Genomic DNA, 57,671 nt, shown 5'->3' on the forward strand with positions numbered 1-57,671 from the left:
CCGCTTCCGGTCTGGGAACTGACAGGCACCCCCCCCCTCCCTCGACATACCCATTGCTGTGAGCCCAAGAGGGAAAGGGACGGGCCCCGGCCCTCTCCCCCCCCCCCCCCCCCGGCCCTCGTCGCTATTACTGAACCGCCGTGCGCTTACGCGGACTTGCGGCTGTCACGCGGGTGCACCGCGATGTTCATCGCGCCGGACCTGAGGACCGCCAGGCGCTCCTCAAGGACCTCCTCGAGTTCTTCTCGAGTGCGGCGCTCCATGAGCATGTCCCAGTGCGTGCGCGCGGGCTTGCCCTTCTTCTCCTCCGGTCCGTCGCCGTCCACGAGAAGTGCCTGGGCCCCGCAGACCTTGCACTCCCACTCCGGCGGGATCTCCGCCTCGACCGAGAACGGCATCTCAAATCGATGTCCGTTCTGGCATGCGTACTCCACGGCCTGGCGCGGGGCCAGGTCGATGCCGCGGTCGGTCTCGTAGCTGGTCACCACGAGGCGCGTGCCGCGAAGAGCTCGCTCACTCATGAATCGTGCCTCCCGGGCTTGTCGCCCACAGGACAGGTGTCGCTGTCGTCGTCATCCGGACAACGTCCGGTCGGCGGTAAAGATTCCCGTACCGGGTCATGCGTCGCCGTCGTATGCCGCCCCTTGTTGTACCCACCGACGCCCGGTTTGTCACATCTGACAACAGATGTCACCCAGCGTTGCTGAAAACTCAGCACGCAGTAACGGTCCGCCTGGCAGGCCAAAGGCGTACACTACCGGCCTTCGCGCCTCGTTGCTAAATCAGGCCCGGAATCGGCAGGTCCGCGCCCTGCGCGGCAGGCGGTCACACCCATGTACCCCGGTCCTTGAGGACGTCACGCAGCGTCTGTGTGTCGTCCGTCATGATGCCGTCGACCCCCAGGTCGAGCAGCGCGTGCATACGGGCCGCGTCGTTGACCGTCCACACGTGCACCTGGAGCCCGCGCGCGTGGGCGGCGCGCACGAAGCGGTGGTCGACCACCCGGACGCCCGACTGCGTCTCGGGCACCTGCGCGCACACCGCCGACACCCGTGGGAGCGCCGGGACCCCCAGGGAGCGCAAGCGCAGCGCCAGGACGCCGCGCGTGCCGTACGACGTCGCCAGGCGCGGGCCCGCGAGCCGCTGGGCCCGCGCCACCCGCGCCTCGGAGAACGAGCCGACGCAGACCCGGCCCCACGCCGAGGCCCGCTCGACCAGGTCGAGCAGCGGCACGAGCGCGGGCTCGGCCTTCACGTCCACGTTCCAGCGCGCCTCGGGAAACGCCTCCAGAAGGTCCTCGAAGAGCGGCACCGGCTCACGTCCCGCCACGCGCGCGTGGCGCACCTCGCGCCACGGCAGCCGCGCGATCACGCCGGTGCCGTCCGTGACCCGGTCGAGCGTGGCGTCGTGGAACGCCACGAGCCGGCCGTCCGCCGTGGCGTGCACATCGGTCTCCAGGTAGCGGTAGCCCTGGTCGACGGCGCGCCGGAACGCCACGGCGGTGTTCTCCAGGCCCTCGGCCGCGCCCCCTCGGTGGGCGAAGGCGAGCGGCCCCGGATGGTCGAGGTACGGATGGCGTACGCGCGTGGTCACCGAGGCAGTATCGCCTCCTCCATCGGCGCGCCGACGGCCACCACGCCCCTGGGGGGCGACGCGGGGAGGCTGAAGAGACGCAGGAAGAACTGGGCGAGCGGTCCGATCGTCACGGCGTACACGACGGTGCCCACGCCGAGGGTGCCGCCGAGCGCGAAGCCCGTCACGACCACCGCCACCTCCACCAGCGTGCGCATCAGCCGGATCGAGCGGCCGGTGCGCTCGTGCAGACCCGTCATCAGGCCGTCCCGGGGGCCCGCTCCGAACTTCGCAGCGATGTAGAGGCCGGTCGCCACGCCGTTGAGGACGATGCCCGCCGCCGTCAGCGGGATCTGGACACCAAGGCCGTGCGCGTCCGGGATGAGCGCGAGCGCGCCGTCCATCGCCAGGCCCACCACGAAGACGTTCGACACCGTGCCGAGGCCCGGCCGCTGCCGCAGCGGGATCCACAGCAGCAGTACCGCGGCACCCACGAAGATCGTCACGGCGCCGATGGACAGGCCGGTCCGCTCGGCCAGGCCCTGGTGCAGCACGTTCCACGGCTCCAGGCCGAGGCCCGCGCGCACGAGCAGCGCCGAACTCGCGCCGTACAGGACCAGGCCCGCGTACAGCTGCACGAGGCGCCGGGAGAGGTGGCCGCCGCCCGGCAGCCTGGGCACGGACCGGCCCCGGCGCGCGGGCGCCGGGGCGGACGGATCTGGATGCTGCCTGGACAAGAGGTACCCCCGTGGTGGTAGTGGCCTGACTCATGACACTCTGTGGCTTGGCGCAAGGCGCCAACCATGGCCAATTCGATGAAGGTGGACTGGGATCATGGCTCAGTGGACATCGGCGGTGGGCTCGACCCAGCTCGCCCGGCTGCTCACCTCCCAGCAGGCGCGTCCGGCGGGGGCGGGCACGCGCCGCCCGCCCGCCTACCGCGCCCTCGCCGACGGCATCAGGCTCCTCGTCCTAGAGGGACGCATCCCCGTGGCCGCCCGCCTGCCCGCCGAGCGGGAACTCGCCGTCGCGCTCTCCGTGAGCCGCACCACGGTCGCCGCAGCCTACGAGGCGCTGCGCACCGAGGGGTTCCTGGAGTCCCGCAGGGGAGCCGGCAGCTGGACCGCCGTCCCGGCCGGGAACCCGCTCCCCGCGCGCGGGCTCGAACCCCTGCCGCCCGAAGCCGTCGGCTCGATGATCGACCTGGGCTGCGCCGCCCTGCCCGCCCCGGAACCCTGGCTCACCCGCGCCGTGCAGGGCGCCCTGGAGGAGCTGCCTCCGTACGCCCACACCCACGGCGACTACCCGGCGGGCCTGCCTGCCCTGCGCGCCATGCTGGCCGAGCGCTACACCGCGCGCGGGATCCCGACCATGCCGGAACAGATCATGGTCACCACCGGCGCCATGGGCGCCATCGACGCGATCTGTCACCTCTTCGCGGGCCGCGGCGAGCGCATCGCCGTCGAGTCGCCCTCGTACGCCAACATCCTCCAGCTGATGCGCGAGGCGGGCGCCCGCCTCGTGCCCGTCGCGATGGCCGAGGGGCTGCGCGGCTGGGACCTGGACCGCTGGCGGCAGGTGCTGCGCGACGCCGCGCCGCGCCTCGCGTACGTCGTCGCGGACTTCCACAACCCCACCGGCGCCCTCGCCGACGAGGACCAGCGCCGCAAGCTCGTGGACGCGGCACGCTCGGCGGGCACCGTCCTCGTCGTCGACGAGACCATGAGCGAACTCGCCCTGGACGACGTCGAGATGCCCCGCCCCGTCTGCGGCTTCGACCCCGCGGGCGCCACCGTCATCACCGTCGGCTCCGCCAGCAAGGCCTTCTGGGCGGGCATGCGCATCGGCTGGGTGCGGGCCGCGCCCGACGTGATCCGCAGCCTGGTGGCGGCGCGCGCGTACGCCGACCTGGGCACGCCCGTCCTGGAGCAGCTGGCCGTCAACTGGCTCCTGAGCACCGGCGGCTGGCGCGAGGCCGTGGACGTGCGCAGGGCCCAGGCCCGCGACAACCGCGACGCTCTGGTCGCCGCGGTGCGCCGGGAGCTGCCCGACTGGGAGTTCGAGGTGCCGCACGGCGGCCTGACCCTGTGGGTGCGTACCGGCGGCCTGTCCGGCTCGCGCCTCGCCGAGGTCGGCGAGCGCGTCGGCGTCCGCGTGCCGTCCGGGCCCCGCTTCGGCGTGGACGGCGCCTTCGAGGGCTATGTACGGCTGCCGTTCACCGTCGGGGGAGCGGTCGCGGACGAGGCGGCGGTACGGCTCGCGGCGGCGGCCCGCCTGGTGGAGAAGGGGGCGGGCGGGGGGATGCAGGCGCCGCAGTCGTTCGTGGCGTGAGGGCCCCGCGCCTCATCCCTCCGCGGCGGCGGGCGCTGCCGTGAGGGCCGCGTCCGCGGGGGTCGAACGTCCCGGAAGCAGTTCGAGGACCGCCCGCCGGTGCGCGTCGCTCGTCGCGTCGTCGTACGGGTCCGGGGTGGCGGGGACCTGGAGGCGGTGCACCGGACCCGTGCCGAGCCGGGCGTAGCCGCGGCCCGCCGGGACGTCGGCCGTGGGGGTCGTGTGCGGCGCCGCTCCGAGGAACCGCTCCAGCTGGTCGGGGGTGGCGGGGCCGAGCACCACGCGCGCGCGGGTGTGCTGCCGCACCGCGTCGCTGAGGGTGTCCACGCTGTCGAGCTGGTCGGCGACGACGACGGTGACGCCCGCCGCCCGGCCGTGCCGCAGGGGCACCTGGAGCAGGGCCTGGGGGTCCCGGTGCCCGTCGGCCTCGGCCAGGTGGCCGAGCGTGCTCGGGCGGTCGAGGAGGATCCACAGCGGGCGCCTGGTGTCCTCGGGCGGCGGCTGGCCCGCCTGCCGGGCGCGGTTGGCGGCGATGAGCCGCCGCTCCGTCTCGTGCGCCGCCCACTCCAGGCTCGCGAGGGCTCCGGCGAGGCCGCACTCGACGGCCAGGACGCCCTCGCGCCCGGTGAGGCACGCGTAGTCGCCGGTGCCGCTGCCCTCGACGATGACGACGTCGCCGTGCCGGAGGGCCTGGAGGGCGATCGAGCGGAGCAGCGTGGTGGTGCCGCTGCCCGGCTGGCCGACGGCGAGCAGGTGCGGCTCGGTCGAGCGGGGCCCGGTGCGCCACACGACGGGCGGCACGTCGCGCCGCGCGTCGCCGTCGGCCACGGGCAGCGTGCGCTGGACCGAGGTCGGGTCGGTGAAGCCGAGGACGGTCTCGCCGGGAGCGGTGACGAACCGCTGGGCGGCGATGTCGGTGGGCAGCGGCGGGAGCACGTCCACGGTGAGGGCGTTGCCCTCCTCGTCCCACTCGAAGTGGTACTCGCGCCCGCGGCCCGACTTGGCGTGCAGCAACTGCTCGATCCGCGCGCGGGACTCGGTCTCGCCGTCGGTGAAGTACGCGGGATAGCGCACCACGAGGTGGGACACGCGGCCCGTGTCGTCGAACTCGTACGCGGGGAAGGCCTTCTCCCACTCGCCGCCGTGCGTGAACAGCGGGCTGGGGTCCTCCGGGACGGAGAAGTACGGCACCAGCGCCTCGTAGAGGGACTGCAGGCGCTGTGCCTGCGCCTCGTCCGGGCCTGCGGGCGCGGGGACGGTGCGCTCGCGGCCCTTCCAGGCGGCCGCCGCCATCAGGCAGATGACGGCGAGCAGCGGTCCGTAGGGGATGAGGGCCACCACGAGGATCACCGAGGCGACGAGGAACAGCAGCGGCCCCCGCCGGTCCTTGGGGGTCGCGGACCACTTGCGCCGCCCGGCTCCGGCGAGGCGGCGCAGCCCTCGGGTGATGGTGATCAGCGGGTGCAGGACGTCGGTGGCGCTGTCGGCGGCCGACCGGGCCAGCTCGCGGCTGCGCGCGATGTGCTCCCGGCCCCGGGCGATCTGGGCGGTGCCGGTGCTCAGGATGCGGGGGAGAGGGCGCCGGGCCACGTCGGTCTCCTCGAGGTGGTGGTGAGGGGCTCAGCCGTCAGAACTTGATCCCGCCGAGCAGGCTCGCGAGGCTCGCGCTGCCCGCCTTGATGCTCGGCGCGATGGCGGTGCCCGCGAGGAAGAAGCCGAACAGGGCGCAGACCAGGGCGTGGGAGGCCTTGAGTCCGTCCTTGCGGAAGAACAGGAAGACGATGATGCCGAGCAGCACGACTCCGGAGATGGACAGGACCATGAGAGTTCTCCTGATTGCGGGGGGACAGTCACCATCAGTACTTCCAGGCTCACAGCATGTATCCATACGAGAACGGGTGCAAATGGGGGAAATTCTGGATATTTCCCCTGAACGGCGGCGGGTCGCCGGGCCGTACGGGGTGAGGGGCGGGCGGTCGGCCGCGCCCGCGGTGATCTTTGCCGCGGACGCGGTCGGTCATGTGCCGTGACGGGCAGTACCCTGTCGATTCACTCGTACGGCTGCACGGCTGCGCAGCCGGGAACCATCCGGGCCCCAGCACGCGCTGGGGCCCGGCCCACGCGCATCACGAAAGGCGGGCACCACCATGGGTGAAGCCCTCGACCCCGAGGTCGTGGAGCTGGCGGGCAAGATCTTCGATCTGGCGCGCGCCGGCGACACCGACGCCCTCGCCGCGTACGTCGACGCGGGCGTCCCGGTGAACCTGACCAACGACAGCGGCGACTCGCTCCTCATGCTCGCCGCGTATCACGGCCACGCGTCGGCGGTACGCACCCTCGTCGAGCGTGGCGCGGACGTCGACCGTGCCAACGACCGGGGGCAGACGCCGCTCGCGGGCGCCGTCTTCAAGGGTGCGGACGACGTCGTCAGGGCGCTGGTCGACGGAGGCGCCGATCCGGCGGCGGGCACCCCGTCGGCGATTGACACCGCACGGATGTTCGACAAGGTCGAGCTGCTCACGCTGTTCGGGGCCGCCTGACCGGGGTAGCCGACCTGGTGCGCGGGGGGCGCCGGAAATGTGGTCGCGGCGGGTGGAACCGCTGGGTCATCATGACGACGTGATTCACGGACATGACGTCGGGGCAGATGTTGCCGCAGCGCGTGGCCCGTGATCGGCCCGAACCCGGACCTGGGGTCCGGTATCCCCCCGGGCCACCGACGAAAGGCAGAGGAAAATGGTCTTCGACAAGCAAGAGACGGCGGGCGGCCCGACGTGTTGGCGCACGGCCAGGTAATGCGGATTCCCGGTTGCGTCGACGCTTGATGTGAGGCTGTTTCCCATGTTCGAACCGGTCATAGCGCCCAGCGGTACGCTGCTCGGCCTGTTGCAGAGGGGCCGCGGCGACGGCACCCTGCACGCGCTCACCGCACCACGGGCCGAGGCGCTCGCCGCCCTCGACCACTGTGTGCTCAACGACCCCCGGCACGACTGGCAGGTGGAGAACCGCTCCCTGTACTACGCCCGCCTGTATCTGGACCTGAACGGCGAGCTCGACGCGGTCGAGCGCCACCTCTTCGACCCCGAGGACGCCCTGGTCACGGACGACTCGCGCACCGGCCTCGCGCTCTCGGTGCTCGGTCACCTGGCCTCCTACGACCGCCTGGACGCCCTGCGCATGCTGCGCCGGTACGCGGAGTACGGCAGCAACTGGGCCTGGGCCCTGGACGAGCTGGCCCTGCGCGACGACGACGCGGCCCTGCGCGCCCTCGCCGGGCCCGTGCTCGCCCGCTTCCCCGCCGACCCCGAGGGCGAGGCCGCCCTCACCGTCGCCGTCCGCGACGCCTTCGAACCGCGGCCGTGGCGGCTGTGGGCCGAGGATCCGCGCCCGGAGATCGGCGCCCGGGTGCGCGCCGCCCAGGAGCGCGGCTCCTTCGACCGCTGGCAGCGCCAGCTGGAACCCTCGGGGCCGCGCCCCGGCTGGAGCGTCCGGGCCGTGCTCGACTGGGCCCAGGAAGGGCTCGATCGCGGCGCGGCGCTGCACGTGCCCGCGGCCCGCTGCCTGGGCGCCGTCGCCGGGCCCGAGGACCGGGCCGAGATCATCGCCGCGGCGCGGCACGGCGCGGACGGGGCGCGCGGCACCGCCCTGCGCTATCTCGCCGACGCGCACGACCCCGACGTACTCGACCTCATCGAGGAGGCGGTGCGGAGCGCGTCGTCCGTCGTCGTGGACATCGCCGCCGAGACCTTCGAGCGGATGCGCTCCGTGGCCGCCGTGCAGCGGGCCCGGCAGTGGGCCGGGCGCCCCGACGCGCTCGGCGCCGCCGCAGGGCGCGTGCTCGCCTGCCGGGGCGGCGCGGAGGACAGCCAGCTGGTGCTCGGCGCGCTGCGCGAGGCCGTGCGCGGCCAGGGCCCGGACGCGCCGACGCTGTGGCCGCTCGTCGACGGCGCGGGACGCCTCGGCATCGGCTGCGCGGCGCCCGTCCTGCGCCACGTCTACCGCGAGACCGCCTCCTCCCATCTCCGTGGCCGCGCCGCCCGCGCGCTCGCCGCCACGGACCCCTCCTTCGCCGCGGGCTTCGCCGTCGAGTGCCTCTGGGACTGCGAGGAGTCCACCCGCGAGGTCGCGGCCCGGCACGCGGAGACCGGCGACGCGCGCGTCGCCGCCCAGCTCAGGAGGCTCGCCACCGACCCCGCCGAGGAGGACGAGGTCCAGTCCGCGGTGCGCAACCGCATCGGGCCGGACGCGCCCGCCGTGTGAGAGTCCTGCGCGCGGCGACGGGCCCGGTGCCGAGCGGGACCGTCCGGCCCGGAAGGCCGTCGCCGCGCGCGGAGCGGAACGCTCATGGGACGTTCCTCGCCAGGAAAGATCCACGTTGACGTGGGCACGCCCCATCTGACGACAACACCGGTATGCGTGTCGTCATCGTCACCGAGTCCTTCCCGCCCGACGTCAACGGCGTGTCGCACTGCGCCTTCCAGACCGCGCGGCAGCTCGTCGCCCGCGGCCACGACCCCCTCGTCGTCGCCCCGGCCACCGTGCCCGGGGCCGAGTCCGGGCCCGAGGGCTGCGCGCCGTGCCCCGTCGTCCGCGTGCCCTCCGTGCCGTTGCCCGGATACCCGCAGGTCAGGGTGGCGCTGCCCAGCCGCCGCCTGGCCGCGGCGCTGAGCGCGCACCGGGCCGAACTCGTCCACCTCGCCAGCCCGTTCGTGCTCGGCGCCCGGGGCATGACCGCCGCGACCCGCCGACGCATCCCCACCGTCGCCGTCTACCAGACCGACATCGGCGGCTACGCGCGCACGTACATGGGCATGGGCGAGGCCACCGCGTGGCGGCGCATCCGGGGCGTGCACGCCGCCGCCGACCGCACCCTCGCGCCGTCCTCCGCCGCCCGCGCCGCCCTGGTGGCCCACGGCGTTCCGCGCGTCCGCCTGTGGCCGCGCGGCGTGGACACCGGCCGCTTCCACCCGTCGCTGCGCGACGAGGCGCTGCGGCGCGAGCTGGCCCCCGGCGGCGAACTCCTCGTCGGCTACGTCGGACGGCTCGCCCCGGAGAAGCGCGTCGAACTCTTGGCGCGGGTGTGCGGCCTCGACGGGGTGCGCGTGGTCGTGGTGGGCGACGGACCGAGCGAGGCCGCGCTGCGCGCGGCGCTGCCGGGCGCGCTGCTGCTCGGGCGGCGTACCGGCGACGAACTCGCCCGGATCTTCGCCTCCTTGGACGTCTTCGTGCACACCGGGCCCCTGGAGACGTTCTGCCAGACCGTGCAGGAGGCCATGGCCAGTGGTGTCCCGGTGGTCGCGCCCGCGGTGGGAGGACCGCTCGACCTGGTCCTCCCCGGTCGCACCGGGAGCCTCGTCCCGCCGGGCGACGCCGAGGCCGTGCGCGATGCCGTCTGGGCCATGGCCGCCGATCCCGGCCTGCGGGCGGCGTACGGCGCCGCAGGACGCGCCGCGGTCGAGGGACGGACCTGGAACGCCGTCGGGGACCAACTCGTCGAGCACTACGAAGAGGTGCTCGTGGAGCGGACGGCGGTGGCGGCATGACGCCGGAAACGGGAACACGGGGCATGGCGGACGCGCAGCCGGGCGCCGGAACAGGCGCCGGGAACGAGGCGGCGGGGCCGAGGCTCGTGCGACGGAAAGGCCTCGCCCTCGTGCCACGCCCCCGCACGGCCACCGGACAGCCCAAGTCGCTGTCCGTGCGACACACGGGCCCCCTTCGCATCGTGCGCCTCGCCAACTTCGTGACGCCCTCCTCGGGCGGCCTCCGCACCGCCCTGCGCGAGCTGGGCAGGGGCTACCGGGGCGCCGGGCACGAGCCCGTCCTGATCGTCCCCGGGGAACGCGCCTCGGTGGCCGACACCGAACAGGGCCTCGTCGTGACGGTGCCCGGGCCCGAACTGCCCGGCACGGGTGGCTACCGCGTCCTCGCCGACCGGCGGGGGGTGACCCGCGTCTTGGAGCGCCTGGCCCCCGACCGCCTCGAAGTGTCGGACCGTACGACGCTCCGCTGGACCGGCGCGTGGGCGCGCCGCGCCCGGGTGCCCGCCGTGATGGTCTCCCACGAGGCCGCCGGCGCCGTGATGCGCACCTGGGGGCTGCCGCCGCGCCTGGCCCGGCGGGCCGCCGACTCGCTGAACTCCCGTACCGCGTACGCCTACGCGCGCGTGGTGTGCACCACCGAGTGGGCCGCACGCGAATTCGTCCGGGTAGGGGCGAGCAACGTCGTACGGGCTCCCCTGGGGGTCGATCTGCGGGAGTGGCACCCGGGGCTGCGGGACGCCCGCCTGCGCGCCGCCCACGCGCGTGGGGGCGACGTGCTGCTCCTGCTGTGCTCCCGGCTCTCGGTGGAGAAACGGCCCGGGAGGGCGCTCGACGCCCTGGCGGGGCTGCGGGCGCGTGGCGTGCCCGCGGTGCTCGTCGTCGCCGGGGACGGGCCGCTGCGGGCGCGCCTCGAACAGCGCGCCCGGGAGCGGCGGTTGCCGGTGACCTTTCTGGGGCACGTCGCCGACCGCACCGCGCTCGGCGCGCTCCAGGCCACCGCCGACGTGTGCCTGGCGCCGGGGCCGTGCGAGACGTTCGGGCTCGCCGCGCTCGAGGCGCTCGCGTGCGGCACGCCCGTGGTGGCCAGCGCCTCGTCCGCGCTGCCGGAGATCGTGGGCGGGGCGGGCGCGGTGGCCGCCGACACGGCGGACGCGTTCGCGGACGCGGTCGGGACGGTGCTCGCCAGGCCCGAGCGCGACCGGCGACAGCGCGCACGCGCGCGTGCGGAGGGCTTCGGGTGGGACACCGCGGTAGCGGCGTTCCTGGCGGCGCACGACGCCGGTGCCGACGTGGCACGGGAGACCCCGGGCGCGGTGGCCCTGCCGGGGCGCGGCGGTGGCGCCGACGTGGCGCGGGAGGCCCCGGGCGCGGTGGCCCTGCCGGGGCGCGGCGGTGGCGGATGAGCACGTTCACCTACGTGGCCCTGGGGGACTCGCTCACCGCGGGCGTGGGTGACCCTGTGGACGGCGCCTGGCGGGGCTGGGCGGCCCTGCTCGCCGCCGGCATCGGCTCGCCGGAGCGGCCCGTGGAGTTCCACAACCTGGCCGTGAACGGCGCCCGGACCTGGGACGTCCTGCACCGCCAGACACCCGCGGCGCTGGCCCTGCGCCCCGGCCTCGTGTCCGTCGTCGTGGGCGTCAACGACACGCTGCGCCGCACCTTCGACCTGGCGGCCGTGGCCGCGCGCCTCGACGAGGTCTACGGCGCGGTGGCCGGGCGCGGCGCCGCCCTGCTCACCGCCTGCCTGCCCGACCCCGGGGCGATGCTCGGGCTCCCCGGCGCCCTCGGCCGTCCCCTGGCCCGGCGGCAGCGTGCCGTGAACGCCGTGGTGCACGCGCTGTCGGACCGCCACGGCGCGCTGCACCTGCACGCCGCCGACCAGGAGTGGGTGGCCGACCGCACCCTGTGGAGCGCGGACCGGCTGCATCCCGGCGAGCGCGGCCACCGGGTGTTCGCCGCCCGCTGCCACGCCCTGCTCGCCGCCGAGGGCCTGGCCGTCGGGCCCGCGCCGGGGCACGAGCCCGAACTGCCGCCGCCCACCCGCTCGGCGAGCCTGTGGTGGCTGGCCACGGCGGGCACCGGATGGGTCGCCCGGCGCTGCGCCGACCTGCTGCCCCAGCTCATCGCCCTGGCCGCGGCGGAGGTGCGCCACGGGCTGTGCGGCACCAGCGGCGGCCTGGACGTACGGGCCGCGCACTCGGTCGCGGCGGCGCTCACGGGGCTCACGGTCGCCAAGAGCAGGGCGGAGGCGGCGTGAGCGCCCCGGTGGCCACGAACCGCACCCGCGTCCCCGGCACCGCCTGCGCCGCGCCCGCCAGGTCCGCTCCCCGCACCACGCCCACCACCGGATAGCCGCCCGTGGTCGGATGATCGGCGAGGAACACCACGGGCCTGCCGTCCGGGGGCACTTGGACCGCACCGAGCACCATGCCCTCGCTGGGCAACTCCCCGCTCACCGCCCGCTCCAGCGGCGGCCCCTCGGTGCGCAGGCCGATGCGGTTGCTCGCCGACGACACCCGGTACGCGCGCGTGGTGAGGGTCCGCAGTGCCTCGGGCGTGAACCAGTCCGTACGCGGCCCGGCCGTCAGGCGCAGCACCAGCTCGCCCGGCGGTGCCGGGTGCGGGACGACGTCCACGCGCGCGTGAGCCGATCCCGTCTCCCCCAGGGGGAGGACCGCCCCGTCGGCGAGGGGCGGTGGTCCGAGGCCCGAGAGCAGGTCGGTGGAGCGGCTGCCGAGCACCGGCTCGACGGTGACACCACCGCTCAGCGCGAGGTACGCGCGTACTCCGGAGACAGCGGTTCCCACGTCGAGCAGCGCCCCGGCGGGCACCCGCACCGGCATCCCCCAGGGGGCGGGCCTGCCGTCCACCGTCACCGGGCACGGCGCGCCGCCCACCGCGACGGTGACCGCGCAGCGGGGCCGCACCGCGCAGCCGTTGAGGGTGGTCTCCAGGACGGCCGCTTCGGGAGGGTTGCCGACGAGACGGTTCACGAGCGCGGCGGCCGGCCGGTCGAGGGCTCCGGAGAGGGGCACCCCGAGGTGGGCGTGGCCGGGCCGCCCCTCGTCCTGCACGGTGGTGAGCGCCCCGGCCCGTACGACGGCGAAGGCCCGGTCGGTCATCGGGCCTCCGGGACGAAGCGGACCCGCACACCCGGTGTCAGGAGCGCGGCCGGTACGCGCGCGTGGTCCCACAGCACGGCCTCCGTGGTGCCGATCAGCTGCCAGCCGCCGGGCGAGGCACGGGGGTACACGCCCGTGTACGGCCCGGCGAGGCCCACCGAGCCCGCGGGCACCGCCGTGCGCGGCGTGGCCCTGCGCGGCACGTCGGGCAGTCCGGCGAGACCCGTCAGATAGCCGAAGCCGGGGGCGAACCCGCAGAAGGCCACGCGGAACTCGGCCGCCGCGTGGATCCGCGGCACCTCCCGCACCGGCACCCCCCACAGGGCGGCGACGTCCGCCAGGTCGGGGCCGTCGTAGCGCACGGGGAGTTCGAGTACGTCCTCCGCGCGCGGGGGCACGGGCGGGATCTCCCAGGAGGGCAGGCGGGCGGCGAGCCGCTCGGGGGCGTCCAGGCCGTCCAGGAGCACCGTGCGGGCCGCCGGGACGATCTCCCGCACCGACAGCTCACCGGCGGCACGGCGGCGCAGCAGCTCGGCGTGCAGGGCCTCGGCCGTGTTGCCGTCGGGCAGCTCGACGAGCAGCGCCCGCTCGCCCATCGGCAGCACGGTCATGCGCGGTCGCGCGCGGGAAAGGCTCACGCGAACGCCTCCACCCGGACGCCCGCCGCCTCCAGGCGCGCGCGGACCTGCCGGGCGAGCCCCACCGCTCCCGGTGTGTCGCCGTGCAGGCACAAGGAGCGCGCGCGGACCGGGATGCGCTGTCCGCTGTGCGCGGTCACGGAGGCGGACCGGGCGATCCCGACGGACCGCTCGACGACCGTGTCCGCCTCGGTGATGACGGCGCCGTCCGTGCCGCGCGGCACCAGGGTGCCCTCGTCGGTGTACGCGCGGTCCGCGAACGCCTCGGTGACGACGGGGAGTCCGGCCTTCTCCGCCGACTCCAGGAAGCGCGATCCGGGCAGGCCGAGCACCGGAAGGCGGTCGCCGGCGAGCAGCACCCCGTCCACGACGGCCGCTGCCTGCTCGGCGTCGTGGACCACCCGGTTGTAGAGCGCGCCATGCGGCTTCACGTACGCCACGCGCGCGCCCGCCGCCCGGGCGAACACCTCCAAGGCGCCGATCTGGTAGGCCACTTCGGCCGCCAGCTCCGGGGACGGCACGTCCATCGCGCGCCGCCCGAAGCCCGCCAGGTCGCGGTACGAGACCTGGGCGCCGATCCGCACGCCCCGCTCGGCCGCGCGGTCGCACACGCGCCGCATGGTGGCCGCGTCGCCCGCGTGGAAGCCGCACGCCACGTTGGCGCTGGTGACCACGGACAGCAGCTCCTCGTCGTCGGTGAGCCGCCAGCGTCCGAAGCCCTCGCCGAGGTCGGCGTTGAGGTCGATCGAGGCCCAGGTCATGAACGTACTCGCTCCTGTCGTTGTCGCGTGCCCACGCGCGCGTGGGCACCGTGCGTGCCGCTGCGGGTCAGGCCACGCGGTACTGGTCGTCGCGCGCGTCGGTGAGGAACATCCGGCCCGGCGCGTGCGTGAGCGCGAACGGCGGCCGGGAGGCCATCACGGCGGCCTGCGGCGTGACCCCGCACGCCCAGAAGACCGGGATGTCGTCGGGCTCGGCGTCCACCGGGTCGCCGAAGTCGGGCTTGCCGAGGTCGGCGATGCCGAGCCCGGCCGGGTCCCCGCAGTGGACGGGGGAGCCGTGCACGGCGGGCAGCAGGGCACTCTCCCTGATCGCCGCGGCCAGGTGCGCGGGCGGGACCGGGCGCATGGAGACCACCATGGGTCCCTTCAGGCGCCCCGCGGGCCTGCACGGGCGGTCGGTGACGTACATGGAGACGTTGCGGCCCTGCTCGATGTGGCGCAGCGGCACGCCCGCCGCAGCGAGGGACCACTCGAAGGTGAAGCTGCACCCGATGAGGAACGCCACCAGGTCGTCGCGCCAGTGCGCGAGCACGTCGGCGGGCTCGTCGACGAGTTCGCCGTGCTCCCACACGCGGTAGCTCGGCAGGTCCGTGCGCAGGTCGGCCCCCGGGGCGAGCGGCGTGGTCCAGGAGCCCGCCTCGGTGACGTCCAGGACCGGGCAGGGCTTCGGGTTGCGCTGGCAGAACAGCAGCATCTCGTACGCCCAGTCGGCGGGGACGGCGATCAGGTTCGCCTGGGTGTGCCCCGGGGCCAAGCCCGCCGTCGGGACGCTCAGGCCCGCCCGGAACCTCCCGCGTGCCTCCGCGGGGGTCACAGCAGCTCCCTGCCGCGCGTCTCGGGAAGCCCGAGCAGGGCGACGACGGCGAGCGCGTACCCGAACGCGCCGAAGATCAGCGCGCCGCCCGTGCCCCAGCTGTCCGCCAGGAAGCCCACCGTGGTGGGGAACACGGCCCCGATCGCGCGCCCGGTGTTGTACGTGAAGCCCTGTCCGGTGCCGCGGACGGCGGCCGGGTACAGCTCGCTGAGGAACGAACCGAAGCCGCTGAAGATGGCCGACATGCAGAAGCCCAGCGGGAAACCGAGCACAAGGAGAAGGCCGTTGGCGCCGTCGGGGATGTTCGTGTAGGCGACGATGCTGGCCGCGGAGAGGAAGGCGAACAGGGTGATGTTGCGCTTGCGGCCCAGCTTGTCGGTGAGGTACCCGCCGGTCAGATAGCCGAGGAAGGCACCGGTGATCAGGAACGTGAGGTACCCGCCGGTGCCGACGACTGTGAGGCCGCGGTCGTCCTTGAGGTAGGTGGGCACCCAGGTGGCGAGCGTGTAGTAGCCGCCCTGGACGCCGGTCGACAGCAGGACCGCGAAGAACGTGACGCGCAGCAGGTCCGGCCGGAAGATGGCTGTGAAGGAGCCCTTGTCGGCGCTCTTCTCGCGCGCGGCGGCGGCCTCCGGGGCGTCGTGGACGTTGCGGCGTACGTAGACCACGAGCAGCGCGGGCAGGGCGCCCGTCCAGAACATCACGCGCCAGGCGATGTCGTCGTCCAGGAACTGGAAGACCAGGGTGTACACGATCGCGGCGAGGCCCCAGCCCACGGCCCAGGCGCTCTGGATCGCGCCGAGCGTGCGGCCGCGGTTCTTGGCGCTCGCGTACTCGGCGACCAGGATGGCGCCGACGGCCCACTCGCCGCCGAAGCCGAGGCCTTGGAGGGCGCGGAAGACCAGTAGGGTCTCGTAGTTGGGCGCGAAGCCGCAGGCGACGGTGAACACCGCGTAGGTGACCACCGTGATCATCAGGGCCTTCACGCGGCCGATGCGGTCGGCGACGACGCCCGCGACGGCGCCGCCCACCGCGGAGACGACCAGCGTGACGGTGGTGAGCAGGCCGGTCTGGCCGCTGTTCAGGTCGAAGTACGCCTTGAGGGCGACCATCGTCAGCGGCAGCGTGAAGTAGTCGTAGGAGTCGAGCGCGTATCCGCCGAAGGCGCCGGTGAAGGCACGGCGGCCGCGCGGCCCGAGCGCACGCAGCCAGCCGAACGCGCCGTCGTCGTCGGGAGGCCGGGCCTCGCCCCGGAGGCCGTCGACGGATATCGGGGAGGGCGGTGGGGTCGTGCTCATGGGCACCTCGCAGAGGGGTTGGCGGTGCTGGAGGCTGCTGGTGATGAGCGGTGCCGAAGGGGGTCCGGAAGCGCCGCGGGTGCTGGTGACGGGCCGAGCATGACGGCGCCCGGCGGGGAGCGGGAGCCGTCTGCCGGACAACGTAGAGGATTGTTCAACGATCCCTCAATACCCGTGTTGTCTCGTTCTTGTCTCTGCGGTTGAATCCCGGCATGGCTGAGGGGATCGCTGAGCATGGCTGAACTGACGGGTCTCGCCGACGACCGCGCGCTGCTGGGCCGCACCAGCACCGCCGAGCGCGTCGCGGACATCCTGCGGAGCCGCATCGCCGAGGGGTACTTCCCCCCTGGAACGCGCCTCTCCGAAGACAGCATCGGCGGTGCGCTCGGCGTCTCCCGCAACACCCTGCGCGAGGCCTTCCGGCTGCTCACCCACGAGCGGCTCCTCGTCCACGAACTCAACCGGGGCGTGTTCGTACGGGTCCTGACCGTCGACGACGTCGAGGACATCTACCGCATCCGCACCCTGGTCGAGTGCGCCGTCGTCCGCGGCCTCGGACAGCCGCCGTACGCCGTGGACGGACTCGCCGACGCGGTCGCCGAGGGCGAGGCGGCCGCCCGCGCGCGGGACTGGAAGGGCGTGTCCACCGCCAACATCCACTTCCACCGCGAACTGGTCGCGCTCGCCGGCAGCGACCGCACCGACGAGTTGATGCGCAGCGTCTTCGCCGAACTGCGCCTCGCCTTCCACGTGGTGGACGACCCGCGCCGCCTGCACGAGCCCTACCTCGCCCGCAACCGGCAGCTCCTGGAGGCCCTCCAGACCGGCGCCGGGCCCGAGGCCGAGCGGCTGCTCGCCGCCTACCTGGACGACTCCCGGCGCGGCCTGGTCGACACCTACGCGCGACGGGTCGCGGAGGGCGGGCTCGGCGCGCGCTGAGGCGGGCCGCGGGCCCGGCGCCGGAGCCCGGCCCCGCGCGGTGCATCTGCGTCGTTTCGACCGTTGTCAGACCGAGGACCTAGTCTGTGCACCGTGACTTCGCCTGCCGTATCGGACACCGCTCCGCCCCAGCTCAGCGCGGGGCCGCGGCCCGCGCCGGGCCCGGCCGCCGACGAGGGCCTGGCGCGGCGCCTGCGCGCGCTCGCGTGCACGGCGCCGCTGCACGACCTGGACGCCCGCAAGGCCAACCTCGCGGGGGAGTACTCGGTGTACGCGATGGCGGAGGTGGCCCTGTCCGCCATCGACCTCGTCACGCTGAACATGGACTTCGACACGGGCGCCGACCACGAGCAGATCGTCGCCCGCCTGCTGCCCCGCGTCGCCGCCCAGGCCCCGCGCCGCCCGGCCGCCGAGCACGAGCGCGTCGCCCGCTGGGTCCTGGAGAACCTGATCAACGTCGGCAGCGTGGACCGCGGCTTCCGCGCGGTCTACGGCACCTTCGACCCCGACGGGACGTACGTCCGCAGGGACTACGACTTCAAACTCATCGAGGAAGTCCCCGGATACGGCGGCGGCGTCTACCTCCGCACCACCGACGAGGCCGTGAACGTCCTGGTCGGGGCCCTCGACACGGACGTCACCAGCGCCCAGATCGCCGCCGAGGTGAAGCTGGAGGTGCTCATCAGCAGGGGCCGCCTCGCCGACGCCCAGCTCGCCGCCGAGCAGGCGCGCTACCGCACGGTGCAGTACTCGGAGACGCTCCGCAAGGCCCTCGACGCCACCCGGCGCAACGTCCGCGCGGTGGACTGGCTGCGCGCCGTCCCCGACATGATCGCCGAGGCCCTCGACCACGTGGCCGACCGCTACCGCCACGAGAACGCGATCCTGACGAACATCCGCAAGGCCCGCGACGAGTCCGAGGACCCCGAGCAGAAGCGCCGCGCCGCCGAGCTGGTCGACATCGTCAAGGACTGCATCCGCCGCCACACCCAGCTCCAGTCCCGGCTCCTCGAAGCGGGCCCCCTGTTCCGCGCCGAGCAGGACCGGCAGGCCTTCGCCACGCCCGCCGCCCGCACCGGCCTGGACCTGTACGGCCAGCTCGTCGCCCCCGTGCTCCCCCTCCCCGTCGAGCAGGCCACCCGGGTCACGGACGCCTTCTTCGCGCACGGCACGGGCCTGCGCACCCCCGTGTCCGTCCGCGTCGGCGACCTCGTCGACATACTCCTGACCCCGCCGATGGAGCGCGAGCACCTGGGCGCCGAGATGCCCGAGCCCGACCTCATCGCCACCCCCGACGACAGCCGCTTCAGCGAGGAGCAGCTGGCCAGTGCCATGGAGCTGCTCGCCCTGCCGCCGGACGCGCCGCGCAGGCTCTCCGGGCTGCTCGCCGACGCCCGCCGCCGCGACCCCGACCTGCCGTATCTGGTCGCCCTGCTCGCCGTGCACGCGGCGAGCCCGCCGGTGGGCACCGCCTACCGCCAGGGCGAGGAGCAGCTCCTCTTCGCCGTGGACGACGGCACGGACCTGGACGACCCCGAGTTCGGCGGCGCCGACCTCGTCGTCGGCACGGCCCTGCTCGACGCCGCAGGCATGGCCGCCGACCGTACGGAGGCGGCGTGACCCCCCGGGCCCGCGGCACCGCCCCGGGCACCCCAGGAGACGTACGACCGACCCACCCCCGCGAGGAGCCGCAGCCGTGACCGACCACCCCGCAGAGCACGCCGCGTGGGGCGAGCCGGACTCCGCCCCCGCCCCGGCCGCCCCCACGGCCGTCACCCCGGCCGACGCCGCCGACGCGGCCCGGCTCGTCGCCTTCGGGCTCCAGCCCAAGCTCCAGCCCGCCCGCGACCAGGAGTACGGCGACCTGCTGCGCCGCTACCGCGAGGACCCGGCCTTCGCGCGCCTGGCCGACGCCGTCGCCACCGGACTCGGCCTCGTCGTCCTGGAGGTGTCCCCGCGCGCGGGGATGGCGGTCACCGCCGCCGAGGACTCCGTGTTCGCCGTCCGCATGGGCGACTACGCCCGGCGTGCCGCCGCCGACGCCACCGACCGCTTCCTGCACGGCCTCGCCCACCTCGCCGTCGCCGCCATGGCCTTCCCCCGCCCCGAGGACCTCGCCGACGACGGCTACATCGGCCGCGTCACCGTCAACGGAGTCGACGCGTTCGTCCGCCAGGCCTGCCGCCGCCTGGAGGAGCGCGCCGAGGAGCAGGGCGAGAACACCGACCCGGCCACCAGCGCCCCGGCGCTCGAGGCCGCCTGGCGCGTCTGGGCCCGGCGCAGCTCCACCGGCGCCACCAAGGACGCGCGCAGGCTGGCCGGATCGACCACCGGCATCGTCGGCAAGGCCGTCGCGTTCCTCACCGACTCCGGCTTCCTCCAGCGCACCGGCGACGACTCCGGCGGGACCTACCGCACGACAGCGCGCTATCAGCTCCAGGTGCGCGACATGGCGGGCAGCGCCGCCATGGCCGAACTCCTGGAGCTGGGCGTCGTCCCCGTCACGGACGGCTCGGCGACGCTCCTGCCCCCCGACGACACCGAAGACCTGGAGCTGGTGGCCGACGCGGGCCTGCCGTTCCACTCCTGACCCTCCGGGGCGGGCCCCACCGCCGGGAGCCCCGCCCCGACGCCCCGCCGTTCCGCACGAGTCACCGACTTACGACGAGAGTCCGCCGCCATGTACGAGCTGTCCCGGGTCCGCCTCTACTCCATCGGACCTGCCGGTGCCCGCTACGCCGACACCGTCCTCGACCTGCGGGGCGTCGGCGACGTGGTGCCCGACCCCGCGCCCGCGCAGGCGGAGTTCTTCGAGGACGAGCCGGTCGGCCCGCCGCGCAGGCCCGCGCCCGCCGGCGTGCTCTTCCTGGAGAACGGCGGCGGCAAGTCGGTCCTGCTCAAGCTGATCTTCTCGGTGATGCTGCCGGGCCACCGCAACACCCTGGGCGGCGCCAGCTCCGGCGTCCTGCGCAAGTTCCTGCTGGCCGACGACTGCGGCCACGTCGCCCTGGAGTGGCAGCACACCCTGACCGGCGAGTGCGTCGTCGTCGGCAAGGTCAGCGAGTGGCGCGGCCGCCAGGTCTCGAACGACCCGCGGAAGTTCGCCGAGGCCTGGTACTCGTTCCGGCCGGGCCCCGGCATGAGCCTGGACTCGCTGCCCGTGGCCGAGTCCACCGCCGTCAGGCCCGCAGCCGAGGGCGCGTCGGCCGCGCAGGGCCGCCGCCGCACCATGAAGGGCTTCCGGGACGCCCTGACGGAGGCGGGCAAGGCGTACCCGCACCTCGAAGTCCACTGGGAGGAGATCCACGACCGGTGGAACGAACACCTCGGTGACCTCGGCCTCGACCCCGAACTCTTCCGCTACCAGCGCGAGATGAACGCCGACGAGGGCGAGGCCGCGGGCCTGTTCGCCGTCAAGAAGGACTCCGACTTCACCGACCTGCTGCTGCGCGCCGTCACGGACACGCGCGACACGGACGGCCTCGCCGACCTCGTCCACGGCTTCGGCAACAAACTGGGCCGCCGCGCCGAGCTGATCGCCGAGCGGGACTTCACCGCGGGCTCCGTCGACCTGCTCGGCCGCATCGTCGAGGCCGCCGAGACCCGGGCACGCGCGCGTGACGTGCACGCGGGCGCCGAGCGGCGCACCCGCACCCTCGCCCGGCGCCTGTCCACCCGCGCCGTCGAGGAGCGTGGCCGCGCCGCCGACCTCGCCGAGCAGGTCACGGCCGCCGCGCACACCGTCACCTCGGCCGAGCAGGCCCGCGAGCGCTCCGCGCTCATCTCCGCCGAACTGGCCTACCGGCACGCCTCCCTGGCGCTCACCGTCGCCGAGAAGGCCGCCACCGCCCAGCGCCGCGAGCTGGCCGACGCCCGCACCCTGCACGCGGCGTGGCAGGCCGCCGAGGCCGTCCTGCGCCACCGGGCGGCCGCCGACCGCTCCGCGCGCGTGGCCGCCGCCATCCGTGAGGCCGAGCGGGACGCGGCCCCCGCGCTCGCCGCCCGCGCCAAGGCCGCCGCCGACCTCGTCCGGGCGCTGCACACGGCGGCCGAGGGCGCCGAGGCGCACGCGAACGAGGAGGAGGAGCGCTCCGCCACCCTCCAGGAGACCGGCGAGGCCGCCCACCGCGACGCCACCGCCGCCGCCACCGAGGCGCAGCGCGCCCGCAGCGAGACCGGCCACCTGCGCCAGCGCCTGGCCGAGGTCGAGCAGGAGACCGCCGAGGCCGTCCGCGCGGGCTGGCTCGACGACAGCGCGCCCGACGCCGACCCGGCGCGCGCCGCCCTCGCCGCGAGCGACGCGGAGAAGACCGCGGTCGCCGCCTGGGACACCGCCCGCGAGGCCGGGCGCAGGGCCGCCGAGCACGCCAAGGAGGCCGCCGCCGCGGAGGCCCGCGCCGAGCTGACCGCGGCCCGCGCCGCCGACGCCGCGACGGCCGCCGAGCAGGCGTACGAAGCGGAGCGGCGCACCGCCGAGTCCCTCGCGCGCGACGAGAGGCTCGCGGAACTCCTCGGTCTGCCCGGCCCCGCGAGCGCGGGCGCGCCCGGCGCCGGGGTGCCGCAGCCGCGCCGCGCCACCGCCGCCGACGCCACCGGCGGCACGCCCGAGGACGAGGCGCCCGCGGACCACGAAGGCCGCGCCGACGCGGCCCTCTCCGCCGAGCACCTCGACCGCAGCGCCGACGACCTGCGCGCCCTCCTGGAGGACGGGGTGGCCGCCGCCGAGCGGCAGCTGTTCGAGCTGCGCACCGCCGCCGCCGACGACGCCCGCATCCTCGGCGCGCTCGGCGACGGCGGTCTGCTTCCGCCCGGCCCCGACGTCCTGGCCACCGTCGAGTTCCTCGGCGAGCACGGCATCCCGGCGCTGCCCGGCTGGCGCTATCTCGCCCAGGCCGTCGACCCCGCCGACCACGCGCGCGTGCTCGCGGCCCGGCCCGAACTCGTCGACGGCGTCATCATCACCGACCCCGACACGCATGTGCGGGCCCGCGAGGCGCTCTCCGGCGCCGCCCTGCTGCCCCGCTCCACGGTCGCCGTCGGCACGGCCGCCGCCCTCCTCGCCCCGGCCCCGGGGGGCGAAGCCGCGGCGGAGGAGTCCGCCTGCGCCGTCTTCCTCGTACCTCCGAACCCGGCCATGCACGACGAGCACGCCGCCGACGAGGAGCGGCAAGCCCTGCGCGCCCGCGCCACCCGGCGCGACGACGAGATCCGCGTGCTCGCCCAGCGCCTGGCCAAGGACCGGGAGCTGGCCGCCCGGCTCACGTCCTGGCGCTCCGGCTGCCCGGCGGGACGCCTCGCCGAGCTGGCCGCCGCCGCGCGCGAGGCCCGCGCCTTCGCCGAGGAGGCGGAGACCGAGCTGACCGAGGCCCGTACCGCGCGCGCCGAGGCCGACGAGGTCGCGGGTGACGCCGCGCGCGTGCGCGACGAGCGGCAGGAGGCCGCCCAGCGCGCCCGCCGCGTCGCCGACGCGCTCGCGGGCCTCGCGTACCGGCTGCGCGAGCGCGCCGGATGGCAGACGAAACTGCGCGAACTGGCCGACGAGGCGGTGGAGTCCGAGGCCCGTGCCCAGGCCTGCCTCGACCGCGCCCGCGCCGCCGACGAGGACCGCCGTGCCGCGCAGCGCGCCGCCGACGACGCCCGCCGCACCGCCCGCGCGCTGCGCGCCGAGCGCGCCGAGATCGCCGGGGCGCCCGAGGACCTTGCCCTGGACGCCCCGTACGCCCCGGACGCCTTGGACGACGACGCACCCAAGGCGGCGCTGCCCGCGCTGCGCGAGGCCTACCGCGCGGCCTCGCAGCTCTACGAGAAGGTCGGCGTCGGCGCCGACCTGCGCGCCGAGCAGGCCCGCGCCGAGAGCGACGAGTCCGCCGCCCTCGCCGAGCTGGACCGGCTCAGCAACAAGGTGCGCACCCGCGCCGCCCAGCTCCTCGAAGGCACCGACGGCGCCGACGGCCCCTCCCGGCAGGCCGCCGCCGCGCGCGCGGAGGCGCAGGTCCAGCTCATCGAGTCCCGCGCGTCCGCCGCCAGTGAGCAGCTCGGCCGCCTGCGCGGCGAGGCCGAGCGGCACGCGCCCGAGGACGGCGACGCGCACACCGAGCTGCCCGACGACCTGACCCCCGCCGACGCCGAGCACGCCCAGGCGCTGCTGCGCACCGCCACCGGCGAGCTGGCCGCGCACAGCGAGGCCCTGACCCGGGCCAAGGAGGCGCACGCCGCCCTCCTGCACACCCACCGCGCCACCGATGACGCCGCCGCGGGCTTCGACGAGACGGCCGCGCTCCTGCGCGACCTGCTGCGCGAGCACCACGACACCGACGAGGAGGAGCGGCCCGAGCCGTATCCCGGCACCCTGGAGGAGGCCCGCCAGGCCGCCGCCGAGGCCCGCCGCTCGCTGCGCGGCTGCGCCGCCGACCTGTCCGCCGCCGAGACAGCCGTCCGCGAGGCCAGCGACGTCCTCGTCCGGCACGCCAACTCCACCCGCTACGAACAGGTCCGCACCCCGGCCCGCCAGCAGATCCGCGAGCTGCCCGCCGCCGCGCTGCCCGAGCACGCCAAGAAGTGGGCGGACGCCTTCGCGCCCCGCCTGCGCGTCCTCACCGACGAGCTGGAGCAGCTGGAGCGCAACCGCGACAGCATCGTCGACCGGCTGCGCGGCCTCGTCGAGTCGGCCCTCGCCACCCTGCGGTCCGCCCAGCGCCTGTCCCGGCTCCCCGAAGGCCTCGGCGAGTGGTCGGGCCAGGAATTCCTGCGCATCCGCTTCGAGGAGCCCGACCAGGCCACCCTCGTGGAGCGCCTCGGCGTGGTCATCGACGACGCCACCCGCGCGGCCATAAAGAAGAACTCCGACCTGCGAAGGGACGGCATGTCCCTGCTGCTCAGGGGAGTGCAGGCCGCCCTGGAGCCGCGCGGCATCGCCGTGGAGATCCTCAAGCCCGACGCCGTGCTGCGCGCCGAGCGCGTCCCCGTCGGTCAGATGGGCGACGTGTTCTCCGGTGGTCAGCTGCTGACCGCCGCCATCGCCCTGTACTGCACGATGGCCGCCCTGCGGTCGAACGACCGGGGCCGCGACAAGCACCGCCACGCGGGCACCCTGTTCCTCGACAACCCCATCGGCCGCGCCAACGCCACGTACCTCCTGGAGCTCCAGCGCGCCGTGTCGGACGCCCTCGGCGTCCAGCTGCTGTACACCACCGGCCTGTTCGACACGACCGCGCTCGCCGAGTTCCCGCTTGTCATCCGCTTGCGTAACGACGCGGACCTGCGGGCGGGCCTGAAGTACATCAGCGTCGAGGAGCACTTGCGGCCGGGCCTGCCGCAGGAGCAGCAGGCCCCGGCCGAGGAGACGGTGCACGGGGAGATCACGGCGACACGGATGTACAAGCGGCCCGTGACGCCCTGAGGGCGTCACGGGGCGGCGGCCTCCCGGGCTTCGGACGGCGCGCGGTGCTCAGCCGAGCCGCCGGGTCACCCAGTCGTGGAACTCCCCGATGTGGTGCTCGGTCGGCACGAGCACCCCGCCGTTCCGGTAGGCGCGGGAACTCATCGCGGGCTGGGTGCGCTCGCACGCCGCGAAGTCCTGCTCGTTGACCCGGTGGAAGAGTTCCACGGACTTCGACAGGTCGGCCCCGGAGGCCACGACGTCGGGTGCGTACAGCCAGTCGCACTCGACGACCGTACGGTCCACGGCGAGCGGGACCATGCGGTGCACGATCACGTGGTCCGGTACGAGGTTCACGAACACCGTGGGCCTGACGGTGATCGCGTAGTAGCGGCGGTCCTGGTCGTCGGCGACCTGCGGGAGGCGCCCGAAGCCCGCGCTGCCGTCGACGGTGAAGCCGCGCACCTCGTCGCCGAAGGCCGCGCCGTGCCCGACGTAGTACTGCGCGGCGTAGCCGTCGGTGAACTCCGGCAGGACGTCGGTCAGTTCGGGGTGGATGGTGGCGCAGTGGTAGCACTCCATGAAGTTCTCGACGATCAGCTTCCAGTTGGCGCGCACGTCGTAGCGCACGCGCCGGCCGAGGGCCAGGTCCTGGACGCGGTAGCGCTCGACGGCCGTCGGGTCGCCGAGGCGCGCGGTGACGTCGCCGACCACGGTCTCCTCGAAGGACGGCGGCTCGTCGGCCAGGCACACCCAGGCGTAGCCGAGCCACTCCCGAAGCGCCACCGTCACCAGGCCGTACGCGGCCCGGTCGACGTCGGGCATCCCGGTGAGGTTCGGTGCCGCGACGAGCCGGCCGTCCAGGCCGTACGTCCAGGCGTGGTACGGGCACTGGAGGCCGCGCCGCACCTCGCCCGCGTCGTCCGCGCACAGGCGGGCGCCCCGGTGGCGGCAGACGTTGAGGAAGGCGCGCAGGCCGCCGTCGCGGGCACGGGTGAGCAGGACGCTCTCGCGGCCGACCTGGACGGTGCGGTACGCGCCGGGCTTGTCGAGGTCGGCGGCGCGCGCGGCGCACACCCACAGCGCCTCGAAGACCCGTTCACGCTCGCGCTCGAAGACTTCGGGGTCGGTGTACGAGCGGCCGGGCAGGGTCGCGAGGAGGCTCCTGGACACCTGGGTCGTCACGTCGGTCCTCCTAGGCGGGCGCCGTGGCGGGCAGGGCGCCGGTGATCCGGCGCGGATCGAACAGCTCGACGGGGTGCGCGGTGGTGCCGTCGAGCGCCAGGTCGGCGACGATCTCGCCGACGACGGGTACGAACTTGAAGCCGTGCCCGGAGAACCCGCAGGCCACCGTCACGGACTCCGGGTGGGCGGGATGCCGGGTGATGACGAAGTGCTCGTCGGGCGTGGTTGTATACATGCAGGTCGCGGCCTTGAGCAGGCGCCCCGGAAGCAACGGGATGTGCCGGATCATGTGGGCGGCCATCGCGGCCGCCTCGTGCGGGTGGACCGTGCGGTCGATGGTGTCCGGCGTGCAGACCTCACCCTTGCGGAAGAAGGCGACCTTCGCGCCGAGGTCGGGCCCGTCGATCGCGGGGAAGCCGTACACCTGGACGCCTTCCGGGTCCTCCCACACGTAGATCGGATGGTGTTCGGGCAGGAAGGGGCCGACGCCGCCGGTCGGCTGGAACCAGTACATGACCTGCCGCTCGATCGTGAACGGCACCCCGAGGTCCGCGAGCAGCTCGGGCGCCCAGGCACCGGGGCAGATCACCAACTGGCCCGCGGTGTAGGTGTCCTCGGGCGTGTGCACGCGTACGCCGCCTCGGCAGGGCTCCCACCGGACGACCGGCTCCTCGAAGCGCAGCTCGGCGCCCTGCCGGTTGGCGAGCTGGAGGTGCGCGGCCACGGTGTTCTCGGGCCGCAGGAGGCCCGCCCTGCGCTCGAACAGCGCCACTTCGTCGGCACGGGGCGTGAGCGTCGGGAAGCGGCGGCGGATCTCACGGGCGTCGAGCATCTCGTGCGGAAGCCCCCAGGTCTCGGCCGAGAGCCGCGCCCCGGAGACCACGCGTCCGTCGGGCCTGCCGACCATCACTCCACCGCAGAGGCGGGCGATCTCACGCCCGGTGTCCCGTTCCACCTGCTCGTACAGCTCGTACGCGCGCAGCAGCAGCGGTACGTACGCCGGGTCCTCGAAGTACGACTGGCGCGTGACCCGGGAGCCGCCGTGGCTGGAGCCGCGCTGGTGCACGGGGCCGAATTTCTCCAGGCCGAGGACGCGGGCCCCCCGCGCGGACAGGTGGTGGGCGGCGGCGCTGCCCATGCCGCCCAGGCCGATCACGATCACGTCGTACGTGGGGGTGGTGCGGGACATGCGGGTCTCCAAGGGGCTGCGGGTCTCCAAGGGGGCGTCGGTGCGGGGAGCGGACGGCTAGCACCTGATGCGGGTCATCTCGGGGTCGAAAAGGGGTTCGTCGGCCACTGTCGCGGGCAGCCGCTCACCGAAGTACTCGATGGACGCGGGTGTTCCGGTGGGCAGCGGGGGCAGCCAGGCGTAGGCGACGCAGCGGCCCAGCGTGTAGCCGTACGCGGCGCTGGTGACGTATCCGGCCGGGGCACCCTCGACGTAGACCGGCTCCTTGCCGAGGACGACGGCGGCCGGGTCGTCCAGGAGCAGCGGCGTGAGCCTCCGGGTGGCGGGGCCGCGCTCCCGCAGGGCCGCGCGGCCGACGAAGTCGCCCTTGTCCTGCCGCACGGCGAAGCCGAGCCCGGCCTCATAGGGGTCGTGCTCGGTGGTCATGTCGTGGCCCCAGGCGCGGTAGCCCTTCTCCAGGCGCAGGCTGGTGAAGGCGGACCGCCCGGCCGCGACGGCGCCGAGGTCACGGCCCGCCTCCCACAGCGTGTCCCACAGACGCAGGCCGAGGTCGGCGGTGGTGTACAGCTCCCAGCCCAGCTCACCGACGTAGCTCAGGCGCAGAGCCGTCACCGGGACGTCGCCGACGTACGTCCGCCGGGCGTTGAAGTAGCCGAAGGCGCGGTGTGAGAAGTCGTCGTGGGTGAGGGGCTGCACGAGCGCGCGGGCGCGTGGCCCCCAGACGCCGACGCAGCAGGTCCCCTGGGTGATGTCCCTGATGTGGACGTCGTCCGGCGCGTGCCACAGTAGCCAGGAGAGATCAGCGGGGGAGTTGGCGCCGATCTGGAAGTGGTCGGGGGCGAGCCGTGACACGGTCAGGTCGGAGCGGATGCCGCCCGCCTCGTCGAGAAGGAGGGTGTAGGTGACCGAACCAGGCTTCTTGTGAAGGTTGTTGGTGGTCATGCGCTGGAGGAAGGTGAGGGCGCCGGGGCCCGTGACCTCCAGGCGCCGCAGGGGCGTCATGTCGTACAGCGCGACCCGCTCGCGAGTCGCCTGCGCCTCGGCGGCGGCGATCGGGGACCAGTAGCGGGCGGACCAGGCGTCCCGTGGTGGCAGCTCCAGGCCCTCGGTGAGCGGCGCGTTCGCCTCGTACCAGTGCGGGCGCTCCCAGCCGCCGGCCTCCAGGAACACCGCGCCCAACTGCTCCTGGCGGGCGTGGAAGGGGCTGACGCGCAGCGGCCGCGGCTGATCGAGGGGCTGCTGTGGGTGGATCACGTCGTAGACCTCGACGAACTGCTGGGCGCCGCGCCGCGCGACGTACGCGGGGGAGCGCTGCGCGTCCTCGAAGCGCGTCAGGTCGCAGTCGTGGACGTCCGTCGCGGGCCGGCCGTCGACCATCCACTCGGCGAGCGCCTTGGCGACGCCCGCGGAGTGCGTGACCCACACGGCCTCGGCGAGCCAGAAGCCGCGCAGCGCCGGGGACTGGCCGAGCAGGGGCATGCCGTCCGGAGTGAAGGAGAAGACGCCGTTGAACCCCTCGTCGACCGCCGACTCCTTGAGCACGGGCAGGAGACCGCAGCAGTCCTGCCAGCTGGGGGCGAAGTCCTCCTCGGTGAAGGGGCGCGCCGATGGCATGGCGGGCACGGACCACCCTCGTGCGGCGGCCTCGTCGTACGAGTCGATGGTGAACGGGTCGACGGGCAGCGGCCGGTGGGCGTACGAGCCGATGCCGATGCGGTCGGTGTGCTCGCGGAAGTACAGGTCCCGGTCCTGGAACCGGAGGATGGGCCGGGAGGCCTCGGTGCGCGGGTCGTTGAGGCCCGCGAGCTGGGGGAGCGGCCGTGTCTTCACGTACTGGTGGGCGAGCGGCAGCAGCGGTACGTCGACGCCCGCCATCCGCCCGATCACCGGGCCCCAGAAGCCGGCGGCCGACACCACGTGGTCGGCGGGGAACGTGCCGCGGTCGGTGACCACCCCGGTGACCCGGCCCTCGGCGCGCTCGACGCCGGTCACGGTGTGCCGGTCGAGGAAGCGGGCGCCGCGCCGGGTGGCCCGGTCGATCTGCGCGCGGCAGGCGGGCACGGCCCGCGCGAGCCCGTCGTCGGGCGTGTGCAGACCGCCGAGCACCTGCCCGCTGTCGAGCAGCGGCCACAGCTCCGCGCACCGCTCGGCTCCGACGAGCCGCGCGCGTACGCCCCAGGACGTGGCGAGCCCGGCCTTGCGGCGCAGGTCGGCCCAGCGCTCCGGGGTGGTGGCGAGTTCCAGGCCGCCGACCGGGTGGAAGCAGGGGAGGCCGTCCACGGTCAGGGAGGTGAACTTCCGCACGGTGTAGGCGGCGAACTCGCTCAGCGTCTTGGACGGACTGGTCTGGAAGACGAGCCCGGGCGCGTGCGACGTGGAACCGCCAGGGGCGGGCAGCGGCCCCTGTTCGAGGACGGTGACGTCACTCCAGCCGCGCGCGGTGAGTTCGTCGGCCAGGGAGCAGCCGACGATTCCGGCGCCGATGATGACGACGCGGGGGCTGCCGGGGCCAGCTTGTGGGGCGGTGGCGTACCGCGGGGAGGGCCGGGTGTCCTGGGGCGGGGCGTTTCGGGACCCGTCGCGCGCGGTCGTCACAGGACCACCACCGAGCGCAGCACCTTGCCGTCCCGCATTCGGTCGAACGCCTCCTCGACCTCGTCGAGGGCGACCCGCTCGCTGACGAACGCGCCCAGGTCCAGCCTGCGGCGCACGTACTCGTCGACGAGGATCGGGAAGTCCCGCGTGGGCAGACAGTCGCCGTACCAGGAGGACTTGAGCGCTCCGCCGCGCGAGAAGAGGTCGATCAGCGGCAGCTCGACGGTCATCGCCGGGTCGGGCACGCCGACCTGGACGAGGGTGCCCGCGTGGTCGCGCATGTAGAACGCCTGGCGATAGGTCTCCGGGACGCCCACCGCGTCGATCGCCACGTCGACGCCGAAGCCGCCGGTGAGGCCGCGCACCGCCGCGACCGGCTCCGTGCCGCGGGAGTTGACCGTGTCCGTCGCCCCGAACCGGGTCGCGCCGTCGAGCTTCGCGTCGTCGACGTCGACCGCGATGACGCGCCTGGCCCCGGCGAGCGCGGCTCCGGCGATCGCCGCGCAGCCCACACCGCCACAGCCGATGACAGCGACGGTGTCGCCGCGGCGTACGCCGCCCGTGTGCACGGCGGCCCCGTATCCGGCCATCACGCCGCAGCCGATGAGCCCCGCCGCCTCCGGGCGTGCGGCGGGGTCGACCTTCACGGCCTGGCCCGCCGCGACCAGCGTCTTCTGCGCGAAGGCGCCGATGCCGAGCGCGGGGGTCAGCGGCGTGCCGTCGAGGAGCGTCATGGGTTGGGCCGCGTTGCGCGAGTCGAAGCAGTACCAGGGGCGGCCGCGCAGACAGGAGCGACACGTCCCGCACGGTGCGCGCCAGGCGATCACCACGCAGTCGCCGGGTTGTAGACCGCCGGCGCCCTCGCCGACCGCCTCGACCGTTCCGGCGGCCTCGTGCCCGAGCAGGAACGGGAAGTCGTCGCCGACCGCGCCCTCCCGGTAGTGGAGGTCGGTGTGGCAGACCCCGCAGGCCTGCACGGAGACGAGTACCTCTCCCGGTCCGGGATCCGGCACGACGATCGTCTGCACCTCGACGGGTGCGCCCTTCTTCGCGGCGACGACGCCACGGACCTCGTGTGGCACGGCCAGGCTCCTCTGCGGGACCGTTGCGCGACTGCGCGCAAACGCGGGCTGTTGTTGCGTACTCCACGATTCGTTGCGCTATCGGGAACATCGTGCGAGCGGCATCAAGGAGCCGTCAAGAGGCCGTCGAAGGGCGGACGCGAACCTTCGGCAGCACGCCTGCCGCGCCGAGGCCGCGCCCCGGAGGGCCCGCCGCCCGTCGCCCGTCGCCCACCGCGCGGCCGCCGGCCGTGCCCCGGCCCGGCGGGGCGGTGGCGCGTGGTCCCGCCCGCGGTCAGAACCCGTAGCCCATGCGGCGTGACAGTTCCACGGCCGCCGCGACCGTGCGCTTGGCCAACTCGGTGAGCCGGTCCTCGGTCAGGCGGTACACCGGCCCGGACGCGCTGAGCGCCCCGATCACCTTGCCGTCGTGCGCGCGCACCGGCGCGGCGACGGCGGCGAGCCCCACCTCGAACTCCTCCACAGCCGTCGCGAAGCCCTGCTCCACGACGGCCTCCAGCTCGCCGCGCAGCGCCACCGTGCCGGTCACCGTGTGCTCGGTGAGGCGCGGCAGCGTACGCGCGACCAAGCCCTCGCGCAGCGTCGTCGGCAGGTGGGCGAGCAGCACCTTCCCGCTGGAGGTGGCGTGCAGCGGGGTGCGGCGGCCGAGCCAGTTCTGCGCGGTCACGGACGCGGGGCCGCGTGCCTGCATGATGTTGACCGCGGCGTCGTCGTCGAGGATCGCGATGTTGACCGTCTCGCCCAGCTCGTCGGCCAGCTCGCGGCAGACGGGCCCGCCCTCCTGGGAGATGTCCATGCGCACGGCCGCGGCGCCCGCGAGGCGCAGCACGCCCGCGCCGAGGAAGTACTTGCCGCGGTCCTTGGCCTGGCCGACGAGGCCCCGGTTCTCCAGGACCCCCAGCAACCGGAACGCCGTCGACTTGTGCACGCCCAACTCGTCGGCGATCTCGGTGACTCCCGCCTCGCCGTGCCGGGCGAGGATCTCCAGGACGCTCACGGCCCGGTCCACGGACTGCACCGAACCCGAGGCCGCCCCGGACTGCCGCGCGCGGGACCTCGTGGCCCCGGACGCGTCCTGGCGCGGCTCCTCGGTCTGGTCAGGGCTTTTCGGCGTGCGGGTCATATCTCAACTCTCACCACTCGGCGGCGGTTGACGCCGCGTCTCAGGGAAGCCCTTGACTCCGTGGACGTCCCACCGGATTCTGTTGCGTATAGCACTACGTGGTGCGCCATATGAAACTTCATGTTACCGAAGAGTCCCCAGCCGAAACGGGGCCGAGCAGCGCTGGGGCCTCCTGACACAGCTGGACAGAGAGCTGGGGGGCCAGGACCGAGGCCATGGCTCTGGCCGGGCTCCGAGCCCCGGGCTCCCGGCGGGAGTTGAGGCCTGGCCCCCGCTGGGGCCTGACCTTCGCCGAGTCCTTCGCCGAGACCTGAACCCCCGCGACTGACCAGGGTGCCCGCACCTCCGCGCCTGTCCAGGGCCTCGGATACCTGCCCGGGACCCGAAGCCCGACCCCGGCCGGCAGCCCGAGCCCCGCCGGACCGGACGCACCGAGCCAAGCACCGACCGGCCCCAGCCGCTCCGGTCCGAGCCAAGCCTTCCACCACATCCGACCGAGAGATCCAGAGGGACACCATGATTCCCGTCTGCCGCCTCGACGACCTCCCCGCGGGCGCCTCCGTTCGTCTCGACACCACTCCGCCCGTCGCGGTGTTCAACGCCGACGGCGCCCTGTACGCCATCGACGACACCTGTAGCCACCAGGACGCCTCCCTCTCCGAGGGCTGGCTGGAGGGCTGCCTGGTCGAATGCCCCTTGCACGCCGCCTCGTTCGACCTCAGGACGGGCGAACCGACCTGCCTGCCCGCGCGCCGCCCCCTCCGCACCCACCGCGTGAGCGTCGTGGACGGCGTGGTCCACGTCCATGTCACGGGCGCGCCCTCGGTCCCGGCCGAGGCGGGCGCGGCGGCGGGCGAGGGCTCCGCCGCATGAGGACGGTCGTCGTCGTGGGCGCCTCGCTCGCCGGCCTCCACGCGGTCCGCGAGCTACGCGCCCAGGGCTTCGACGGCCGCCTCGTGGTCATCGGCGCCGAGTCCCACGCGCCGTACGACCGGCCGCCGTTGTCCAAGACCTTCCTCACGCACGCCACGACCGCCACCGGTACGCATCCCGCGACCGGCACCGGTACGCATCCCGCGACCGGCACCGGTACGCGCCCCGTGACCGGCATCGGTACGCACGCCGCGACCGGCATCGGTACGCACGCCGCGACCGGCACCGGTACGCACTCCGCGACCGGCACCGGTACGCACTCCGCGACTGCCGCAGGCAGGCACCCCGCGAACGGCACAGGCCCGGCCTCAGCCATCGGGAGACCCGACACCGGCACCGGCATAGACGCAGACCTGAGCCTCAGCACCGCAGACGAGCCCGACCTCGCCCTCGCCGATGCCGAGGAACTTGCGGAGCTGGACGCGGAGTGGCTCCTCGGCGTCCCGGCGATCGGCCTCGACGCAGGCAGCCGTACGGTACGGCTCGCCGACGGCCGCTCGGTCGTCGGCGACGGCCTCGTCATCGCCACCGGCGCAACGGCCCGGGCCCTCCCGGGCCCGCCCCTCGCCGGAGTCCACACCTTGCGCACCCTCGACGACGCCCGCGCCCTGCGCGCCGCGCTGGCCGGCAGTCCCCGCCGGGTCGTGGTGATCGGCGGTGGCTTCATCGGTGCCGAGACCGCGTCGTCGTGCGTGGCGCTCGGCCACGATGTCACCGTCGTGGAGGCGGCCCCGCTGCCGTTGCTCCCTCAACTGGGCCCGGACATGGCCGCGTTCTGTGCCGACCTGCACCGGCGGGGTGGGGCGCGGCTGCTCACCGGCACGGGCGTGGCAGGCCTGCATCCCGCGCCTCGCACGGCGTCCGCCCCCACCACCGGGGGCCGGGTCGCCGCGGTCGAGCTGGCCGACGGCCGTCTGCTCCCCGCCGGCGTGGTGATCGTCGGCATCGGAGCCCGCCCCAACACGACCTGGCTGGAGGGGACCCGGCTCGACAGCGGCTGCGGCGAACTGCGCGACGGGGTCGCGTGTGACGAGGGCTGCGTGACCCCGCTGCCGCAGGTCGTGGCCGTGGGAGACGTCGCCCGCGTGGGCGGCGTCCGCACCGAACACTGGACGAGCGCCACGGAGCAACCCCGCGTGGCCGTACGCAACTTGCTCGCCGCCCGCACCGTGGAGACCACGAGTGCCCTCCCGTACTTCTGGTCGGACCAGTACGGCTCCCGCATCCAGTTCGCCGGCCACCGCCCTGCCACGGCCACGGTCCACGTACAGGAGGGCGGCCTCGCTCCGGACGACGGTGGCTTCCTGGCGGTGTACGAGTACGAGGGTCGCCCTTCGGCCGTCCTGGCCGTGGACCGCCCGCGCGCGTTCATGCGCGCCCGACGAGAGCTACGGGCCAGCCACGCGGCCACGGTGTAGCGGCACGGCGCACCGCCCCCGCCCGCGGGACGCGATGCCCGCCCGCAGGACGCGATGCCCGCCCGCGAGGAGCGATGCTGCCCGCCAACGAGCCCGTTGGGCCCCGCGAGCACGTAGAGCCCCGCAGCCCGCAGCCCGCTCGTGTGCCAGGTGGGACGTGGTGTCCGCGAGGCGCGGCGCGTGCCCTCAGGAGTGCGACAGCTGCCGAGCCGCGCCCCGCCCCCGTATGTCCTCCTTGGCGCGGGCGGCCACGCGAGCCGCCCGGCGGGCCCTGCGCCGCTCGCGCCGGAGCCGGCGTGCCGTGCTGCTGGGTGCCGACACGACGCCGTTGCGCTGGCTCCACACCTGGCGGGTGACCCAGACGTCGAGGACGCCCCAGGTGGCCGCGACCGTGCTGGCGACGCTGCTGAGCACCATGGGAAAGGCCAGCCAGGACCCGGCCATCGCGCAGAAGAACGCCGTCATCGCCTGTATGAGCGTCAACGCCACGATGAGCACGGCTCGCACGGCGGCGGTGCGCACGGGGTCCGGCAGTCGCGGCCGGGCAGCGGGCTCCTCGATCCAGAGTGGTCGCCTTGTGTCATACGCGCCGTACTCCAAGCCGTCGTCTCCCGTCCGCAGGGCGGCAGCACCGGCTCCGGCCTCCCGCTGCTCGGCGCGTCCTGGGGCGGCCCGCTCAAGGGCGGGCCGTTCAGGGTCGGCGTGCTCAGGGTCCGCTCGCGGCGCGGCCTCCCGCGTCCTCAGGCCCAGCGGCCCGGCTCCCCCCGCTCCGGCCCCGCCGCCTTCCTGCTCGGCCCTGCGCAGTTCACGTCTGCGCGCGCGCTCGGCCCGCCAGGGCTGGCCCGGCAGCTCCTGCTCGCCCTCTTCTCGCGCGGCCAACTGCACGTCCAGCCCCGCTGCTTCACCGGTTGATTCACCGATCGCGTGCTTCCCGGACGCCTTGTCGCGCTCCGTCGTGCTCATCAATTCGTCACTCCCCCCGCTGCCTTACGGCACGGCGCGTGTCGCACGCACGCTGTCCCGCGCCCCGCGGCCACCGAGAGTCTCAGGTCCGACTCTCTGGCTGCTGCCCGTTTTACGCTGCTTTACGCCACCCGCCAAGTCGTACATGGCCGTTCGGTCCCGCGCCCCTCGCTATTCGGCCTCCGCGCCCCGTCCGGATACCTCGCCCACGCCAACCCGTCGCGTCCACCGTCCATGCCCACCGGTCGCCCCCCCTCATTCGACCTCGTACTCCCCTTCCGTACTGATCGACGAACAAGCCCCGCCGAAGATTCCCGCCCCGCGCGAGACGTCACTCGTACGGGTGATGGCCCCGGCGGCGCACACTTCAGGCCAACTGGCCGTAGGCGTAAGGGGGATGGGGTCACGCGTGGCGTGGCGCGGGCGGGAGGCAATCTCCCGCAATGGGCGGACAACTCCCGACGTCCGTTTCGCGTCACGGCTGAAAAGCATCCGGACGTGCCTTCGAGTTGCTCGTGTGTCAGTAGTAGGCTCGCGCCGTTTGTTGACGCACATGCGTGCCCCTGGGCCATTCGCGCGGTCGCACGGGCTCGATCTAGGGGAGGCCATGCGCTTTCGCGGGAAGTCGATCCGCCGGAAGATCGTGGCATTGCTGCTCGTGCCGCTCGTGTCCCTCACGGCGATCTGGGGATTCGCCACGTTCGTGACCGGGCGTGAGGCCAACAAGCTGATCGACACCGCGTACATCATCGACGACTTGGCCAAGCCCCTCCAGGACACCGTCCAAGTCGTCCAGGAGGAGCGGCGCCAGACGCTCATCCACCTCGCGGACCCCCGGGCGTCGGACGCGCTCGCCGCGCTGCGCAGCAGCCGCGACGCCACGGACGAACTCGTCGCCAAGGTCAGGTCCGCCGCCAAGGACTCCGACTCCCGCGACGTCCTCGACCGGCACTCCGAGGAACGCCTGACCGCCGTCCTCGACGCCTTCGACGGCCTCGGGGCCCTGCGCCGCACCGTCGGGGAAGGCACCATCAGTCGCGACAGGGCGCTGGAGATGTACACGCGCCTGACCGACCCCTGCTACGACTTCCTCGCGACGCTCAACGCCCTGGACGACGTGAGCATCACCGCGCAGAGCCGCGCCCTCGTCGGCGTCGACCAGGCCCGTGAACTCCTCTCCCGCGAAGACGCCTTGATCGCCTCGGCCCTGGTCACAGGCACCGTCCCGAAGGCGGAAGTGCGCCAGGTCACGGACCTCATGGCGCAGCGCTCCTTGCTCCTCGACAACAGCCTCGCCCAGCTCCCCGACGGCGAGCGCGCCCGCTACGAGCGCTACTGGAACGGCGCCGAGACCGCCCGCCTGCGCGACGCCGAGAAGTCCCTCGTGGAGTCCGGCCCCGACGCTCCGCGCGCGGTGACCTCCTCCGACTGGAACGAGGAGGCGAACAAGGTCCTCCTCGGCCTCGCCGAGCGCAACGACGCGGCCATCGACCGGCTGCGTGACCGAGCCCGCCCCGAGGCCGTCGGCGTGATCGTGCAGCTGGCCGTCGTCGGCGTGGTCGGTCTGCTCGCCGTGGTCATCTCCATCGTGCTCTCCGTACGCGTCGGCCGCGCCCTCATCCGTGACCTGCGCCGCCTGCGCCTGGAGGCCCACGAGGCGTCCGGCGTGCGCCTGCCCGGCCTGCTGCGGCGCCTCGCGGCGGGCGAGCAGGTCGACGTGGAGACCGAGGCACCCCGCCTCAGCTACGAGAAGGACGAGATCGGCCAGGTCGGCCAGGCGCTCAACACCCTGCAACGCGCCGCCGTCGAGGCCACCGTCAAACAGGCCGACCTGCGCCGCGGTGTCTCCGAGGTGTTCGTCAACCTCGCCCGGCGCAGCCAGGTCCTGCTGCACAAGCAGCTGACGCTCCTCGACACCATGGAGCGCAGGACCGAGGACACCGACGAACTGGCCGACCTGTTCCGCCTCGACCACCTCACCACCCGCATGCGGCGGCACGCCGAAGGCCTCGTGATCCTCTCCGGCGCCGCGCCCTCCCGGCAGTGGCGCAAGCCCGTCCAGCTCATGGACGTCGTCCGCGCGGCCGTCGCCGAGGTCGAGGACTACGAACGCATCGAGGTGCGCCGACTGCCCCGGATCGCCGTCACCGGGCCCGCCGTCGCCGACCTCACCCACCTGCTCGCCGAGCTGCTGGAGAACGCCACGGTGTTCTCACCCCCGCACACCGCGGTGCAGGTCCTGGGGGAGCACGTGGCCAACGGCTTCACCCTGGAGATCCACGACCGGGGCCTCGGCATGGCGTCCGAGGCGCTCCTCGACGCCAACCTCCGTCTCGCCGAGACGCCCGAGTTCGAACTGTCCGATACCGACCGCCTCGGCCTCTTCGTCGTCAGCCGTCTGGCCCAACGACAGCGTGTCCGCGTCTCCTTGCAGCCCTCTCCGTACGGTGGCACGACGGCCGTCGTCTTCATCCCGGAGGCCCTGCTCACGGACGACGTGCCCGACACAGGAGGCGTCGGTTTCCGCCTCGACCGGCCGCAGCCCGCCCCGGCGGTGAGCGGCGACCCCGCGGACGACCGCGCCTCGGCCCTCGCCCAGGTCCCTGTCCAGCTCCCCGGCCTGCCCGCCTCCATCCTGGGCGGACCGGTCGAGCTGGAGGCCCCCGTCGGCATGGCGAGCCTGGAGGGCTTCTCGGACACTCTCGATGAACTCGGTGACCTGGAGGACACCGAAAGCGAACGCGGTGGCCTGTTCCGGCCGCGCCGCCGCGTCACCGAGACCTCCGTAGAGCAGCATCAGCAAGCGCGGGAAACAGCTCTCGACGAGCCCGCCCGGACGACCGGCCCCGCCGGCTATCCCACCGGTTACGACGTCCCGGGCCGCGACGACCTCCTGGACGGCGAACGCGCCCCCGGGGGCGCGGCGCCGCTGCCCCGCCGCAGCACGCCGAAGCTGGTCTCCTCGCACGGCCGCCGCGTCGGCCCGACCCGCGCGCGCGACACGGATGCCCAGGACGCCACGTTCGACCGCGCGGGCCTCGAACCGCCGCGCCGCCCACGCTCCGACGGCGGCCGGCCCGACCTGGCCCCGCCCCGCCCGGCGCGGCGCGAGCCCCAGGAGGACCCGCGGCCGCTGCCCCGGCGCCGCCCGGCCACGGACCCGCCCCGGGGCACCACCCGCACGGAGACAGCGCCCGGTGCGGACCGGGCGGCGAGGACGGACAGGAAAGCCATGGACCGGGCCGCAGGCAGCACCGAGACGCCGCCCCGCACGGCGCCCCAGGACCCCGGCAGGCCCGCCCTGGGAGGGCTGCCGCGCAGGGTCCGGCAGGCGAACCTCGCCCCACAGCTCAAGGAAGGCCCCGGGCACCGCACGGAGCGCGACACCGCCCCGGCCGCCGCAGGGCCGGACGAGCGCGACGCCGACGAGGTACGCAGCCGGATGGCCTCGCTCCAGCGCGGCTGGCAGCGCGGCCGCGAAGAGAACGCCGCGGGCGACACCGCCCCTGACGGCACAGCACCAGGAACGACATCTGAGGGGGACGGTCGATGACCGCACCGAAGGCCGACACACGCACCACCGCGACCGGGGGATCGGGAGAGCTGAACTGGCTCCTCGACGACCTGGTGGAGCGTGTCGCCAGCATCCGCAAAGCGCTCGTCCTCTCCGGCGACGGCCTGCCGACGGGCGTGTCCAAGAACCTGACCCGGGAGGACAGCGAGCACCTCGCCGCCGTCGCGTCCGGCTTCCACAGCCTCGCCAAGGGCGTCGGGCGCCACTTCGAGGCGGGCAAGGTCCGGCAGACCGTCGTCGAGCTGGACGACGCGTTCCTCTTCGTCACGGCCGCGGGCGACGGCAGCTGCCTCGCCGTCCTCGCCGACGCGGACTCCGACGTCGGCCTGGTGGCGTACGAGATGACGCTGCTGGTCAAGAGGGTGGGCGTGCACCTGGGTTCGGCGCCGCGCACCGACCTGCCCGCGGGAGGGTAGTGGGAGGGCATGAGCGACGACGACGGTCAGGCCCTTCCCTCGACGCCACGCTGGTTCGACGACGACGCCGGCCCGGTGGTGCGCCCGTACGCCATGACGCGCGGCCGCACCACCAGCCCGGCCCAGCACCGCCTCGACCTGATCGCGGTCGTGGTCGCGGAGTCCCGCGCCGATGACACGGAGGCCGACCAGACGCTGTCACCGGAGCACGTGGACATAGTCGACCTGTGCCGCGACAGCCCCCAGTCCGTCGCGGAACTCGCGGCGGAACTCGACCTTCCGATCGGCGTGATCCGCGTTCTGATCGGTGATCTCGTGGACGACCAACTGGTGCACGTCACCCGCCCCGTACCCCCTGCCGAGCTGCCGGACGAGAGTATTCTGCGCGACGTGATCAGCGGCCTCCGGGCGCTCTGAACAGCGCGAAAGCGGGGAATGAGACGTGACTGGCTGGCAGTTCTGGGTCGACAGGGGCGGCACGTTCACGGACATCGTCGCGCGCCGTCCTGACGGCCGCCTCCTCACCCACAAGCTGTTGTCCGAGCACCCCGCTCGCTACGCGGACGCGGCCGTCGCGGGCATCGCGCACCTCCTCGCCGAAGCGGGCGCCCTGAAGGGCACCGGAACCCGGGAGACGGGCGCGGGCGACAGCTGGCGGCCCCGCGCTCCCCAGGACCTCTTGCGCGCCGCCGACCCGCGCTCCGTACCGATCGATCCGCGTTCCGTACCGATCGACCCGCGCTCCGTACCGATCGACGCCGTCCGGATGGGCACCACCGTCGCCACCAACGCCCTCCTGGAGCGCAAGGGGGAGCCCACGGCGCTCGTCATCACCCGGGGCTTCCGCGACGCCCTGCGCATCGCCTACCAGAACCGCCCGCAGATCTTCGCGCGCGAGATCGTGCTGCCCGAAGCGCTGTACGCGCGCGTGCTCGAAGTCGACGAGCGCGTGGCCGCCGACGGAGAGGTGCTGCGCGCCCCCGACCTGGACGCACTCGAAGCACCGCTGCGACAGGCCTACGGCGACGGCATCCGCGCCGTCGCCGTCGTGTGTGTGCACAGCCATCTGTACCCCGCCCACGAACAGGCCGTCGGCGACCTCGCCCGTGCCGTCGGCTTCCCCCAGGTCTCGCTGTCCAGCGAGGTCAGCCCGTTGATGAAGCTCGTACCGCGCGGTGACACGGCCGTCGTCGACGCGTACCTCTCGCCCGTCCTGCGCCGGTACGTCCAGCACGTCGCCGACGAACTCCAGGGCGTGCGCCTGATGTTCATGCAGTCCAACGGGGGGCTCGCCGAAGCAGGCCAGTTCCGCGGCAAGGACGCCATCCTCTCCGGGCCCGCGGGCGGCATCGTGGGCATGGCCCGCATGTCGCGGCTCGCCGGCTTCGACCGCGTCATCGGCTTCGACATGGGCGGCACGTCGACGGACGTGTCCCACTACGCGGGGGAATACGAACGCGTCTTCACCACGCAGATCGCGGGGGTGCGGCTGCGCGCCCCCATGCTGGACATCCACACCGTGGCCGCGGGCGGCGGCTCCGTGCTGCACTTCGACGGCAGCCGCTACCGCGTAGGGCCCGACTCGGCGGGCGCCGATCCCGGCCCCGCCTGCTACCGCGGCGGCGGCCCCCTGACCCTCACCGACGCCAACGTGGCGCTCGGCCGCGTCCAGGCGGCCCACTTCCCCCAGGTGTTCGGCCCCGACGGTGACCAGCCGCTGGACGAGGAACTGGTCCGCGAGCGGTTCGCCGCGCTGGCCCGCGAGATCACCGCGAGCACGGGCGACGACCGCACGCCGGAACAGGTCGCCGAGGGCTACCTCCAGATCGCTGTGGCCAACATCGCGGCCGCCGTCAAGCGCATCTCGGTCCAGAAGGGCCACGACATCACGCGCTACGCCCTGACGACGTTCGGCGGCGCGGGCGGACAGCACGCGTGCATGGTCGCCGACTCGCTCGGCATCCGCACCGTCCTCGTGCCTCCCATGGCGGGCGTGCTCTCCGCGCTCGGCATCGGCCTGGCCGACATCACGGCGATGCGTGAGCAGTCCGTGGAGGCGCCCCTGGAAGCCGCGGCGACGCGCCAGGTCCAGGAGACGGCGGACGCCCTGGAGGAGGCCGCCCGCGCCGAACTGCGCGTGGAGGACGTGCCCGAAGACCGCGTCCGCGTCACGCGCCGCGCGCACCTGCGCTACGACGGCACCGACACCACGCTCACCGTGGAGCTGACCGAGCCGCAGGCCATGCGGCGCACCTTCGAAGAACGCCATCGCGCCACCTACTCCTTCACCCTGGACCGCCCCGTCGTCGTCGTCGAAGCCCTCTCCGTGGAGGCCACCGGCCTCACCGAGCCCCCTGACCTCTCCGGGCTCGGCGCCGCCGCCCCACACGCCGCCACGGCCGCCACGCACCCCGTACGCCTGCACACAGGCGGAGCCTGGCACGACGTCCCCCTGCACCGCCGCGAGGAACTGCCGCCCGGCAGGACCGTCACCGGCCCCGCGATCATCACCGAGGTCAGCGCCACCACGGTCGTCGACGACGGCTGGCAGGCCGCGACGACCGAGGACGGGCACCTGATCATGGAACGGGCCACGGCGCCCACGGGTTCCCGCGCGACCACGGAGGCCGACCCGGTCCTCCTCGAAGTCTTCAACAACCTCTTCATGTCGATCGCCGAACAGATGGGCGCCCGCCTGGAGTCCACGGCCCAGTCGGTCAACATCAAGGAGAGGCTCGATTTCTCCTGCGCCCTGTTCGACCCGGACGGCCACCTTGTCGCCAACGCCCCTCACATCCCCGTGCACCTGGGCTCGATGGGCACCAGCGTCAAAGAGATCATCCGCCGCCGCGGTTCCGCCATGCGCCCCGGCGACACGTACGCGGTGAACGACCCGTACCACGGAGGCACCCATCTCCCGGACGTCACCGTCATCACCCCGGTCTTCGACACCCCGGGGGAGCGGATCCTGTTCTATGTGGCCTCGCGCGGCCACCACGCCGAGATCGGCGGCATCGCGCCCGGCTCCATGCCCGCGCACAGCCGCACCATCGACGAGGAAGGTGTCCTCTTCGACAACTGGCTCCTGGTCGAAGCGGGCCGCTTCCGCGAGGACGAGACCTCACGCCTGCTCACCGAGGCCCGCTACCCCTCCCGCAACCCTGGCACCAACCTCGCCGACCTGCGCGCCCAGATCGCCGCCAACCAAAAGGGCGTCGACGAAGTCACCCGCATGATCGACAACTTCGGGCTCGACGTGGTCCAGGCGTACATGCGCCACGTGCAGGACAACGCCGAAGACTCCGTGCGCCGCGTTATCGATGCCCTAGAAGAGGGCGAGTTCACTTACGAAACCGACTCGGGTGCCGTCATCAAGGTGCGGGTGACCGTGGACCGCGAGCAGCGGACGGCCACCATCGACTTCACGGGTACCTCGCCCCAGCTGACGACCAACTTCAACGCGCCGTTCGCCGTGGTCAACGCAGCCGTCCTGTACGTCTTCCGCACCCTGGTGGACGACGACATCCCCCTCAACGACGGCTGTCTGCGTCCCTTGCGCATCATCGTCCCGCCCGGCACCTTCCTGTCACCCGAGCCGCCCGCCGCCGTCGTCGCGGGCAACGTGGAGACCTCGCAGGCCATCACCGGCGCCCTGTACGCGGCGCTCGGCGTCCAGGCCGAGGGCTCGGGCACCATGAACAACGTCACCTTCGGCAACGACCGCCACCAGTACTACGAGACCGTGGCCTCGGGGTCCGGCGCCGGCGACGGCTTCCACGGCGCTTCCGTCGTGCAGACCCACATGACCAACTCACGCCTCACCGACCCCGAAGTCCTGGAATGGCGCCTGCCGGTCCTGCTCGACGAGTTCGCCGTCCGCCGCGGCAGCGGCGGCGACGGCCGCTGGCGCGGCGGAGACGGCGCCGTACGCCGCATCCGCTTCCGGGAGCCCATGACGGTCTCCACGCTGTCCCAGCACCGCAGCGTGGCGCCGTACGGCATGGCGGGCGGCGAGCCGGGAGCCCTGGGCTCGGGCCGCATCGAGCGCGCCGACGGCACCGTCGTACGGCTCGACGGCAGCGACACGGCGGACGCGGGCCCCGGCGACGTCCTCGTGATCGAGACCCCCGGAGGCGGCGGGTACGGCCCGCCCGCCGCACAGGACCGGCCCGCGTCACCCCGACCAACGCATGCGACACGACTGATGACAGATGCAGGAGAAGAGAGCAATGATCTTCAAGCGTTCTGAGCGCGGCACGGCCCCCGTCGAGCCGGTCACGCTGAAGATCCTGGTGGCGGGCGGCTTCGGCGTGGGCAAGACGACGCTCGTCGGCGCGGTCAGCGAGATCAGGCCGCTGCGCACGGAGGAGGCGCTCAGCGAGGCAGGCCGCCCCGTGGACGACGTCAACGGCGTCCCGGGCAAGCACACCACCACCGTGGCCATGGACTTCGGCCGGATCACGCTCCGCGAGGACCTCGTCCTGTACCTCTTCGGCACCCCCGGCCAGGACCGCTTCTGGTTCCTGTGGGACGAGCTGGCGACCGGCGCGCTCGGCGCGGTGGTGCTCGCCGACACCCGCCGCCTAGAGGACTGCTTCGCCGCCGTCGACTACTTCGAACGCCGCTCCATACCCTTCGTCGTCGGAGTCAACTGCTTCGAAGGAGCGACCCGTTACCCGGCCGACGACGTGCGCCAGGCGCTCGACCTCGACCCGGGCACCCCCGTGGTGCTGTGCGACGCGCGCGAGAAGGAGTCCGTCAAGGAGGTGCTCATCGACGTGGTGGAGCACGCGATGGCGGTCGGCGCAGCGGCCCGCGAGCCCGTCGCCACCTGACCCCGGCGAGAGCCCGAAGCCCGGCGGAAGCCCAGCCGGCCCGGAAACCCCGCCTCCCGCGCCCCGCGAGCGGCCCGCACCCCCGCCGACCGGGGTACGAGCCGCCGCCACGCACGCGCGCGTGAGCCTCGTCGGCCCCCTACGCGCGCGTGCCCGCCGCCGTCGCCTCGGCGTGCGGGGGCTCAGCCCTGGGCGTTGCCGTCCGTGCCGTCGGCGTGCCACCCGAAGCTGCGCTCCACGGCCTTGCGCCAGTTCTGGTACTCGCGGTCGCGCGCCTGGGCCTCCATCCGCGGAGTCCACTCGGCGTCGCGCTGCCAGTGGGCCTTCAGCTCGTCCAGGTCGTGCCACACGCCCGTGGCGAGCCCCGCGGCGTACGCGGCGCCCAGGCACGTCGTCTCGGCGATCTGAGGGCGGATCACGGGCACGCCCAGCACATCCGCCTGGTGCTGCATCAGCAGGTTGTTCTTGGTCATGCCGCCGTCCACCTTCAAGGTGGTGATCCGCACCCCCGAGTCCTGGTACATCGCGTCGACGACCTCGCGGGTCTGCCAGCTCGTCGCCTCCAGGACCGCGCGCGCCAGATGCGCCTTGGTCACGTACCTGGTCAGGCCCGTGACGACACCGCGCGCGTCGGAGCGCCAGTACGGGGCGAACAGGCCGGAGAAGGCCGGCACGATGTACGCGCCGCCGTTGTCGTCCACGCTCGCCGCGAGGGGCTCGATCTCATCGGCCGTGCGGATGATGCCGAGCTGGTCGCGGAACCACTGCACGAGCGCCCCGGTGACCGCGATGGACCCCTCCAGGCAGTAGACGGGCGCCTCGCCGCCGATCTTGTAGCCCATCGTGGTGAGCAGCCCGCTCTTGGACGGCACGGGCCTGTTCCCGGTGTTGAGCAGCAGGAAACTGCCCGTCCCGTACGTGTTCTTGGCGGTGCCGGTGTCGTAGCAGGCCTGTCCGAAGACGGCGGCCTGCTGGTCGCCGAGGGCGGAGGCGACGGGCACGCCGGCCAGCTGTCCCACGGCCGTCCCGTACACCTCAGCCGACGACCTGATCTCCGGCAGGACCGCCTCGGGCACGTTCATGGCGGAGAGGATCGAGGAGTCCCACTGGAGCGTTTCCAAGTTCATCAGCATCGTGCGTCCGGCGTTGGTGACGTCCGTGACGTGGACGCCGCCGCTGGTGCCGCCGGTGAGGTTCCAGATGAGCCAGGAGTCGATCGTGCCGAAGGCGATGTCGCCCCGCTCGGCCCGCGCGCGCAGGCCCGGCACGTTGTCCAGCAGCCAGGCCGCCTTGGGCCCGGAGAAGTAGCTCGCGAGGGGCAGGCCGGTCTGGTCGCGGAAGCGGTCCTGGCCGTCCGTGCCGCCCAGCTCGTCGCAGAGCGCCGACGTACGGGTGTCCTGCCAGACGATGGCGTTGTGCACCGGCTTGCCCGTGGCGCGGTCCCACAGGACCGTGGTCTCGCGCTGGTTGGTGATGCCCAGGGCGCTGAGCTGGTCGGCGCGCAGCCCTGCCTTGGCGATCGCGCCCGCCACCACGGCCTGCACCTTGGACCAGATCTCGGTGGCGTCGTGCTCCACCCAGCCCGGCTTGGGGAAGATCTGGCGGTGTTCGCGCTGGTCCACGGCGACGATCGCGCCGTCCTGGTCGAAGATGATGCAGCGGCTCGAGGTGGTGCCCTGGTCGATCGCGGCGACGAATTTCTCGGAGCTGTCCGTCATGGCTCCTCCTTGTCGGAAGCTGCTCGGGGAGCGCGGAGGCGGCCCGGGGGCGCTGGAGGTCCCCCGGGCGCCCGCTCAGAAGGCTGCGTTGTAGATGAGGCCCGCCAGGGCGCCGCCGATCAGCGGGCCGGCCACCGGGACCCAGGCGTAACCCCAGTCGGACGTGCCCTTGTTGGGGATCGGCAGGAACTGGTGCACGATGCGCGGGCCGAGGTCACGGGCCGGGTTGATGGCGTAGCCGGTGGGCCCGCCGAGCGAGAGGCCGATGCCGACGACCAGGAAGGCGACGATCAGGGTCTGCGTCCCGGACTCGCCGAGTCCCTTGGTGAGTCCGAAGGCGAGGATGGGAAGCACCAGGCCGATCGTCGCGATCACCTCGGTGATCAGGTTGGCCACCGGGTTCCGGATCTCCGGGATGGTGGAGAAGATGCCGAGCGTCGGCGTGGCCCCTTGGCCGCCTGCCCGGTCGCCCTTGCCGCTCGTCGGCACATTGGCGTTGAACTGCGCGAGATACGTCAGGTACGCGAGTACGGCGCCGAGCATGGCGCCGACCATCTGACCGGCCAGATAGATCCAGACCTTGCCCCACTTGTCGGTGTCGATGGCGATGCCGAGCGTCACGGCGGGGTTGAGGTGGCCGCCGGAGAGCGGCCCCGCGGTGTACGCGCCCGCCAGTACGCCGAAACCCCAGCCGAGGGCGATGACGACCCACCCGGAGCCCTTGGCCTTCGAGTGGTTGAGGGTGACGGCGGCACACACGCCGGCGCCGAAGAGAATCAGAATCGCTGTGCCGATGACCTCACCGACGAAAATATCCCCGTTCGAGTACATGGCGGCTCCTAGTCCCTCGCCCGGGGCGACGGCCCCGGTCCTCCGTGCAGGGTGCGCTTCCCACGACTACGGCCCGCTCACGCACAGCAGCATCCGCCGTGGCAGGGGACTCCCGCGCCCCGGAGACGGGCGTGCCGTCGCAGTCGCATCGCCCATGGGGGGATGACCCGCTGAACAGGCCCTTTCTGTGCAGAGCCTGGGAGCACACGGGCCCTGAGCGGCACGGAGCCGAAGAACGGCGATGCCGACTGACACCGGGAAGTGTTCACCGCCCGTGATGGAGCGTCAAGGTCGCCGACGCCACCGGTTAACCGGCGCGCCCCCTTCCGTGACGGGCGCTCGTACCGCCCGGAGGGTCGGCGACGTGCCCGTCGGGCGGGACGGTGACATGCCGCCCGGCGGAACAGCTCGGCGCCGCACGGGGGCATGGCCTGTGCCGCGCGGCAGAACCCTCGGGAGAGGGCTCAGCGCACCGCGATCACTGAGGAGCCGTGCCCGAAGAGCCCCTGATTCGCGGTGAGGCCCACGCGCGCCCCTGCCACCTGTCGGTCTCCCGCCGTCCCGCGCAATTGCCAGGTCAGCTCGCAGACTTGGGCGATCGCCTGCGCCGGGACGGCCTCTCCGAAGGAGGCGAGTCCGCCGCTGGTGTTCACCGGTATGCGCCCGCCCAGGGAGGTCGCTCCGTCGCGCAGCAGCTTGACTCCCTCGCCCTCGCCGCACAGCCCCAGGTCCTCGTACCACTGGAGCTCCAGGGCGGTCGACAGGTCGTACACCTCGGCCAAGGAGAGGTCGTCCGGGCCGACGCCGGCCTCCTCGTACGCGGCGTGCGCGATGGACGCCCGGAACGTCCGCTCGGCGGGCGGCACGACGGCGGCCGAGTCGGTGGCGATGTCCGGGAGGTCCAGGACCGTGTTCGGATACGTCGGCGTGACCGTGGACACCGCGCGGATGCGCACCGGGTCGGACGCGCCGTGCCGTCGGGCGAACTCCATGGTCGACAGCACCAGGGCCGCCGCCCCGTCGGAGGTCGCGCAGATGTCGAGCAGCCGCAAAGGATCCGCCACGACGGCGGAGGCGGCGACCTCGTCGGCGGTGACGGCCGTGCGGTAGCGAGCGTGCGGATTCAGCGCTCCCAGGGCCGCGTTCTTCACCTTGACCTGGGCGAAATCCTCCAGCGTATCGCCGTGTACGGCCATCCTGCGGCGGGCGTACAGAGCGAAGTACGCGGGGTTCGTCGCGCCCAGGACGCGGAAGCGCAGCCAGTCCGGGTCGTCCGGCCGGTCGCCGCCCGCAGGGCGGAAGAACCCCTTGGGGGCCGCGTCCGCGCCGACCACGAGCACGACGTCCGCGAGCCCCGCGAGCAGTTGCGCACGCGCTGTGGCGATGGCCTGGGCGCCGGACGCGCACGCCGCGTACACGCTCGCCACGCGCGCGCCCTGCCAGCCGAGCGCCTTGGCGAAGGTCGCCCCCGCCACATACCCCGGATAGCCGCCGCGCACCGTGTCCGCGCCGACGACGGACCCCACGTCCCGCCAGTCGACGCCCGCGTCCGCGAGGGCCGCGCGGGCCGCCACCGTGCCGTACGTGACGAAGCCGCGCCCCCACTTGCCCCAGGGGTGCATGCCCGCGCCGAGCACCGCCACCTCGCCTGTCATGCCTTCACCCCCACCGGGCTCCAGTGCCACGTGGTCCAGACCGTCTCCGCGTCCTCGTGGAGCACGCCGGGCACGACCTCGACCTCCATCCCGACCTCCAGGTCGGCGACGGTCACGCCAGGAGGCCCCTGGCCGAGCACGACCATGCGCTCGTCCTCCAGCTCCACAGCGATCAACGTGTAGGGCCGCCACGGAAGTTCCGGATCGGAGACGTACGGCTCCGGCGGGCGATACCGCCCGTCCGTGTACGACCACACCCGCCCCCGCCGCGACAGCGGGACCTCGGACAGCTCGTCGCCGCCGCACTCCGGATTGCGGCAGAAGCCGTCCTCGCGGGGGAAGTGGACCGTGGCGCACCGCGCGCACCGCGTCCCCAGCAGCCGGAAGGAATCGCCCTCCCCGGCGAACCACCGCGCCACCACAGGCACCCGCTTCGGCGACATGTGCCCTCCAGGACCACAGATCTGACGGGACGTCAGAAGCGTGGCACGGAGGAGCCCGTCGCGTCAGTGGGGCAGCGAACGACGCGACACCGGGAAGTCGAAGTACGTGGTCGGGAACAGCTCAGGCTTGTACGTGAAGTGCCACCATTCCTCCGGCAGGTTGACGAAGCCCGCCTTGGCCAGTGTGCTCCGCAGCAGATCCCGGTGTGCGCGCTGCTTGCCGGTGACACGCGGATCGTCCGTGTGGGACAGCGTGTCGAAGCAGTCGTACCCCGTGCCCATGTCCACGGAGTTGTCCGGAAAACGCTCGCCCCGGGGCGCGTAGCACGGCTTCAGAGGCTCTCCCGGCACATACGGCCGGGTGGGCAGCGCGGGCAGCCGAACCACCGTCAGGTCGACCGTCGAACCCCGGCTGTGCCCCGACTTCTCCGCGATGTAACCGTCCTCGAAGAGCCGCGACTTGTCGACCCGGGGATAGAACTCCGCCTTCATCCGCTCGTCCTTCAGGTCCTTGGCCCAGCGTACGAAGTGGTCGACGGCCCGCTGCGGTCGATAGCAGTCGTACACCTTGAGGGAGTAGCCCTTCCGGAGGAGTGCGCGCTGAGCTGTGCGCAGGGCCTTGGCGGCCGGTTCGGTGAGGAGGCACAGAGGCTGCCGATAGCCGTCGACGCGCTCACCCACGAAGTTGTGCGGCGTGAAATAGCGCATCTCCTGGATGATCGTCGGGTCGACGTCCCTCAACGCCACGAACCCCGCCGGAGCTTGCGGTTCCGTGTGCGCCTCGGCCGGCACGGGCGCGGCGGCCACGGCGAAGAGGGCGACGGCGGCGAGGGTGAGTCTCCGCAGAGCGGGAGCAAATGCTGTCATGCCCGTGCGTCTATCAGCATCTCCGTACTCCACGGAAGACCGACGCCCGGAGATCGGCTACAGTCCGCCGCGTGTCCCCAACCCAGCACCCCACCAACTCCGCGCCGGACGCCCACTGCTCGAGCTGCGGCGCGCGCTACGGAGACCACGTCACCGGCTGGCCCCGCACCTGTGCCGACTGCGAGGCGGTGGTCTACCGCAATCCCCTGCCCGTGGCCATCGCCCTCCAGCCGGTCTACGACACGAAGGGCACCTCCCTGGTCGTCGTGACCCGCTCCATCGCCCCCGCGCGCGGGGGCGCCGCCCTGCCCGGCGGCTACGTGGACCACCGGGAGGACTGGCGCCACGCCGTCGCCCGGGAACTCAAGGAAGAGACCGGCATCAGCGCGGCCAGCCGCGACGTACGCATCGTGGAGGCCCTCAGCTCCCCCGACGGCCATCTGCTTCTCTTCGGCCTGCTCCCGGAGCGTCCCGCGGCCGACCTGCCCCAGTCCACCCCCACGGACGAGACCGAGGGCTGGGAGCTGCTCTACCGCCCCGCCGAACTCGCCTTCCCCTTGCACACGTCGGTGGTGCGGGCCTGGTTCGAAGGGCGCTACATCTGATCCGCGGAGGGCGAGCGGGCGGCCCCTAGGACGTCGTGAGGCCCCGGATCCGCACCGCGTACTCCACCGGGTACCCGCCGCCCTTCTCGCCCTCCCGCTCGACGAGCAGTTCGCCCCCGCTCCAGCGGACGCCGTAGCGCTGGAGTTCCGGCTCGTCCCACCCGTCTCCGGGGTCGGATATCACGAGACCTCCGCCGGTGCGCCCCTTGGCCGGGGCCCACACGTCCAGGGCGAGCCTCCCGTCCTCGCCACGCACCGGTAGCACCGCACCGGCGCGCGCGAGCACCGGCACGCGGGACAGCGGCGCCTCCAGGACGGCGTTGCCGGGCCCCTCGTAGGCCGCCCCCGTCACGGTGTCGTACCAGCGCCCCGGAGGCAGCCGTACGGCCCGTCGTGCGGCCCCTTCCGACAGCACCGGGGCCACGAGCAGAGCGTCGCCGAGCAGGAAGGCGTCCTCGCAGTCCCGCAGGGCCCTGTCCTCGGGGCCGACCCACCACAAGGGGCGCACATACGGCGCGCCCGTGCGGCGAGCCAGCTGCGCCAGCGTGATGAAGTACGGCAGCAGCCGACGACGTTCCGCGAGCGCCACGCGCGCGTGCTCCAAGACCTCCGGACCGAACTCCCAGGGCTCCCTGCGGCCGGCCCGCAACGCCGCATGCGTACGGAACAGCGGCAGATACGCCCCCAGTTGGAACCACCGCAGGAACAGCTCAGGGGAGGGGCTGCCATCGAAACCACCCACATCAGGCCCCGAATAGGGCACCCCGCACAACCCCATCCCCAACACCAGCGCCAGCGAGGCCCGCAGCCCGTCCCACGTGGAGGCCACATCGCCCGACCACGTCCCTCCGTAGCGCTGCATTCCCGCCCAGCCGGAGCGCGAGAACAGGAACGGCCTCTCCGAAGGCCGCAGTTCACGCATCGCCTCGTAGCCCGCCCGGGCCATGCCCAAGGCGTACACGTTGTGCGCCTCCCGGTGGTCGCCGCCACGGCCCTCCAGCGCGTGCCGGGCCGACCGGGGCAGCGTCGTATCCCCGAAGGCCGCGAACGACACCGGCTCGTTCATGTCGTGCCAGAAGCCGGAGAACCCCCGCGCGAGCCGCTCGTCGTAGAGGCCGCCCCACCACTTGCGCACCCGCCCCGCGGTGAAGTCCGGGAACACCGAGTCCCCGGGCCACACCAGACCCCGCACGACCCGCCCCGCCGCGTCCCGCACGAACGCGTCCGCCGCCAGGCCGCTGTCGTACACCGCGTTGCCCGGCGCGGCCTTCACCGCCGGGTCCACGATCGACACCAGACGTATCCCGTCCCGGCGCAGCTCCCCGGCCAGCTGCGGCAGCGTGGGGAAGCGCTCCTTGTCGACCGTGAACACCTGGTGCGCGTCGAGGTGGTCGATGTCCAGATGGACGGCGTCCAGCGGCAGCCCACGCTCCTGGTAGCCCCCCACGACCCGCCGCACCTCACGCTCGCTGCCGAAGCCCCAGCGCGCGTGATGGTGGCCCAGCGCCCACGCGGGCGGCACCGCAGGCGCCCCCGTCAGCGACGCCCAGGAGTGCAGCACGCGCGCGGGAGTGCCCACCATCACCCAGCACCGCAGCGGCCCCCCGTCTATCCGCACTTCACACGAGCCCGGCCGGTCATGACCGGAACCGGCACCCTCCAGGCCTTCGCGGAGCGTCACCGAGCCGTCCCAGCTGTTGTCGTGGAACACCAGGTGCGTGCCGGCATCGGCGACCACCCACTGCACCGGCATCGTGATGTACAGCGGATCGTCACCGGGCCCGAACGAACCGCCCGGATCGGTGTTCCACAAGCGGTACGTCCCATTCCGCAGCCGTGGCCCCGCAGCCCTCCCACCGAGCCCGAAGAACCGCGCGTCCGCCGCCACCTCCGACCGCTGCACCCAGCGCGCCGTCCCCCCGCCCACCGGCTCCCACCAGCGCGGCGGCAGATCGCGCCGCAGCACCACACCACCGGGCGTCCGCAGCTCCACCGCACCGTGGCGCGAGACGACCACCGTCGCCCGCTCCGACACCACCCGCCAGCCGCCCTCCTTGTCCGGCTCCAGAACCGCCCGGGGATCCGCCTCGGGACTCCCTCCCACCAGCGCGTACGACGGGTGCGGCTCAGCCCCGTCCCAGCCCCAGAACACGGCACCGCCCGACGTCACCCGCACCCGCAGCTCCGACCGCGCGAACCGCACCACACCGCCGCCGGGCCCCGGCTCGACCATCGTCACAGGGCCGGGCGTCCGGGCCCGCTCGGCACCCCGAGGGGCAAGACCGGCCGCGTCGGTCCGCCGCCGACGCCACGCGGAGCGCACCTCGCGCACCCTCCGGGCCGGGTCGAAAACACCGACCACCTTCACCGAACGCACCAGGTCACGACCGTTCATGCTGCTCACCCTGCCACCGAAGGGGGAGCGGGTGTACCGCGTTCAACTGCCGTTCACCCAAGGGCCCTGTGAGCCGTCGCCCGGCCGCCCCGGAGCAGCACACCCTGGTGCGGAAGTCGATCACGTGGCATCGTCCTGTCAGCCGTGTCACGCGCACACCAAGCCCGTGCGCACGACAGCCGCCCACGACGCGTAGAGCCCAGGAGCAGCCGCATGTCCACAGCGAACCCCTCACCGCTCTGGCAGCCGGACCAGGAGCGGATCGCCGGCGCCCAGATCACGCGCTTCCAGGCCTGGGCGGCCGAACACCACGGAGCCCCCGCCACCGGCGGCTACCCGGCCCTGCACCGCTGGTCCGTGGACGAGCTCGACACCTTCTGGAAGGCCGTCATCGAGTGGTTCGACGTGCGCTTCACCACCCCCTACGCGCGCGTGCTCGGCGATCGCTCCATGCCCGGCGCCGAGTGGTTCCCCGGCGCCACCCTGAACTACGCCGAACACGCCCTGCGCGCCGGCGAGGACCCCACGCGCGCGGACACCCCCGCCCTCCTGTACGTCGACGAGACCCACGACCCGGCCCCCGTCACCTGGGCCGAGCTGCGCCGCCAGGTGGGCTCCCTGGCGGCCGAGCTGCGTGCCCTCGGCGTACGCCCCGGGGACCGCGTCAGCGGCTACCTGCCGAACATCCCGCAGGCCGTCGTCGCACTCCTCGCCACCGCGGCCGTCGGAGCCGTCTGGACCTCCTGCGCGCCCGACTTCGGAGCCCGCAGCGTCCTCGACCGCTTCCAGCAGGTCGAACCGGTGGTCCTCTTCACCGTCGACGGCTACCGCTACGGAGGCAAGCAGCACGACCGCCGCGACACCGTCGCCGAGCTGCGCCGCGAACTGCCCACCGTGCGTGCGGTCGTCCACATTCCGCTCCTCGGCACCGAGGCCCCCGAAGGGGCCCTGGAATGGTCCGCGCTCACCTCGGCGGACACCGCCCCCGTCTTCGAACCCGTCCCCTTCGACCACCCCCTGTGGGTGCTCTACTCCTCCGGCACCACGGGCCTGCCCAAGGCCATCGTCCAGTCCCAGGGCGGCATCCTCGTCGAACACCTCAAGCAGGTCGGCCTGCACTGCGACCTCGGGCCCGACGACCGGTTCTTCTGGTACACCTCGACCGGCTGGATGATGTGGAACTTCCTCGTCTCCGGCCTCCTCACGGGCACGACGATCGTCCTCTACGACGGCAGCCCCGGCCACCCGGACACCGGCGCCCAGTGGCGCGTCGCCGAGCGCACCGGAGCCACGCTCTTCGGCACCTCGGCCGCCTACGTGATGGCCTGCCGCAAGGCCGACGTGCACCCCGCGCGCGACTTCGACCTCTCGCGCGTGCAGTGCGTCGCCACCACCGGCTCACCGCTGCCGCCCGACGGCTTCCGCTGGCTCCACGACGCCTTCGCCGAGGTGACGGGCCCAGTGTGGATCGCCTCCGTCAGCGGCGGCACCGACGTGTGCTCCTGCTTCGCCGGAGCCGTGCCCACGCTGCCCGTGCACATCGGTGAACTCCAGGCCCCCTGCCTCGGCACCGACCTCCAGGCCTGGGACCCCCAGGGCAAGCCCCTGGTCGACGAGGTCGGCGAGCTGGTCGTCACCAACCCCATGCCGTCGATGCCCATCCGCTTCTGGAACGACCCGGACGGCAGCCGCTACCACGACAGCTACTTCGACACCTACCCCGGAGTCTGGCGCCACGGCGACTGGATCACCCTCACCGCGCGCGGCTCGGTCGTCATCCACGGCCGCTCCGACTCCACGCTCAACCGCCAGGGCGTCCGCATGGGCTCGGCCGACATCTACGAAGCCGTCGAACGCCTCCCCGAGATCCGCGAGTCCCTCGTCATCGGCGTCGAGCTGCCCGACGGCGGCTACTGGATGCCGCTGTTCATCCACCTCGCCCCCGGCGCCGCGCTGGACGACGACCTGCGCGCCCGCCTCAAGACGACCATCCGCGAACAGCTCTCGCCCCGCCACGTCCCGGACGAGGTCATCGAGGTCCCGGCCATCCCGCACACCCTCACCGGCAAGCGCATCGAGGTCCCCGTCAAGCGCCTCTTGCAGGGCACCCCACTCGACAAGGCCGTCAACCCGGGCTCCGTGGACAACATCGAACTGCTCCGCTTCTACGAGCAGCTGGCCCGCGACCGCGCCTGAGGCCGCCCCACGGCCGTTGTCAGTGCCGCCCGCTACGGTGGGTGAGCGTTGATCGACTGACCGTAGGGGGAATCATGGGCCACACCCAGCACCACACCATGCGCCGCGCCCTGCGCCGCGAAGTCGCCGGAACCATCGGCCTGCTGGCCGACGAGGACGACTTCGCGGCCATGCGCCGGTATCGCACCTTCACCTTCGACGACCACGTGACCTACCTCCACGAGGTGGAGGGCCTGCTCAAATCCCGGGCGGCCCAGGGCAGGCTCACGAGCATCGCCCTCTTCGACCCGGAGGAGTACGAGGAGTTCTGCGCGGACACCGGCCTCGACCCGGACGCCTCCGCCAGCCGGGCCCGCTTCGCCGCCGAACTTGCGACAGCGGGCCCCACCGTTCCGTACGAGGGCCAGGCCCTGACCGACCTCGTCCCCGACCTCGTCGACGAGACGGTGCGGAAGACCACCTGGGAGTACGCGACGATGCTCCTGGCCGGCATCGGCGCCTGCGCCGAGTGCGGCGTGGACATCGGCAGGTCCGCCTTCGCCCGCGCCTCCGACCTGCTGATGCGCGTGCTCGACACGGCGGGCGCGGGCCCCCGCCACCTGGTGTGCAGCGTCCCGTGCGACGGCCAGACACTCCTCGCCGCCCTGCACACCGGACACGACCAGGACGGGAACGCGCGCCTGGACGAGGCCGAAGCCCTGGAGTTCGCCACGGTCCTCGCCGTCGGCATCGCCACCCGCAGCGCGGGCGGTCTCGTCATGCGCACCAGCGGCGAGACCGGCGACCGCGTCCAGGGCTGGCGTCTGCAAGGCGAGCGCCTGCACCCGCTCAGCGCGGCCGAGGTCTTCGACGCCTACTGCACCGACGCGCTCTCCGGCGACCTGATCGCCCCGGAGTCAGGCGTCGACTACAGCGCCGCCCCCGACCTCGGCGACGACGAACCAGAAGAAGGACACCACCACTGAACGCCCGAGGGGCGCCACACCTTGTGGTGGAGCGCCCCTCGGAACAGCCGTCCAGTGACGGGTCGGCCGTTCGTCCGGCCCGTTCGTCCTCTTCGTTACTCGCCGGAGAGCACGGCCTGCGCGGCCTTGCGCGCCTCCTCGGCGCTGTCCGCGGCCCGCGCGGCGGCCGCGGCACGCTCGCACTGGGCCAGCGTGTACTTGCCGAGCGTCGCCCGCACGTACGGAATCGAAGCGGCACCCATGGACAAGGAGGTGACACCCAGACCCGTCAGCACACAGGCGAGCAGCGGATCCGACGCGGCCTCACCACAGACGCCACAGCTCTTGCCCTCGGCCTGCGCCGCCTCGGCGGACAGCGCGACCAGGTCGAGCAGCGCGGGCTGCCACGGGTCCTGGAGCCGGGACACCGCACCGACCTGACGGTCGGCGGCGAAGGTGTACTGCGCCAGGTCGTTGGTGCCCAGGGACAGGAACTCGACCTCCTGGAGGATCGAGCGCGCGCGCAGCGCGGCGGAAGGGATCTCCACCATCGCGCCGAACTTCGCCTGAAGCCCCGCCGCACGGCAGGCGTCGGCGAACGCCTTGGCGTCGGCACGGTCCGCGACCATCGGCGCCATGACCTCGAGGTAGACGGGCAGCCCCTCGGCGGCCTTGGCCAGCGCGGTCAGCTGGGTGCGCAGGACCTCGGGGTGGTCGAGCAGCGACCGGAGGCCGCGCACGCCGAGGGCCGGGTTCGGCTCGTCGGCCGGCGTCAGGAAGTCCAGCGGCTTGTCGGCGCCCGCGTCGAGGACACGCACGACGACGCGCCCCTCGGGGAAGGCCTCGAGCACCTGGCGGTACGCCTCGACCTGCTTCTCCTCGCTGGGCGCCTTGGCGCTGTCGTCGAGGAAGAGGAACTCCGTACGGAACAGGCCGACGCCCTCGGCGCCCGCCTCGACCGCGGCGGGGACGTCGGCGGGACCGCCGACGTTCGCGAGCAGCGGCACCTTGTGCCCGTCGGACGTGGCGCCCGGACCGGTGGACGCGGCGAGAGCGGCCTTGCGCTCGGCGGCCGCGGCCGCCAGCTCGGCGCGCTTGTCCGCGCTCGGGTCCACGAAGATCTCACCGGTGCTGCCGTCCACAGCCACGACCGTGCCCTCGGCCAGCTCACCGGCGCCGGGCAGCGCGACGACCGCGGGGACGCCGAGCGCCCGCGCCAGGATGGCGCTGTGGCTGGTCGGACCGCCCTCTTCGGTCACGAAGCCGAGCACGAGCGCCGGGTCGAGCAGCGCGGTGTCCGCCGGGGCGAGGTCACGGGCGATGAGGACGTACGGCTCGTCGCTGTCCGGGACGCCGGGCATCGGGACACCGAGAAGCCGGGCGACGATACGGTTCCGCACGTCGTCGAGGTCGGCGACGCGTCCCGCCATGTACTCGCCCGCACCCGCGAGCAGCTCGCGGTAGTGGGAGAAGGCGTCGTAGACGGCGCGCTCCGCGGAGCTGCCCACCGCGATGCGCCGGTCCACGTCGGCCATCAGCTCCGGGTCCTGGGCGATCATCGCCTGGGCCTCGAGCACGGCCTGGGCCTCGCCACCGGCCAGGTTGCCGCGGGCCATCAGGTCGGCCGCGACAGCATCGACGGCCTGACGGGCGCGCCCCTGTTCGCGCTCCGCCTCGTCCGCCGGGATCTGCTTGGCAGGCGGTTCGAGCACCGCCGTCCCCATGTGCCGAACCTCGCCGATGGCCACCCCGTGGCTTACGCCGACGCCTCGCAGCGTTGTCTCCATCTCACCGTCTCCGATAGTGCGGCGGGCCCAGCCGCCGCGGTGGTTGTACTGCCTGCCGTCGTACGCCGACGGCGCCGACGTCACTTCCAGCTGAAGAGAGCGTCGCCGGACTTCACGTCGCCGTCCTCGACGACGTCGGCCAGGGACTCGGCCGTCGCCTCGAGCGCCACGACGGGGCACACCGGAGACTTGCCGGCGGCCTCGACCGCCGCGGGGTTCCAGCGCACGACGGCCTGGCCGCGCTGTACGGTGTCACCCTTGTTGACAAGAAGTTCAAAACCCTCGCCGTTGAGCTGAACAGTGTCGATGCCCAGGTGCGTCAGCACACCGTGGCCCTGGTCGTCGACGACGACGAAGGCGTGGGGGTGGAGCGAGACGATGATGCCGTCGACGGGAGCAACGGCCTCGGACGCCTCGCGCACGGGGTCGATGGCCGTGCCGGGTCCGACCATGGCACCCGAGAAGACGGGGTCCGGGACCGCCGCGAGTCCGATGGCGCG

At 73.7% G+C, this 57,671-nt stretch carries 44 protein-coding genes (1 of these 44 running past the window's edge); 20 read left to right on the plus strand and 24 right to left on the minus strand.

Annotation, left to right across the window (positions count from 1 at the left end):
* Positions 1-146: 146 nt before the first annotated feature.
* The 3 genes from AC07GB_RS36275 to yczE all read right to left on the minus strand — a co-directional run bounded on the left by AC07GB_RS36275 (position 147) and on the right by yczE (position 2,252).
* Positions 147-521 (minus strand): RNA polymerase-binding protein RbpA, encoded by a 375-nt coding sequence (locus tag AC07GB_RS36275; protein WP_030360404.1) that lies wholly within the window; start codon positions 519-521, stop codon positions 147-149.
* A gap of 304 nt (positions 522-825) precedes the next feature.
* Entirely contained in the window at positions 826-1,593 is a 768-nt protein-coding gene (locus AC07GB_RS36280) for a glycerophosphodiester phosphodiesterase family protein (RefSeq protein ID WP_478853186.1), read from the minus strand.
* Positions 1,590-2,252, minus strand: coding sequence for a membrane protein YczE (gene yczE / locus AC07GB_RS36285; protein WP_478853188.1), 663 nt, complete (start codon positions 2,250-2,252; stop codon positions 1,590-1,592). The genes AC07GB_RS36280 and yczE overlap by 4 nt, the downstream gene beginning before the upstream one ends.
* A gap of 154 nt (positions 2,253-2,406) precedes the next feature.
* On the opposite strand from yczE, the gene AC07GB_RS36290 reads away from it, so the two are divergent.
* Entirely contained in the window at positions 2,407-3,903 is a 1,497-nt protein-coding gene (locus tag AC07GB_RS36290) for an SCO1417 family PLP biosynthesis transcription factor (RefSeq protein ID WP_478853190.1), read from the plus strand.
* Positions 3,904-3,915: 12 nt separating this feature from the next.
* Here AC07GB_RS36290 and AC07GB_RS36295 read toward each other — a convergent pair whose 3' ends face one another.
* Positions 3,916-5,493, minus strand: a complete 1,578-nt coding sequence (locus tag AC07GB_RS36295) for a hypothetical protein (RefSeq protein WP_478853192.1) — start codon at positions 5,491-5,493, stop codon at positions 3,916-3,918.
* Positions 5,494-5,530: 37 nt separating this feature from the next.
* Positions 5,531-5,725, minus strand: coding sequence for a hypothetical protein (locus tag AC07GB_RS36300; RefSeq protein ID WP_030560547.1), 195 nt, complete (start codon positions 5,723-5,725; stop codon positions 5,531-5,533).
* A gap of 325 nt (positions 5,726-6,050) precedes the next feature.
* Between AC07GB_RS36300 and AC07GB_RS36305 the strand changes: the two genes are divergently transcribed.
* From AC07GB_RS36305 to AC07GB_RS36325, 5 genes are all read left to right on the plus strand, one after another.
* Positions 6,051-6,443: an ankyrin repeat domain-containing protein gene (locus tag AC07GB_RS36305; RefSeq protein ID WP_478853194.1), complete on the plus strand. Its 393-nt coding sequence runs from the start codon at positions 6,051-6,053 to the stop codon at positions 6,441-6,443.
* Between the two features lie 301 nt (positions 6,444-6,744).
* Positions 6,745-8,163 (plus strand): HEAT repeat domain-containing protein, encoded by a 1,419-nt coding sequence (locus AC07GB_RS36310; protein WP_478853196.1) that lies wholly within the window; start codon positions 6,745-6,747, stop codon positions 8,161-8,163.
* A gap of 152 nt (positions 8,164-8,315) precedes the next feature.
* The gene (locus AC07GB_RS36315) at positions 8,316-9,446 is read left to right on the plus strand and encodes a glycosyltransferase family 4 protein (RefSeq protein ID WP_478853197.1); all 1,131 of its coding nucleotides are present in this window, start codon (positions 8,316-8,318) and stop codon (positions 9,444-9,446) included.
* A 23-nt stretch (positions 9,447-9,469) separates the two neighbouring features.
* Complete coding sequence (locus tag AC07GB_RS36320) at positions 9,470-10,849, plus strand: glycosyltransferase (RefSeq protein ID WP_478853199.1); 1,380 nt, start codon at positions 9,470-9,472, stop codon at positions 10,847-10,849.
* Positions 10,846-11,703 (plus strand): SGNH/GDSL hydrolase family protein, encoded by an 858-nt coding sequence (locus AC07GB_RS36325; RefSeq protein WP_478853200.1) that lies wholly within the window; start codon positions 10,846-10,848, stop codon positions 11,701-11,703. The genes AC07GB_RS36320 and AC07GB_RS36325 overlap by 4 nt, the downstream gene beginning before the upstream one ends.
* Here AC07GB_RS36325 and AC07GB_RS36330 read toward each other — a convergent pair.
* The 5 genes from AC07GB_RS36330 to AC07GB_RS36350 form a co-directional block, all read right to left on the minus strand.
* Positions 11,669-12,568: a 5-oxoprolinase subunit C family protein gene (locus tag AC07GB_RS36330; RefSeq protein WP_478853202.1), complete on the minus strand. Its 900-nt coding sequence runs from the start codon at positions 12,566-12,568 to the stop codon at positions 11,669-11,671. The genes AC07GB_RS36325 and AC07GB_RS36330 overlap by 35 nt on opposite strands.
* The gene (locus AC07GB_RS36335; protein WP_478853256.1) at positions 12,565-13,179 is read right to left on the minus strand and encodes a 5-oxoprolinase subunit B family protein; all 615 of its coding nucleotides are present in this window, start codon (positions 13,177-13,179) and stop codon (positions 12,565-12,567) included. Before AC07GB_RS36335 ends, AC07GB_RS36330 begins: the two co-directional genes overlap by 4 nt.
* A gap of 23 nt (positions 13,180-13,202) precedes the next feature.
* A complete protein-coding gene (locus tag AC07GB_RS36340; RefSeq protein ID WP_478853204.1) occupies positions 13,203-13,967 on the minus strand; it encodes a LamB/YcsF family protein in 765 nt (254 codons plus the stop codon).
* Positions 13,968-14,034: 67 nt separating this feature from the next.
* A complete protein-coding gene (locus AC07GB_RS36345) occupies positions 14,035-14,802 on the minus strand; it encodes a putative hydro-lyase (RefSeq protein ID WP_478853206.1) in 768 nt (255 codons plus the stop codon).
* The gene (locus AC07GB_RS36350) at positions 14,799-16,100 is read right to left on the minus strand and encodes an MFS transporter (RefSeq protein ID WP_478853208.1); all 1,302 of its coding nucleotides are present in this window, start codon (positions 16,098-16,100) and stop codon (positions 14,799-14,801) included. Before AC07GB_RS36350 ends, AC07GB_RS36345 begins: the two co-directional genes overlap by 4 nt.
* 234 nt (positions 16,101-16,334) lie before the next feature.
* On the opposite strand from AC07GB_RS36350, the gene AC07GB_RS36355 reads away from it, so the two are divergent.
* The 4 genes from AC07GB_RS36355 (at position 16,335) to AC07GB_RS36370 (ending at position 24,438) form a co-directional block, all read left to right on the plus strand.
* A complete protein-coding gene (locus tag AC07GB_RS36355; protein ID WP_478853210.1) occupies positions 16,335-17,039 on the plus strand; it encodes a GntR family transcriptional regulator in 705 nt (234 codons plus the stop codon).
* A gap of 93 nt (positions 17,040-17,132) precedes the next feature.
* The gene (locus AC07GB_RS36360; protein WP_478853212.1) at positions 17,133-18,659 is read left to right on the plus strand and encodes a hypothetical protein; all 1,527 of its coding nucleotides are present in this window, start codon (positions 17,133-17,135) and stop codon (positions 18,657-18,659) included.
* Positions 18,660-18,735: 76 nt separating this feature from the next.
* Positions 18,736-19,629 carry a hypothetical protein gene (locus AC07GB_RS36365; RefSeq protein ID WP_478853214.1) on the plus strand — a complete coding sequence of 298 codons (894 nt, stop codon included), beginning with the start codon at positions 18,736-18,738 and terminating at the stop codon, positions 19,627-19,629.
* A 90-nt stretch (positions 19,630-19,719) separates the two neighbouring features.
* Positions 19,720-24,438 carry a coiled-coil domain-containing protein gene (locus tag AC07GB_RS36370; RefSeq protein ID WP_478853216.1) on the plus strand — a complete coding sequence of 1,573 codons (4,719 nt, stop codon included), beginning with the start codon at positions 19,720-19,722 and terminating at the stop codon, positions 24,436-24,438.
* A gap of 48 nt (positions 24,439-24,486) precedes the next feature.
* On the opposite strand, the gene AC07GB_RS36375 is transcribed toward AC07GB_RS36370, so the two are convergent.
* The 5 genes from AC07GB_RS36375 to AC07GB_RS36395 form a co-directional block, all read right to left on the minus strand.
* The gene (locus AC07GB_RS36375; RefSeq protein WP_478853218.1) at positions 24,487-25,602 is read right to left on the minus strand and encodes an aromatic ring-hydroxylating oxygenase subunit alpha; all 1,116 of its coding nucleotides are present in this window, start codon (positions 25,600-25,602) and stop codon (positions 24,487-24,489) included.
* A gap of 10 nt (positions 25,603-25,612) precedes the next feature.
* Positions 25,613-26,791 (minus strand): N-methyl-L-tryptophan oxidase, encoded by a 1,179-nt coding sequence (solA, locus tag AC07GB_RS36380; protein WP_478853220.1) that lies wholly within the window; start codon positions 26,789-26,791, stop codon positions 25,613-25,615.
* Positions 26,792-26,848: 57 nt separating this feature from the next.
* A complete protein-coding gene (locus AC07GB_RS36385) occupies positions 26,849-29,278 on the minus strand; it encodes a GcvT family protein (protein WP_478853258.1) in 2,430 nt (809 codons plus the stop codon).
* 104 nt (positions 29,279-29,382) lie between these two features.
* Positions 29,383-30,468, minus strand: a complete 1,086-nt coding sequence (locus tag AC07GB_RS36390; protein ID WP_478853222.1) for an S-(hydroxymethyl)mycothiol dehydrogenase — start codon at positions 30,466-30,468, stop codon at positions 29,383-29,385.
* 274 nt (positions 30,469-30,742) lie between these two features.
* The gene (locus AC07GB_RS36395; protein WP_478853260.1) at positions 30,743-31,486 is read right to left on the minus strand and encodes an IclR family transcriptional regulator; all 744 of its coding nucleotides are present in this window, start codon (positions 31,484-31,486) and stop codon (positions 30,743-30,745) included.
* 621 nt (positions 31,487-32,107) lie between these two features.
* Between AC07GB_RS36395 and AC07GB_RS36400 the strand changes: the two genes are divergently transcribed.
* Both AC07GB_RS36400 and AC07GB_RS36405 read left to right on the plus strand, forming a co-directional pair.
* Complete coding sequence (locus AC07GB_RS36400) at positions 32,108-32,464, plus strand: bifunctional 3-phenylpropionate/cinnamic acid dioxygenase ferredoxin subunit (protein WP_478853224.1); 357 nt, start codon at positions 32,108-32,110, stop codon at positions 32,462-32,464.
* Positions 32,461-33,942 carry an NAD(P)/FAD-dependent oxidoreductase gene (locus tag AC07GB_RS36405; RefSeq protein ID WP_478853226.1) on the plus strand — a complete coding sequence of 494 codons (1,482 nt, stop codon included), beginning with the start codon at positions 32,461-32,463 and terminating at the stop codon, positions 33,940-33,942. Before AC07GB_RS36400 ends, AC07GB_RS36405 begins: the two co-directional genes overlap by 4 nt.
* 186 nt (positions 33,943-34,128) lie before the next feature.
* Here AC07GB_RS36405 and AC07GB_RS36410 read toward each other — a convergent pair whose 3' ends face one another.
* Complete coding sequence (locus tag AC07GB_RS36410; RefSeq protein WP_478853262.1) at positions 34,129-34,563, minus strand: hypothetical protein; 435 nt, start codon at positions 34,561-34,563, stop codon at positions 34,129-34,131.
* Between the two features lie 949 nt (positions 34,564-35,512).
* Between AC07GB_RS36410 and AC07GB_RS36415 the strand changes: the two genes are divergently transcribed.
* The 5 genes from AC07GB_RS36415 to AC07GB_RS36435 are packed head-to-tail and all read left to right on the plus strand — an operon-like array spanning position 35,513 to position 43,730.
* Complete coding sequence (locus tag AC07GB_RS36415; RefSeq protein WP_478853228.1) at positions 35,513-38,458, plus strand: nitrate- and nitrite sensing domain-containing protein; 2,946 nt, start codon at positions 35,513-35,515, stop codon at positions 38,456-38,458.
* On the plus strand, positions 38,455-38,895 hold the full coding sequence (locus tag AC07GB_RS36420; RefSeq protein WP_478853230.1) for a roadblock/LC7 domain-containing protein: 441 nt from the start codon (positions 38,455-38,457) through the stop codon (positions 38,893-38,895). Before AC07GB_RS36415 ends, AC07GB_RS36420 begins: the two co-directional genes overlap by 4 nt.
* Before the next feature lie 9 nt (positions 38,896-38,904).
* Positions 38,905-39,312: a DUF742 domain-containing protein gene (locus AC07GB_RS36425; RefSeq protein WP_478853232.1), complete on the plus strand. Its 408-nt coding sequence runs from the start codon at positions 38,905-38,907 to the stop codon at positions 39,310-39,312.
* 25 nt (positions 39,313-39,337) lie between these two features.
* Positions 39,338-43,144, plus strand: coding sequence for a hydantoinase B/oxoprolinase family protein (locus AC07GB_RS36430; protein WP_478853234.1), 3,807 nt, complete (start codon positions 39,338-39,340; stop codon positions 43,142-43,144).
* Positions 43,125-43,730, plus strand: coding sequence for a GTP-binding protein (locus AC07GB_RS36435; RefSeq protein WP_478853236.1), 606 nt, complete (start codon positions 43,125-43,127; stop codon positions 43,728-43,730). Before AC07GB_RS36430 ends, AC07GB_RS36435 begins: the two co-directional genes overlap by 20 nt.
* Before the next feature lie 182 nt (positions 43,731-43,912).
* On the opposite strand, the gene glpK is transcribed toward AC07GB_RS36435, so the two are convergent.
* The 5 genes from glpK to AC07GB_RS36460 form a co-directional block, all read right to left on the minus strand.
* Complete coding sequence (gene glpK, locus AC07GB_RS36440) at positions 43,913-45,448, minus strand: glycerol kinase GlpK (protein ID WP_478853238.1); 1,536 nt, start codon at positions 45,446-45,448, stop codon at positions 43,913-43,915.
* 75 nt (positions 45,449-45,523) lie between these two features.
* Positions 45,524-46,279 (minus strand): MIP/aquaporin family protein, encoded by a 756-nt coding sequence (locus AC07GB_RS36445; RefSeq protein WP_478853240.1) that lies wholly within the window; start codon positions 46,277-46,279, stop codon positions 45,524-45,526.
* Positions 46,280-46,743: 464 nt separating this feature from the next.
* Positions 46,744-47,934, minus strand: a complete 1,191-nt coding sequence (locus AC07GB_RS36450) for a lipid-transfer protein (protein WP_478853242.1) — start codon at positions 47,932-47,934, stop codon at positions 46,744-46,746.
* Positions 47,931-48,356, minus strand: a complete 426-nt coding sequence (locus tag AC07GB_RS36455) for a Zn-ribbon domain-containing OB-fold protein (RefSeq protein ID WP_478853264.1) — start codon at positions 48,354-48,356, stop codon at positions 47,931-47,933. The genes AC07GB_RS36450 and AC07GB_RS36455 overlap by 4 nt, the downstream gene beginning before the upstream one ends.
* Before the next feature lie 84 nt (positions 48,357-48,440).
* A complete protein-coding gene (locus AC07GB_RS36460) occupies positions 48,441-49,244 on the minus strand; it encodes a M15 family metallopeptidase (protein ID WP_478853244.1) in 804 nt (267 codons plus the stop codon).
* Positions 49,245-49,315: 71 nt separating this feature from the next.
* Here AC07GB_RS36460 and AC07GB_RS36465 point away from each other — a divergent pair, with 71 nt between their 5' ends.
* Positions 49,316-49,849 carry an NUDIX domain-containing protein gene (locus AC07GB_RS36465; RefSeq protein ID WP_478853246.1) on the plus strand — a complete coding sequence of 178 codons (534 nt, stop codon included), beginning with the start codon at positions 49,316-49,318 and terminating at the stop codon, positions 49,847-49,849.
* A gap of 25 nt (positions 49,850-49,874) precedes the next feature.
* Here AC07GB_RS36465 and AC07GB_RS36470 read toward each other — a convergent pair whose 3' ends face one another.
* Positions 49,875-52,244: a glycoside hydrolase family 31 protein gene (locus tag AC07GB_RS36470; protein ID WP_478853248.1), complete on the minus strand. Its 2,370-nt coding sequence runs from the start codon at positions 52,242-52,244 to the stop codon at positions 49,875-49,877.
* Between the two features lie 213 nt (positions 52,245-52,457).
* Here AC07GB_RS36470 and AC07GB_RS36475 point away from each other — a divergent pair, with 213 nt between their 5' ends.
* Together AC07GB_RS36475 and AC07GB_RS36480 are read left to right on the plus strand one after the other, a co-directional pair.
* The gene (locus AC07GB_RS36475; RefSeq protein WP_478853250.1) at positions 52,458-54,440 is read left to right on the plus strand and encodes an acetoacetate--CoA ligase; all 1,983 of its coding nucleotides are present in this window, start codon (positions 52,458-52,460) and stop codon (positions 54,438-54,440) included.
* A gap of 74 nt (positions 54,441-54,514) precedes the next feature.
* Entirely contained in the window at positions 54,515-55,405 is an 891-nt protein-coding gene (locus AC07GB_RS36480) for a hypothetical protein (protein ID WP_478853252.1), read from the plus strand.
* 95 nt (positions 55,406-55,500) lie between these two features.
* Here AC07GB_RS36480 and ptsP read toward each other — a convergent pair whose 3' ends face one another.
* Positions 55,501-57,171 carry a phosphoenolpyruvate--protein phosphotransferase gene (gene ptsP / locus AC07GB_RS36485; protein ID WP_478853254.1) on the minus strand — a complete coding sequence of 557 codons (1,671 nt, stop codon included), beginning with the start codon at positions 57,169-57,171 and terminating at the stop codon, positions 55,501-55,503.
* Positions 57,172-57,251: 80 nt separating this feature from the next.
* Positions 57,252-57,671, minus strand: the 3' portion of a protein-coding gene (locus tag AC07GB_RS36490) for a PTS sugar transporter subunit IIA (protein WP_138958474.1). It continues 30 nt past the right edge of the window; 420 of the gene's 450 nt are visible here — the last part of the coding sequence; the start codon falls outside the window, past its right edge; the stop codon is at positions 57,252-57,254.

This window comes from Streptomyces sp. NPDC045778, assembly GCF_056431945.1.

Excerpts from the sequence above, each read along its gene's own strand:
- AC07GB_RS36275 (WP_030360404.1), bottom strand. The coding sequence starts at position 521 with ATGAGTGAGCGAGCTCTTCGCGGCACGCGCCTCGTGGTGACCAGCTAC.
- AC07GB_RS36290 (WP_478853190.1), top strand. The coding sequence starts at position 2,407 with ATGGCTCAGTGGACATCGGCGGTGGGCTCGACCCAGCTCGCCCGGCTG.
- AC07GB_RS36300 (WP_030560547.1), bottom strand. The coding sequence starts at position 5,725 with ATGGTCCTGTCCATCTCCGGAGTCGTGCTGCTCGGCATCATCGTCTTC.
- AC07GB_RS36305 (WP_478853194.1), top strand. The coding sequence starts at position 6,051 with ATGGGTGAAGCCCTCGACCCCGAGGTCGTGGAGCTGGCGGGCAAGATC.
- AC07GB_RS36310 (WP_478853196.1), top strand. The coding sequence starts at position 6,745 with ATGTTCGAACCGGTCATAGCGCCCAGCGGTACGCTGCTCGGCCTGTTG.
- AC07GB_RS36315 (WP_478853197.1), top strand. The coding sequence starts at position 8,316 with ATGCGTGTCGTCATCGTCACCGAGTCCTTCCCGCCCGACGTCAACGGC.
- AC07GB_RS36320 (WP_478853199.1), top strand. The coding sequence starts at position 9,470 with ATGGCGGACGCGCAGCCGGGCGCCGGAACAGGCGCCGGGAACGAGGCG.
- AC07GB_RS36325 (WP_478853200.1), top strand. The coding sequence starts at position 10,846 with ATGAGCACGTTCACCTACGTGGCCCTGGGGGACTCGCTCACCGCGGGC.
- AC07GB_RS36330 (WP_478853202.1), bottom strand. The coding sequence starts at position 12,568 with ATGACCGACCGGGCCTTCGCCGTCGTACGGGCCGGGGCGCTCACCACC.
- AC07GB_RS36335 (WP_478853256.1), bottom strand. The coding sequence starts at position 13,179 with ATGACCGTGCTGCCGATGGGCGAGCGGGCGCTGCTCGTCGAGCTGCCC.
- AC07GB_RS36340 (WP_478853204.1), bottom strand. The coding sequence starts at position 13,967 with ATGACCTGGGCCTCGATCGACCTCAACGCCGACCTCGGCGAGGGCTTC.
- AC07GB_RS36350 (WP_478853208.1), bottom strand. The coding sequence starts at position 16,100 with ATGAGCACGACCCCACCGCCCTCCCCGATATCCGTCGACGGCCTCCGG.
- AC07GB_RS36355 (WP_478853210.1), top strand. The coding sequence starts at position 16,335 with ATGGCTGAACTGACGGGTCTCGCCGACGACCGCGCGCTGCTGGGCCGC.
- AC07GB_RS36370 (WP_478853216.1), top strand. The coding sequence starts at position 19,720 with ATGTACGAGCTGTCCCGGGTCCGCCTCTACTCCATCGGACCTGCCGGT.
- solA (WP_478853220.1), bottom strand. The coding sequence starts at position 26,791 with ATGTCCCGCACCACCCCCACGTACGACGTGATCGTGATCGGCCTGGGC.
- AC07GB_RS36400 (WP_478853224.1), top strand. The coding sequence starts at position 32,108 with ATGATTCCCGTCTGCCGCCTCGACGACCTCCCCGCGGGCGCCTCCGTT.
- AC07GB_RS36405 (WP_478853226.1), top strand. The coding sequence starts at position 32,461 with ATGAGGACGGTCGTCGTCGTGGGCGCCTCGCTCGCCGGCCTCCACGCG.
- AC07GB_RS36415 (WP_478853228.1), top strand. The coding sequence starts at position 35,513 with ATGCGCTTTCGCGGGAAGTCGATCCGCCGGAAGATCGTGGCATTGCTG.
- AC07GB_RS36420 (WP_478853230.1), top strand. The coding sequence starts at position 38,455 with ATGACCGCACCGAAGGCCGACACACGCACCACCGCGACCGGGGGATCG.
- AC07GB_RS36425 (WP_478853232.1), top strand. The coding sequence starts at position 38,905 with ATGAGCGACGACGACGGTCAGGCCCTTCCCTCGACGCCACGCTGGTTC.
- AC07GB_RS36435 (WP_478853236.1), top strand. The coding sequence starts at position 43,125 with ATGATCTTCAAGCGTTCTGAGCGCGGCACGGCCCCCGTCGAGCCGGTC.
- glpK (WP_478853238.1), bottom strand. The coding sequence starts at position 45,448 with ATGACGGACAGCTCCGAGAAATTCGTCGCCGCGATCGACCAGGGCACC.
- AC07GB_RS36445 (WP_478853240.1), bottom strand. The coding sequence starts at position 46,279 with ATGTACTCGAACGGGGATATTTTCGTCGGTGAGGTCATCGGCACAGCG.
- AC07GB_RS36450 (WP_478853242.1), bottom strand. The coding sequence starts at position 47,934 with ATGACAGGCGAGGTGGCGGTGCTCGGCGCGGGCATGCACCCCTGGGGC.
- AC07GB_RS36460 (WP_478853244.1), bottom strand. The coding sequence starts at position 49,244 with ATGACAGCATTTGCTCCCGCTCTGCGGAGACTCACCCTCGCCGCCGTC.
- AC07GB_RS36470 (WP_478853248.1), bottom strand. The coding sequence starts at position 52,244 with ATGAACGGTCGTGACCTGGTGCGTTCGGTGAAGGTGGTCGGTGTTTTC.
- AC07GB_RS36475 (WP_478853250.1), top strand. The coding sequence starts at position 52,458 with ATGTCCACAGCGAACCCCTCACCGCTCTGGCAGCCGGACCAGGAGCGG.
- AC07GB_RS36480 (WP_478853252.1), top strand. The coding sequence starts at position 54,515 with ATGGGCCACACCCAGCACCACACCATGCGCCGCGCCCTGCGCCGCGAA.
- ptsP (WP_478853254.1), bottom strand. The coding sequence starts at position 57,171 with ATGGAGACAACGCTGCGAGGCGTCGGCGTAAGCCACGGGGTGGCCATC.